We start from the raw sequence: 57,671 nt of genomic DNA on the forward strand, positions 1-57,671 counted from the left end.
TGTGCTCACGAACTAGGACATGCTCTATTACACCCAAAAGCTAATACTCCATTTTTACGAAATAAAACCTTTTTTTCTGTAGATCGATTAGAGATCGAAGCAAATACATTTGCAGTCGAACTCTTATTACCTGATGAAATGATTTCTGAATATCAAGATACAAATCTATCAATTCAAGAAATAGCTGAGATCTATGGAATTCCAGAAAGTTTTGCTCGTTTAAAAAGTTATTAATATGAATTTAAAATACAACTTTATAAGTTAGGAGCTACATAAATGAAAATATTTTTCTCATTTCTATTTGCAATAGCAATGCTGGCCACGTTTATTTTATTAATCACATCTTTGGTATTTCGTTTAAAAAAGAAACCAAACACTAAGAAATATTTTAAGTTTACAGGAATAGCTTTTATTTTATCTATTATTTCATTAATTGTAGTTAACATGAACATGACACCACAGGAAAAACAAGAAATTCTCGCTAAACAAAAAGCTGAAGAAAAGTTAAAAGCCGAAGAAAAGCAAAAGGATAAAGAGCAAAAAGAGGCTGAAGAAAAGCTAAAAGCTGAAGAGAAACAAAAAGCTAAAGAGCAAAAAGAAGCTGAAGAAAAGCTAAAAGCCGAAGAGAAACAAAAAGCTAAAGAACAAACAGAAGCTGAAGAAAAGTTAAAAGCCCAAGAGGAACAAAAAGCTAAAGAGAAAAAAGAAGCTGAAGAAAAGCTAAAAGCCGAAGAGAAACAAAAAGCTAAAGAGCAAAAAGAAGCTGAAGAAAAGCTAAAAGCCGAAGAGAAACAAAAAGCTAAAGAACAAAAAGAGGCTGAGGAACAAAAAAAAGCTGAAGAAAAACAAAAAGAATTTACTTCCTATGCCCAAAACATTAGAGGTGGAAATTTTATTAAGGATATGAAACTTAATAATAAAGATGCTGAAATTACATTCCATGATTCATTTGCATCTTATAAATCAGCAAAACCAGATAGCAACGTTACTGAAGAACAATATAAACAATATTTTTCAACAGGGGATGCTATTGAAAAAATGTTTGTAAGCGAACCTGCGAGATTACTAAGACAATTTCCAGATTTGAATGCTGTAAAAATGACTCTTCCATTTGAAGGAAAAACATACAATATCAACTTAGATAGAAAATCATTAAATTCACACTTAGAATTTAAAATTGAGGATTTAAAAGTTGAAGATAAATCTTGGGTCAAGAAATTTAATGATCCATACGTATATAATAAAGCAAAACGTAAAGCGTTCTTTACGAAATTTGTTACTGTCCAATAATGTATCACGTTTATTACTGATTCTTTACAGCAGTAAACGTTATATTAAATTATTAAAAGGAGTTATGATTTTTATGAGTGATATATCCAATGTACTCAAAGGGTTAGGAGGATTAGCCGCTACCCTTACTTTTCTTGTGGTTATATATCAATTTGTCCTTAAATATAGGACTACAAATGAATTTGATAAACTTTTTATAAGTAAAGCTGAACGAGAAAAACAAAATGATTTTAAATTTATAATGGAGGCCTTATTGATATTTTTTGCTTTTTATCTTTATCCATTGATTACCATTTCGCAATTTATTTCCTTATCTAAATCTACTGTTAATGCTATGACTGGTTGGGTAAGTATCCTTGTAATCCTTTCAACCATAATGTTTATGTTCACTGTTTATTATGCCAGTAGAAAAACAATTCCTACAGAAAAATACACTCTGGTTAAGAGAATAGGCCTAGTAAATATAATACTTAGCCTACTTTGGTACATACCTTCATTACTAATTGTAACAACATATAAATCTTGGTCGGCATTATTCATTATAATTCCACTGGTTTTATTATATAGTCTAATTCTAATGAAATCCCTTTATAAGACTAGAAACACACCTCAGAGTAAGTATATCGTAACTACTATAGATGCAGAGGAATTCAGCAAACTCGAGCTTATCCATGCATATATTATTGATGAAGATCGAACTGTTCTTTATGAAACTTGTGCAACTTCAGAAGAAACATTCTATGTATGCGATTTTTCGTCTGAAGTTTATTTAAAGTATAAAAAAATTGATATACCAACCGATCAAATTATTGAAAAAAATATAAGTCTAAATGTAAATTCAAATCAACAAAGTAATGAAAGTACCAACACCGAAACAAATGCACGCATAGATATCAATGTAAATATAAATTCAAAATAAATTTATTATAGCTCCTTTTCAGGAGCTTTCTTTTTACTTCTTCTATCTACCTACTTTTCGTATATTAGATATTAACAAGGAGGTCTAACTATGAAAACCGCAATCTACCTAAGAAAATCCCGCGCGGATCTCGAAGCCGAAGCACGCGGCGAAGGCGAAACATTAGCAAAACACCGCTCTACCCTGCTGAAAATTGCCAAGGAAATGAACTTAAATATTTTAACTGTTCGTGAGGAAATCGTTTCTGGTGAGAGTTTAGTGAAACGACCTGAGATGTTAGCATTGCTTGAAGAAATTGAAGATAACAAATATGATGTTGTTCTTTGTATGGATATGGACCGTTTAGGTCGTGGTGGTATGAAAGAACAAGGAATCATTTTAGAGACGTTTAAACGCTCGAATACGAAGATTATGACACCTAGGAAGACTTATGACCTTAATGATGAGTGGGATGAAGAATACAGCGAATTTGAAGCGTTTATGGCTCGTAAGGAGTTAAAGATTATTACACGACGTATGCAACGAGGTCGTGTCGCCAGTGTAGAGGCTGGGAATTATCTTGGTACACATGCACCATTCGGATATGATATCCATCGCTTAAATAAGCGAGAACGTACTTTAACGATTAATCCAGAAGAAGCTTCAGTTGTAAGAATGATATTTGATTGGTATGCAAATGAGGATATGGGCGCTAACGCAATCCGAAGCAAGTTAAATGATCTTGGCTACAAAAGTAAGCTAGGTAATGAATGGAATCCCTACAGCATCTTAGATATATTAAAGAACAATGTATACATTGGAAAAGTAACGTGGCAAAAGCGAAAAGAAGTAAAACGTCCTGATGCTGTGAAGCGTAGCTGTGCAAGACAAGATAAATCAGATTGGATTATTGCTGATGGCAAACATGAACCAATCATACCTGAAAGTCTATTTGAACAAGTACAAGAAAAATTAAACTCAAGATATCACATTCCTTACAATACGAACGGAATTAAAAATCCACTAGCTGGTATTATTAAATGCTCTAAATGTGGTTACAGTATGGTCCAACGTTATCCGAAGAACCGAAAAGAAACGATGGATTGTAAACACCGTGGCTGTGAAAACAAATCAAGTTATACTGAATTAATCGAGAAACGTTTACTCGAGGCATTAAAAGAATGGTACATCAATTATAAAGCTGATTTTGAAAAACATAAGCAAGATGACAAATTCAAAGAAACACAAGTCATTCAAATGAATGAAGCTGCATTACGCAAGCTTGAAAAAGAATTAGTGGATGTCCAAAAACAAAAAAATAATTTACATGATTTATTAGAACGTGGCGTTTACACAGTCGATATGTTTTTAGAACGATCGAATGTAGTTTCTGACCGTATAACTGAAATTACTTCCACTATGGAAAACTTAAAGAAAGAAATTAAAACCGAAATTAAGAAGGAAAAAGTGAAGAAAGATACAATACCTCAAGTGGAGCATGTTCTTGATCTGTACTTTAAAACAGATGATCCCAAAAAGAAAAACAGCCTCCTAAAGTCAGTTTTAGAAAAGGCTGTTTATAAAAAGGAAAAGTGGCAAAGACTTGATGATTTCGAACTTGTGCTTTACCCTAAGCTCCCTCAAGATGGCGACATATAAGCGTTTATGCTTTGTCGTCACCTTGTTGGTGTAATTAGATTTACCCCATTTAATCCTAAAGCATCATTCGTCGAAACTGCCAATACGACAGGCTTGCCATTTCTTAGCGTCGCTTTTGCTGCCATTAGTACTGGAGAATCTGTCATTGCATTTGCAAATTTACTCATAGAATTTCCTGTTAAAGGAGCGATTACCATGCAGTCTAATGGAATTTTAGGTCCAAGTGGCTCTGCTCCAACAATTGAATTAATTGCTTTAAAACCTGTTATTTCTTCAATCTTCTTAATCCACTCTGCTCCTTCTCCAAATCTAGTATTTGTTGATTGAACAGTGTATGAAACAACGGGACGTACTTCTGCCCCTTCAGCAATTAATTTTTCTAAGTGCGGCATAACTTCCTCATACGTACAATGTGAACCCGTAAATCCGAAACCAATTCGTTTCCCCTTCAAACTCATTTCTTTTCCTCCTTTGCAATTGCATCTGCTGCTAATAACTGAGAAAGAACATTTGCTAAAATTTGCCCAGCCGTTTTGGGAGCAACAATACCTGGTAATCCAGGTGCTAGCAACGCTTTGACTCCTCTTTTTTCCGCATATCTAAAGTCAGTACCACCTGGTTTAGAAGCTAAATCAATCACTAACGTATGAGCTGGCATTTTTGCAATAACATTCGCTGTTACAACGAGGTGCGGAATTGTATTGATTACAATATCGATATTCCCTACTTCTTTCTCTATGTCTTGCATATGAAAAGGAGAAAACATCATTTCTGTAATACGTGCAATATGTTCAGATCGTCTTGCTCCAACTTTGACATGGGCTCCTAATGATTGAAATGCTCTCGCAACACTCATTCCTGTTCTACCAAATCCTAGAACCATTACATTGGACCCATGAATTGTATAGTCGGTATGTTGAATTACCATCATTAATGTACCTTCTACAGTTGGAATAGAATTGTATATTGCCACATCATCACGATCAAATAATTTAACAAGTTTTCGGTTCGTAGTAGATACGAGATTTTCCAAGTAAGGTGTACCAATACCCGAATATATAGTAAAGTGTTCTGGTGTATTTTCAATTTGTTCTTTCGTTATTGAAACTTTTTCATTTGAAAAAATAGTATCTACTTCTCCTTTAGCATTTGTGCCTGCAACCGGCAAAATTATTGCGTCTACAGAAGTGAAATCTAAATTTTGTATACTTTCTTTTGCTGCCCCTGTGAAACCATGATCTAACTGATCAAACCCTATCAAAGAAAGTTTCGCATCCAATTCAACTAGCTTACGAATTACTTCTAGCTGCCTTGCATCTCCTCCTATGACAGCAATATGCATCTCAGTCAACATTCCCTAATTCACCTTCTTTTTCTGTCATTTATAAGAAAAGTGCCTACTTTTTCTTTTTCCTCCACATCATATGTAATGTACGAGTTTATGGTGATTGAAAATCCAAATGCACATATGATTTATCAGGTTTCTATGTAGATACAAAAAAGATGACCAAAATGGCCATCCTTCACTCCGAATTTGAACGATCTATACTATCACAAAGAAGCATATCATGTCCGACTTTCTTTATTTGATTCCATGCCACCCTTACTTCTTGTGGTTCCTTTTTAAAACCTCCCCACTTCCCTACAGGTATTATAAGTGTTTGTATTTGTCCGTCTTTCTCATTAATCTCTAAATCCATATAACCTAAGACTCCCATTTTTTCCGCTTTTTCTATATCTACAACCTCTTTACCACTTAATTCACTTAATCGCATACATACTCCACTCCCCTACTGAATTTTTCATTTGCGTTGTCTATAATTAGTACCTATTCTATATGTATAAAAAAAATAACCTTCTCTCATTTAAAAAGAGATAAGGTTATTATCAGATACATCATAAAAATCGATTATAGTTTTATTCCTTTTGGAAGTTTTCCGTCTGGACTAATAAGTGCCGCAGAGAATTCATCAGTAAACATGTTGCGAATTAATCCGTCCACATTTTCTTTTGTTACAGTGTTTACACTTTCAATAATCTCATCAAGTGAACGATGTTTACGAAGAAGCAATTCATTTTTACCGTTACGGCTCATACGGCTATTTGTACTTTCTAAACTTAACATTAAGTTTCCTTTTAATTGCTCTTTACTATTCATAAGCTCTTTTTCTGTAATACCTGTATTTTTCAATGTCTCTAATGTTTCTTGCATTGTTTCATACAGTGTATCTAATTGTTGGCTACCTGTTCCACCGTAAAGTGTTAACATACCTGTATCTTCATAAGAAGAGTGGTAAGAAAATACCGAGTAAGCTAATCCACGTTGCTCACGTACTTCTTGGAATAAACGGCTACTCATGCTACCTCCTAAAACATTATTTAATACAATTAAGTTATAAATATCTTCGTGTCCCATTTGTAAGCCTTTATATCCTAGACATAAATGAGCTTGTTCCGTTTCCTTTTTACGGGCTACCTTATTGAAATGGAAAATTGGGCTATGTACTTGTTCACGGTTTGTTGTTCCTTCATAACTACCGAAATATTGCTCCACTGTTTGTAAAAATGCTTCATCAATATTTCCTGCAACTGATACAACTACATTTTCAGGTGTGTAATGATCTTTTATATATTGACGTAACGTATCACCTGTAAACGTATTAAGCGTTTCTTCTGTTCCTAAAATAGGATATCCAAGTGGATGCGTTTCATATGTTGCTTTCGTTAACATATCATGCACAATATCATCTGGCGCATCTTCGTACATTTTAATTTCTTCACATACGACATTCTTCTCTTTTTTCAGTTCTTCCTCATCAAATGTTGAATTAAAGAACATATCTGCTAAAACATCTAGAGCATATTTAGCATGCTCATCTAATACTTTTGCATAGTAACAAGTATATTCTTTTGAAGTAAATGCATTCACTTGACCACCAATGCTATCAAATGATTCTGCAATCTCTCGTGCACTACGTGTTTCTGTCCCTTTAAAGAACATATGCTCTAAAAAGTGAGAAATCCCATTATTTTTTTCATTTTCATTTCTTGATCCCGCATGGATCCAAATACCAATTGCAACCGATCTTACAGTTGGTATATTCTCCATAACTATTCTTACACCATTTTTACAAGTATATTTTTTAATCAAAAACTTTCCTCCTACTGCCAGTTTCTCTAAATAAAACGCTATTATTTAATGATAACAAGTTTAAGGATGAATGTCATGCAAATGTATTTAATCCACACGTTTTTCATCCAGTAATTCAGTTATATTCCCCACTTTATATCCTTGTTCCTTCAATTTTGTAATCATTGTTTCTAAAGCCTCTGCTGTAGACGAAGTAGGATGCATTAATATGATAGCACCTGGATGTATTTTTCTCATTACTCTCTGCAATAGTACATCCGGCTCAGGTCGCTTCCAATCAATCGTATCTACAGTCCACATAATCGTTCCCATTTGAAAATCATCTGCAATCTTTACGACTTCATCTCGAAAGCTTCCACTCGGCGGGGCAAACCATCTTACTTTTTGATTCGTTGCTACTTCTATCATTCGATTTGTTTTTTGTAACTGATCTCGTATTTCATCTGACGATAACGTTTTCATATTAGGGTGTGTGTATGAGTGATTTCCAACTTCTTGTTTTGCATCGACAATCATTTTTGCAAATCGCAAATTTTCTTTCACCCAACGTCCTTCTAAAAAGAAAGTGGCCTTCACATCATGCTTTTTCAAGATTTCTAATATGCGAGGCAAATACTCATTTCCCCATGCCACATTTATTGTTAATCCTACCATCTTTTTATTTGGATGCCCTCTATAAATTGGAGCTGGTGATAAATCTTCCAAATGAACACTCGGTGAGACTTCTTTGAATTCAAGATATTTTTGATCAAATTCCTTTAGCTTCTTCATATTATTATACGATGCTTCAATATCCACTTGTCTTCCATTATATCCAGGTGTTGCCTTCCATATTTTATCAATCATCGCATTTTGAGGTGCAATCTCATACTGTTTTGCATGCTTTTGAATTTCTTCATGCAAGTTATCTTGTGCAAAAACAGAATAAGAGCCTAAACTGACATATAAAGAAAATATACATATGTATGCCAATATACGAACTTTCATATAAACCCTCCCAAATTAACTATATAAAAACATTTTCTTCTTATCTTTGTTAATTTGAGCGTTATAATGAAAACTATACCTATACCGACATAAAAATATATGAACATCATGTTTTTTACATAACAAAAAAAGCCAGTTTAACTGGCTTTTACTTATTGCTGCTCTTGTTTGTTTTCTTCTTTAGCAGCTTCTTTTTCTTGCTCTTCTTTTAGCAATACTTTTCTAGATAGATTTACGCGACCTTGCTTGTCAATCTCGATAACTTTAACTGTAATTACATCACCGATTTTCACAACGTCTTCTACTTTACCTACACGCTCAAGTGCAAGTTCAGAAATATGAACTAATCCATCTTTACCGCTGAATAATTCAACGAAAGCACCAAATTTCTCAACACGTTTCACTTTTCCTTCGTAGATCTCACCTACTTGTACTTCGCGAACGATATCTTCGATAATCTTCTTAGCTTTGTCGTTCATTTCTTGATTTATTGATGAAATGAATACTGTACCATCTTGCTCGATGTCAATTTTAACGCCAGTTTCTTCAATAATTTTATTGATTTGTTTACCGCTTGGTCCAATAACGTCACGGATTTTATCTGGGTTGATTGTCATTGTAATAATCTTTGGAGCGTAAGCTGATAATTCAGTACGTGGCTCTGCAATAACAGATAACATATGATTTAGAATGTGCACACGACCAATTTTCGCTTGTTGTAATGCCTCTTCTAAAATCTCACGTGATAAACCATCGATTTTAATGTCCATTTGCAGCGCAGTTACACCTTGTGCTGTACCTGCTACTTTAAAGTCCATATCACCTAAATGATCTTCCATACCTTGAATATCAGATAAAATTGTGTAATGCTCACCAGATTTAACCAGACCCATTGCAATACCTGCAACTGGAGCTTTAAGTGGAACACCCGCATCCATCATTGCTAAAGTACTACCACAAATACTTGCTTGTGAAGTAGAACCATTTGATTCTAATACTTCAGATACAAGGCGTACTGTGTATGGGAAATCTTTTTCAGATGGAATTACAGGCTCAAGTGCGCGCTCTCCTAGTGCACCGTGACCAATTTCACGACGACCTGGTCCACGCATCGGTCTTGTTTCACCAACACTAAATGATGGGAAATTGTAATGGTGCATAAAGCGTTTTGATTCTTCTACACCAAGACCATCTAAAATTTGCACATCGCCTAATGCACCTAATGTACAAATACTTAATGCTTGTGTTTGTCCACGTGTGAATAAACCAGAACCGTGTGTACGAGATAAAATACCAACCTCTGATGCTAAAGGACGGATTTCGTCACCTTTACGGCCATCTGGGCGAATTTTTTCAACTGTAATAAGACGACGTACTTCTTCTTTTACAATTTTATATAAAATCTCATTTACTTGTCCTAATGTATCAGCGTCAGCTTCCTCAGCTTCGTAATGCTCAATTACACGCTTTTTCACTTCGTTAATTGCATCTTCACGTGCATGTTTCTCATGTACTTGAATTGCAGAATGCATATCCTTCTCAGCCATTTCACGTACAGCTTGATTAAGATCAGCGTCAACTTCATAAAGTTTCACTTCTGATTTCTCTTTACCTACAGCATGTACAATCTCTTCTTGGAATGCAATTAAACGTTTAATTTCGTCATGACCAAACATAATTGCTTCTAACATTGTTTCTTCAGGCACTTGATCTGCTCCTGCTTCAACCATGTTAATCGCATCTTTCGTACCAGCTACAACTAAGTGGATATCACTTTGTTCTTGCTGTTCTACTGTTGGATTAATAACGAATTCGCCATTAATACGACCAACTGTCGCACCAGCGATTGGACCTTCAAATGGAATATCTGAAATCGATAACGCTAATGAAGAACCAAGCATAGCTGCCATTTCAGAAGAACAATCTTGATCAACACTCATTACAATGCTGACAACTTGTACTTCGTTACGGAAACCATCTGCGAATAGCGGACGAATTGGACGGTCGATTAAACGACTTGCCAAAATTGCTTTTTCACTTGGACGACCTTCACGCTTAATAAAACCGCCAGGAATTTTTCCGACTGCATATAAACGCTCTTCATAGTTTACTGTAAGTGGGAAAAAATCTACATTTTTAGCTTCTTTTGATGCAGTTGCTGTAGATAGAACCGCTGTATCGCCATATCTTACTAATACTGCTCCGTTCGCTTGTTTGGCAAGCTGACCAGTTTCAACTGTTAGCTGGCGACCAGCTAAATCTATCGAGAAGACTTGCTTTTCTTGACTCATTTAAGTACCCCTCTCAATTTAAAGTATTCAATTCTTCTATGTAAATGGATAGTATATCACAATATTCTACCTCTAGTATTGCCTAAAATTAAGTAAGCTATAAAGCGTAGAAGATATATTTTTACCTAACAAAAAAGCGGGAATATTCCCGCTTCTTTGACTATCGACGTAAGCCAAGCTTTGTGATTAATTCACGGTAACGTGTGATATCGCTATTACGAAGGTAAGTTAGTAAATTACGACGTTTACCAACCATCTTTAATAGACCACGACGTGAATGATGATCTTTCTTGTGAGTACGTAAGTGCTCGTTTAGAGTGTTAATTTGCTCCGTTAGGACAGCAATTTGAACCTCTGGAGAACCAGTATCAGTCTCATGAGTTCTAAATTGTGCAATGATTTCATTTTTACGCTCTTGTGTTAAAGCCATCCTATTTCACCTCCTATTAATTAAACCCCCAATTACCTAGCAAGCGTCGGTGAGTCGCAATGCCAAGCAATGGTTGTCATAAAGTACATAACATAGAATACTACTTTTCATTTGAAAAAGCAAGTATATTCTTTTCGCTCGCAAAATATTCTTGTGCTGTTTTCTTATCTTTTGCGATTTGTTCAACTAACTCATCAATGCCATTGAATTTCTTCTCTTCTCTTATACGCATATGCCACTCTACTGTAACATTTTGATCGTATATATCTTTGTTAAATTCAAATAAGTGCACTTCAATTGATAATTGACGCTCATCTTCTTTAAAAGTCGGTTTATATCCAATATTACATACACCATCGTACCATTCATCGTGAACTTTTAATCTCACTGCATAAACACCTACAGGTGGCAATAAATACTCATCACTTAAACCTACATTAGCTGTTGGAAAACCAATTTGACGCCCACGTTTGTCGCCGTGTATAACTGTTCCCGCTACAGTATAGGCTCTACCTAAAATAGATGGAATTTGTTCCATTTCGCCATTTCGAATTAACTTTCGTAATGCTGTAGAACTTACTTTCTCTTCTTGAAATTCAACTTTTTCAATCACAGTCTGTGTAAACTCCCCTCTTGCATGAAATGGTAAAGTCTCCATCTTTCCTTTTCCTAAACGTCCATATGAATAATCAAACCCTGCTACTACATGCTTTACATTTAAACCAATAATATAATCATCTACAAATTGTTGTGGTAATAACCCTGCAAATGATTCATCAAATTTAATCACATATAATATATCGATTCCTAAGCTTTCGACTATTTTTTCTTTATCACGCATTGGTGTAATATACTCCACATGCGCATCCTTTTTCCCTAAAACAACAGATGGATGAGGATGAAATGTCATAACTGCACTTTTATATCCTCGGTCGTCCGCTATTTTTTTCGCAGTTCGAATTACACATTGATGTCCTAAATGAATGCCATCAAAAAATCCTAATGCCATTACAGTAGGTGGTAATTCTAATTTATTTTGTTCATGTGGATGAGTTAAATGAATAAGTTTCACGCTTGAATTCACCTTTTTCTGTAATAATCCTTCCAATAATTCATTATAGCTTTAGTTCTTGATTATTCACAAGTACTTTCATTGGCTTTAACATGCCAGGATGTTTCGGATGATGTTCATAAATTGCTAAGCAACGATCATTTTTATCAAACACTGTAATAAATGGTGCTGTTATTTCTAATTCATTCTTTAAGAACATACCATTCTTGATTTTCTCTGCTTGCTTTTCATCTACAACCATTTTTGGAAACTTACTTAATGCTTCATCAATTGAAATGAAGATAGACTCTACTGTTCCATTTTGCACGTTTTCTTCAATTTCTTCAAATGATATGCAATCTTCTAATAAAAATTCACCAGATGCCGTTCTTACAAGGTGAGACATATGTGATGGGAAACCAAGTTTCTCCCCGATCATTACCGCTAACGTTCTTACATATGTTCCTTTACTACACGTTACACGGAAACGGAATGAAATATTTTCTCCTTCAAAAACTTCACGGTCATCAAGTAATACGAATTCATGAATCGTAATTGTACGAACTGGACGTTCCACCTCTTGTCCTGCTCTTGCATATTCATATAATTTTTTCCCGTTTACTTTTACAGCTGAGAACATTGGTGGCATTTGTTCAATCGTACCTGTTAATTCCGCTAGTACCTCTTCTACTTCTTTACGTGTAATAACACGGTTTACATCTTGTTTCTCCACAACTTCACCAGATGCATCTTCTGTTGTTGTTGAAAACCCTAATGTTACTTCACCTTCATATGTTTTCGTTTCACTTGTTAAAAATTGTGCAATCTTCGTTGCTCTCCCCACACAAAGTGGTAATACTCCCGTTACATCTGGGTCTAATGTTCCCGTATGACCAATTCTCTTTTCTCGCAATATCTTTCTTAATTTAAATACACAATCATGTGATGTCATGCCTTTTGGCTTATGTAATAATACTACACCTTCCATATATGTTCACCTCATCATAATTCTTTCGTAGTAAATATCCAAAACTTATTTTGCATTGAAAAAATGGATAGACAAATGTCTATCCATTATTCTTCACGTTTACCGTCTTTATTAATTTCATGTAAAAGTGTATCAATTCGATGACCATATCCGATAGACTCATCAAACTCAAAGGTAATTTCCGGTGTTTTACGAAGACGAATACGTTGGCCAATTTCTGAACGAATAAAGCCTTTTGCCTTCGCTAAACCTTTTAACGTATTTTCTTTCTGTTCTTCGTCACCTAAAACAGAAATATATACTTTGGCAATTTGCAAATCACCACTCACTTGTACATCTGTTACTGTAACAAATCCGATACGTGGGTCTTTAATTTTACGACTAATGATGTCGCCTAATTCTTTTTTCATTTGCTCGCCTACACGGTTTGCACGTAATTTCATAACTCTTCACCTCATTCAATACCATTCCAATTGTGTTATCGTACGTTCAATTTCAGGAAATGAATCGATGTACTCCAGTACACGATTCATTTCTTTTTCACAGATAACACGATTTGAGGATACGGAAACAACCGCAATTTCTGTACGTTGCCATACATCTTGATGCCCAACTTCAGAAACAGCTACATTATAGCGCTGTTTCACACGAGTTAGCACTCGTTGCAAAATTGCCCGTTTCTCTTTTAAAGAATGCACATCGTAAATCATACACTCGAATGAGAGTGAAGCGACAATCATCGCTTCACTTCTTCCATAACGTATGCTTCAATGATGTCCCCTTCTTTAAGGTCATTATATCTCTCAATTGTAATACCACACTCATAGTTCTGTGCAACTTCTTTTACGTCGTCTTTGAAACGTTTTAACGTATCAAGTTGTCCTTCGAAAATTACGATACCATCGCGGATAATACGAACGCCACTATCGCGTGTAATTTTACCGTCAATTACGTAACAACCTGCGATTGTTCCAACTTTTGTTACCTTGAATGTTTGACGAACTTCCGCTTGACCGATTACTTTTTCTTCGAATTCTGGATCCAGCATACCTTGCATTGCTAATTCAATTTCTTCGATTACTTTGTAGATAATGCGGTGTAAGCGAACATCAACGTTCTCTAATTCAGCTGTACGCTTCGCGTTCACATCCGGACGTACGTTAAATCCAATTACAATTGCATTAGATGCAGAAGCTAAAATGATATCAGATTCTGTAATCGCACCTACACCAGTGTGAATGATTTTAACTTTTACGCCTTCAACATCAATTTTACGAAGTGACGCTGCCATCGCTTCAACAGAACCTTGTACGTCTGCTTTTACGATTAAGTTGATTTCTTTTACATCGCTCTCTTGGATTTGTTGGAATAAATCTTCAAGGCTTAATTTAGATTTCTCACCACGTTGTGCAACTAACGCTTCTTGTGCACGTGATTCACCGATTTGACGAGCTTTCTTCTCATCAGCGAATGCCATGAAACGATCTCCAGCTTGTGGTACTTCATTTAAACCTGTAATTTCAACAGGAGTTGATGGACCAGCAACTTTTACACGACGACCAATATCACTTACCATTGCACGAACACGCCCGAATGAAGTTCCAACAACGATTGGATCTCCAACTCGAAGTGTACCGTTTTGAACTAATAATGTCGCGATAGTTCCTTTACCTTTATCAAGCTGTGCTTCAATTACAGTACCCGTTGCATAACGATTTGGGTTTGCTTTATATTCTTCTACTTCACTTACAAGAAGAATCATCTCTAGCAAGTTGTCAATTCCCTCGCCTTGGATTGCAGAAATTGGTACGAAAATTGTATCTCCGCCCCAAGCTTCTGGAACTAATTCATATTCTGTTAATTCTTGCATTACACGATCAGGATTCGCCGCTGGTTTATCCATTTTATTCACAGCAACAATAATTGGTACTCCAGCTGCTTTTGCATGGCTAATCGCTTCAACTGTTTGAGGCATAACACCGTCATCAGCTGCAACAACAAGGATTGTAATATCAGTTACTTGCGCACCACGAGCACGCATCGTTGTAAATGCCGCGTGACCAGGCGTATCTAAGAATGTAATTTTCTTATCATTTACTTCAACTTGGTATGCACCAATATGCTGAGTAATTCCACCCGCTTCGCCAGCAGTTACTTTTGAATTACGAATTGAGTCAAGTAATGTTGTTTTACCATGGTCAACGTGTCCCATAATCGTAACAACAGCTGGACGCTCTTTTAAGTTTTCTTCATCATCTTGCTCATCAATGAATGTTTCAAACTCAGTTTCACTTACAACTACTTCTTCTTCTACTTCAATACCGTAATCAGTAGCAATTAACTCAATTGTATCTTTATCCAAGTCTTGGTTAATTGTTGCCATAATTCCAAGCATGAAGAGCTTTTTAATAATTTCAGATGGCTCTTTACTTAACTTTTTAGCAAGTTCACCTACTGTAAGGCTTCCAGAGAAAGTGATTTTATCTGGTGTTTCTACTATTTGCGTTTGTTGTCTTCCAGCAAAGTTATCTTGACGTTTGTCTTCATTTCCTTTGCCTTTTTTCTTTTTCTTATTGCTGTTCTTTTTACTGCGAACAACTTTCTCTTCTACTTCAAACTCATCTGCAACAGAAGGTTTTTCCGCTCCAGTGTTATATTCATTATCTAATTTATTTACTACTTCATCTTCTAACATTGTCATATGATTCGAAACCTCGATATTCATCTCTTTAAGTTTTGTCATAAGATCTTTACTTGAGATATTATTTTTTTTTGCATATTCATGTACTCGAATTTTACTCATACCTTCACCCCCGGTAATTTGTATCGAGCATGCTACGTAGCTTTTTCGCAAAGCCTTCATCTAACACAGCTACAACGACTCGCTCGTCTCTCCCAATCGCATGCCCTAATTGTTGTCGATTTTCGACTTTTTTCATTGGTACGTTGTAGTACGTCGTTTTATCAGTGATACGTTTAGTAGTGTTCGCTGACGCATCTTCAGAAAGCAATACGAGCTTTGCTTTACCACTTCGTACTTCTTTTAAAACGAGTTCTTCACCCGAAATGATTTTTCGAGCGCGATTTGCTAGTCCTAAAAACGATTTCCAATCGGACACTTATTTCGACTCCTTCTCAACAAGCTCAAGAAGCTCTTCATACAGAGAACTGTCGATTTTCGCTTTTAGATGATGTTCCAAAATGTTTTTCTTTTGAGCTTGCATAATGCATTCTTTATCTTTTGACAAATATGCACCTCGTCCTGATTTTTTTCCAGATAAATCAATAGACACTTCGCCCTCTTTGGAACGAACAATGCGAACGAGCTCTCGTTTTGATTTCATCTCTTGCGTCGCGATACATTTTCGTAACGGAACTTTTCGATTGCTCATACTCATCACCTCTATTCGATTTCGTCTTCAACTGAATCGAATCCGAATGCGATTACGCTATCTTCTTCTGTTACAATTCCAAGTTGTTTCGCATCAGACTCACTTTTAATATCAATTTTCCAGCCTGTTAATTTAGCTGCAAGACGCGCATTTTGTCCACGCTTACCGATAGCTAATGATAGCTGGTGGTCTGGAACAACAACAGTTGTTGCTTTTTCATCTTCATCTACAAGTACTTTAACAACTTGTGATGGGCTTAAAGCATTTGCAACATATTCAACTGGATCATTTGACCAGCGAACGATGTCAATCTTTTCACCTTTTAGTTCATCTACAACACGTTGTACACGTTGTCCTTTCGGTCCTACGCAAGAACCAACTGGATCAACATCAATGTTTTCTGCATGCACAGAGATTTTAGAACGATCTCCTGCTTCGCGCGCTACAGAGCGAATTTCTACAGTTCCATCATAAATTTCTGGAACTTCCATTTCGAATAAACGTTTTAAAAGACCAGGATGTGTACGTGATACGTAAATTTGTGGTCCTTTTGTTGTCTTTTCTACTTTTGTAATAAATACGCGAATACGATCATGTGGCTTATATTGCTCATTTGGCATTTGCTCACTTACAGGTAATAAAGCTTCTACTTTACCTAAGCTTACGTAGATGAAACGAGCATCTTGGCGTTGTACAATACCAACCATAATGTCTTCTTCACGATCACTAAATTCTGAGTAAATAACACCACGTTCTGCTTCACGAACTCGTTGTGTTACAACTTGTTTTGCAGTTTGCGCTGCAATACGACCAAAATCTTTTGGCGTTACTTCAATTTCTAGTACGTCGCCATCTTGGTAGTTTGGATTAATTTGTCTTGCCTCTTCTACAGAGATTTCAAGACGTGGATCAAACACATTATCAACAACGTCCTTACGTGCTAAAACTTGAATTGTTCCCACTTCTGGGTTAAAGCTCACACGAACGTTTTGTGCTTGGTTAAAATTGCGTTTATAAGCAGAGATTAACGCTGCTTCAATCGCATCAATAATAATATCTTTACTAATACCTTTTTCTGACTCTAATACGAGCAAAGCATCTAACAACTCAGTGCTCATGAAGATCCCCCTTCTTACTAAAACGTAACAGCAAGTCGCGCATTTGCAACTTTATCCATTGGAATTTGGATTTCTTTTTTACGTGTTTTAATTGTTAATAGTAGTGTAATTGTAGTACCGTCGTAGGAAAGTAACTTTCCTTCAAACATCTTTTCGCCATCAATCGGCTCATATGTTTTTATTGCCACTTGTTTTCCTACCGCTTGCTGGAAGTCTTTCTCTTTCTTTAATGGGCGTTCTGCTCCAGGAGATGATACATCCAAAAAGTAAAGGTGAGGAATTGGATCCTCTTTATCTAAAGCTTCGCTTAAACGTTCACTTACCGCACCGCATTCTTCAATGTCGACTCCCTTTTCAGAATCGATGAATACGCGTAAGAACCAGTCTTGTCCTTCTTTCACATACTCTACATCTACAAGTTCAAGATTTAACTCTTCAACGATTGGCTGCGCAAATGCTTCTACAACTTCTGTGACTTTCTTATCCATAAACAGCCTCCTTCCTGCCGCCATGTACCATTTACAAGAAAAGATCCCGTTCATAAAGACGGTCTATCTTATTCTTTCTCGTTAGCTAACAAAAGCCCCTGCCGTTAAGCAGGGAATATCTGTCTTAGTATTACCAAATTTAAGAAGTAAAACTTGTAACAAAATATGTATATACGACAGAAATGTCTTTACTATCTACATGAATAAAATGTAGATAGTAACACGAAAGAGTGGGTTTCCCCACTCTCTTTTTCACAAAATATACATGACATGGTTATCTCGGTTTATAGTATACCATAGCAAATATTGATTTGCAAAGACTTTTCCTACCTATTAGAACAGTGATAATTGGTTTTGATCCGGCAAATCTCCTAAACAACCTTGGCTATCTAAATACTCAATAATTGTTTTCGAAACCTTACTTCGTTGCTGTAAGTCTTCTTTTGATAAGAAGTCTCCATTTTTGCGCGCTTCCACAATACTTAAGGCTGCGTTCGTACCAAGACCAGGCACTGCATTAAACGGAGGGATTAATGAGTCCCCATCAATAATAAATTCCGTTGCATGCGAACGGTATAAATCAACCTTTTGGAATGAGTATCCACGCTCACACATTTCAAGTGTCATTTCTAGTACCGTTAATAAACTCTTCTCTTTCGGCGCAGCATCGAGTCCCTTTTGAGCAATTTCATCAATTCTTGCACGTATAGATGCTGAACCTTTCGCCATCGCCTCTACATCAAAATCATCTGCACGGACTGTAAAATATGCCGCATAGAATAAAAGTGCAAAATGTACTTTAAAGTATGCGATACGCACAGCCATAAGTACGTAAGCAGCCGCATGGGCTTTAGGGAACATATATTTAATCTTCTTACATGAATCAATATACCAACCTGGTACATTATTACCTTTCATGTCATCTTCCCATTCTTCCGGTACACCTTTACCTTTACGAACCGACTCCATGATTTTGAAGGCTAATGATGGATCTAAACCTTGATAGATTAAATATACCATGATGTCATCACGACAACCGATAACTTCACTCAGCGTACATGTACCGTTATAAATTAACTCATTTGCATTACCCAGCCATACGTCAGTACCATGTGACAGCCCAGAAATTTGGACCAATTCTGAGAATGTCGTTGGTTTTGTCTCTTCTAACATCTGTCTTACGAATTTCGTACCGAATTCTGGGATACCAAGTGTACCTGTTTTACAGTTAATTTGTTCTTCCGTTACCCCTAACGTTTCTGGACCAGAGAAAATTTTCATTACCTCTGGATCATCCGTTGGGATTGTTTTCGGATCAATACCACTTAAATCTTGTAACATACGAATAACGGTCGGATCATCGTGTCCTAGTATATCAAGTTTCAATAAATTATCATGAATCGAGTGGAAGTCAAAATGCGTTGTTCTCCACTCAGCACCAATTGAATCAGCAGGAAACTGTATTGGGGAGAAATCAAAGATATCCATGTAATCTGGCACAACGATAATACCACCTGGATGCTGTCCAGTTGTACGTTTTACCCCTGTACATCCCGCTACTAAGCGGTCAATCTCTGCATTCCGAATTGTTAAATTGTGATCATTTGCATAACCTTTTACATATCCATAAGCTGTTTTTTCCGCAACTGTACCAATCGTTCCAGCACGGTATACATAATCTTCACCGAACAGTACTTTCGTATAGTTATGGGCACGTGGTTGGTATTCCCCGGAGAAGTTCAAATCGATATCAGGTACCTTATCTCCTTTGAATCCAAGGAACGTTTCGAATGGGATATCATGTCCATCTTTTACATATGCCACATTACATGTCGGACAATCTTTATCTGGTAAGTCGAAACCAGAGCCTACCGAACCATCATTAAAGAATTCAGATTGCTTGCATTTTGGACAGACATAGTGTGGTGGTAATGGGTTTACTTCTGTAATTTCCATCATCGTTGCAACGAACGATGAACCTACTGAACCACGCGAACCTACTAGATATCCGTCGACTAACGATTTTTTCACAAGCTTATGTGAGATTAAATAAATAACGGCAAATCCATGTCCAATAATACTTTTCAATTCTTTTTCTAAGCGAGCCTCTACAATTTCTGGTAGTTCTTCACCGTATATACTGCGTGCCATTTTATAACTCATATCACGTGTTTCATCATCGGCACCCTCAATTTTCGGTGTATATAGATCATCTTTTACCGGACGAACATCACCAATTAATGACGCAACTTTTTGTGTATTCGTTACAACAACTTCTTTCGCTTTGTCCTCACCTAAAAATGAAAAACACTCTAGCATTTCATCAGTTGTACGGAAATGTACTGGCGGTAATGAATGTCGATTTAACGGATTTGCCCCGCCCTGTGAACTAACTAAAATTTTACGATACATTGCATCTTCTGGATCTAAGTAATGCACGTTCCCTGTAGCGACAACTGGTTTATCTAACGTCTCACCTAGTTTTACTAAGTTAGAGATAATTGTTTTTAATTGTCCTTCATCTCGAACGAGTTCACGCTCTACTAAATGACGCAACACCTCTGGAGGCATTACTTCAATGTAATCATAGAACTGTGCAATTTCTTCTACCTCTTCAGGAGCTTTTTGCATCATTGCCTCAAATACTTCACCTTTATCACAAGCCGTTCCTACTAAAATTCCTTCACGGTATTTTTTTAATAGTGACCTCGGTACTCGTGGTACACGGTAAAAGTAATTAAGGTGAGAATATGAAACAAGTTTATATAAATTTTTCAACCCAACATCTGATGTGGCAAGTAACGTCATATGACTTGGACGGCCACGCTTATACGCATCCCCTTGTCCCATGCTATCATTTAATTGATCGTGATATTCAAATCCCTTTTCAATTACATCTTTCAACATTTTCACAAGTAAATATCCCGTCGCTTCTGTATCATAAATCGCACGGTGATGTTGCGTTAATTCAATATCAAGTTTTTTACACATCGTATTTAATCGATGATTTTTCATTTCTGGGAATAAGAATCGTGCAAGTTCTAACGTATCAATAACGGGGTTATTCGTTTTTTCTAACCCAGCCTTTTTAAAACCTACGTTAATAAAGCCCATATCAAAGCTTGCATTATGGGCAACAAGTGTATGGTCACCCATCCATTCCTCAAACTTTTTAAACACTTCGTCCACTTCTGGTGCATCAGTTAACATATCATCTGTAATACCTGTTAATTCAATAATCGTCGCTGATAATGGTTGATGTGGATTTGCGAAAGATTCAAAGCGATCAATGATTTCGCCACCCTTTACTTTTACGGCAGCCAACTCAATGACTGTGTCGTATACAGCTGATAAACCTGTCGTCTCAACATCGAAAACAACATACGTTTCCTCCGCAAGTAAACGATGCGCCTCGTTATACGCTATCGGTACACCATCATTAACTAAATTCGCTTCTACACCGTATATAACTTTAACTCCAGCTTTTTTCCCCGCAGAATATGCCTCCGGGAACGACTGAGCCACAGCATGGTCTGTAACCGCAATAGCTTCATGTCCCCATTTACCAGCTTGGGCAACAAGCCTAGAAACAGGAGTAACAGCATCCATTTGGCTCATCGGAGTGTGAAGATGAAGTTCTACACGCTTTTCGCCTTCTGGCGCTTTATCTTTACGAGACGGCCCTGTTATTTCATTAATATCATTTGCAATCATTACTAAATCTCGAACGAATGTATCGTTTTGAACAGAACCACGCGCTTTCACCCACATTCCTTTTTTCAAGGATTGCAGCATTGGAATATCTTCTTTGTCACGCGAGAACATTTTGATCATAATAGAATCCGTATAATCCGTTATTTTTAAAGTTAATAACGTACGCCCACTACGAAGCTCTTTTGTTTCTACATGGAAGACATATCCTTGAACCGTTTTTCTTCTTTCTTCATCTTGAATTTCTCGCATCGGTGTAATCTCTTCATCCGGCTTAATAAGATACCCGAGTGTAATCGGTCCTTCATGCACAACGCTACTTTCTTCAGCTTGCTTCTTCGCCATTTCTTCCATAGCTTGTATAACACGCTCGCGGTCTTCTTGCTGAGTTTGCTCACGAAACTTTTGCATTTCTTCTGCATTTTGCTGTATATGTGTGTCTAACTGAAAACGCGGGAATCCAAAAACTTCGTATTGATCCCCCACTGGTTTCGCAACGTTTTTCTTTAAAGCAGTAGACTCCAACTCGTTATTTACATTTATCAACAACTTCACTCCATTCACCTGCGGAAGTTGCTTCTTTAAGTACGCGAACATGGGTGAAAATGTAATTCGTTCCGTACAAAGTGGCCAATACGCCCTTACTTCTTCTTCTGTAAATTGTTTATTCTCTGTTTCTAATGCAAATGTTGTTCTTGCAATATGAGAAAATGATTGCTTAAGCTTTGTTTCTAGCAATTCATATAATTCTGTAGGCAAAATACGTGGCACTTGTAAATCAAAATGCCAACTTTTATTCGCTTTATCAATAACGAGCCTTTCAATACCACCGCCTTGTAAATATTGATTTATAAGGTCGTCTGGTATTTGCAACTGCTGGAGCAAAATTTGAAATCGCTCTTGTTGTTCATTTGTTAAAGACATAAGCACTCTCCTTCCATTTGCTATTATAAATTGAAACGTACTACAAAGAAAGATTTCTTCCTTCTTCTTTTACAAAATACGTTTACAAAGAAAGAGAAGGTACCCCATTACGAGGTACCTCTTCTTATTTTAAAATATTTGTAATATATGTTTGAAGTTCTTCTACTTTTACTTCTTCAGACTCACCTGTAGCACGTACTTTCACTTCTACAATACCTTCGTCTGCTTTTTTACCAACTGTAACGCGAACTGGAAGACCGAATAAATCTGCATCTGCAAACTTAACACCTGCACGTTCTGCACGATCGTCTAATAACACTTCATATCCTTGTTCTTGTAATGAGTTGTAGATATTTTCACCCATTTCACGTTGTGCATCAGATTTCATATTTACTGGAATTACATGCACATGGAATGGTGCTACAGCTTTTGGCCAAACTAAGCCGTTCTCATCGTTAAACTGCTCTGCAATTGCTGCCACTGTACGAGATACACCGATACCGTAACAACCCATAATAAGTGGTTGTGTTTTTCCGTTTTCATCTAGGAATGTCGCGTTCATTGCTTCACTATAACGAGTTCCTAATTTGAATACATGACCAACTTCAATTCCGCGTGCGAAAAGAATTGTTCCGTTTCCATCTGGAGATTGGTCTCCTTCTTGAATGAAGCGTAAATCTGTATATTGACTTACTTTAAAGTCACGTTTTGGATTTACATTTACATAATGGAATCCTTCTTCGTTCGCTCCTGAACATCCGTTAACAATTGATGCTACAGCGTGATCAGCAATAATTTCAATATCACCTGTTACACCAATCGGCCCTAATGAACCAATTTCACAATTTAATAATTCTTTTACTTCTTCATGAGAAGCAAGCTCAACAACTGAAGCGCCGTATACATTTTTCACTTTCACATCGTTTACTTCGTGATCACCACGAACAAGTACAACTACTAATTTCTCATCTACTTTAAATACCATAGACTTAATGCACTTGTCAGCTGCAATGTTTAAGAATGCAGATACTTCTTCAATTGCTTTTTGGTCTGGTGTTGCTACTTTTTCAAGAGCTTTTTCTGCTTCGTCACTCTTCGTATACGTATCTACAACAGGAGCCATTTCGATGTTTGCTGCATAATCAGATGTGTCAGAGTATGCAATTGTATCTTCACCAACATCAGATAATACCATAAATTCATGTGTATCTTTTCCGCCCATTGCTCCAGAATCAGCAATAACTGCACGGAAATTCAAGCCACAACGAGCAAAAATGTTAGAGTATGCTTTATATAAGCGATCGTATACTTCATCTAAGCTCTCTTGTGTAGCATGGAAAGAGTATGCATCTTTCATTAGAAACTCTCTTCCACGTAATAAACCGAAACGAGGTCTTTGCTCATCACGGAATTTTGTTTGAATTTGGTATAATGTTAACGGTAATTTTTTATATGATTTCACTTCATCACGCACAAGATCCGTAATTACTTCCTCATGTGTCGCTCCTAATGCGAATTCACGAGCGTTACGATCTTTCATACGCATTAATTCAGATCCGTATGAATACCAACGACCTGATTCTTGCCATAATTCTGCAGCTTGCATAGCTGGCATTAATAATTCTACAGCTCCTGCACGCTCCATTTCTTCTCGAACGATACGTTCTACTTTGTGTAATACTTTTAATCCAAATGGTAGAAAACTATAAATACCAGAAGCATTTTGACGCATAAAACCTGCACGAAGTAATAATTGATGACTCTTAATTTCAGCATCAGCTGGAACTTCACGTAATGTAGGACTGAATACCATACTTTGTTTCATTTATTTGCACCTCTTCATTTTACTCTTACACGCAGTAAAACCCCTCACCTCGAATTAGGTGAGGGATTTTATTCTACGAGCTCTATTTCATTATTAGTTTCATTCTATTTTACAAGAAAAACTTACGAATGTCATTCCATGTTACAACTAACATTAATAACATTAATAATGCAAAACCAATAAAATGAACCATTCCTTCTTTTTGACGGTCAATTGGTTTCCCTCGTAACGCTTCAATTAAGAAGAAGAATAAACGGCCACCATCTAAAGCAGGAACTGGTAATAAATTAAATAAACCAAGATTAATGCTTAGAACTGCCGCTAAACTTAGTACACGCGTAAATCCATAATCTACAACTTGATCTGTTAGATTATAAATTCCTACTGGACCTGACAACTCATTAATAGAAAATTGACCAGTTACTAATTTCACAAGAGATTCAAAAATTAGTTTCGTCCATTGGTACGTTTGTTCAAATCCTGATTTAATAGAACCCATTACTGTTTTCTCTACAGGAGAATAAACACCAATTCTACCAACTTCGTCTTTTCCTTCTTTATCAAGTGTTGGCGTTACTTTCACATTAAACTGTTCATTATCACGCTTTACTTGTAACGTAATTTCTTTATTCGGGTTTTCACGTACAATAGTAACAACATCTTTCCATGTACTTGTGTTTTTCCCATCAATCGCTTGAATTGTATCATTCTCTTTCAGGCCAGCTTGCTGTGCTGCACTATTATCCATCACTTTTCCGACCATTGGTTTGTCAATAGGAACCCCTTGTACAAATCCAAGAATCACAAAAATAACAAATGCTAAAATGAAGTTCATTGCAGGACCCGCAAAGATTGTTAAAGCGCGTTGACCCAATTTTTTAGAGCCAAATTGCCTGTTATATGGAGCAATTTGAATTTCTTCTCCAGCAGTAATGATGCGAGCCTTTTCATTCACTCGGAATGTTTGAAGCTCTTCCTCATACTCTTCATAGCCTGAAATCGTTAGATTATGCTCTAAATCAGCTTGTTCGACTTCAATAACACGAACATTTGGATATTTTTCATATCCATCAAAAACTAATTTCACAGCTTCGTCTTTTTCATTTAGCACAAGGCCAACCTTTTTCCCTGGCTTTAACTCAACTGTGTCTGCATCCTCGCCAGCCATTCTTACATAGCCACCCAGAGGCAGTAATCGAATCGTATACACCGTTTCATTCTTTTCAAATGAGAATATTTTCGGACCAAAACCAATCGCAAACTCGCGGCATAAAATGCCTGCTCTTTTCGCGAAGTATAGATGCCCTAGCTCATGGAAAAATACGAGTGCACCGAAAATTAATATAAAGGCAATCGCTGTATTCAATTCCATAACCACCTTTGCTAAATTTGTTCCATCACAAACCGTCTTGTGGCTGCATCAATTTCCAGAATTTCCTCTAAGCTCGGACGTGCAATGACATTGTGATGGTTCATTGCTTTTTCAATGAGGTCTTCCACTGTTAAGAAACCAATTCTCTTTTGTAAAAAAGCTTCAACAGCTACTTCATTCGCTGCGTTCATTACAGCTGGCATACTTCCACCTGCTTTTCCAGCTTCATACGCAAAACGTAAACAACGGAATCGTTCTTGGTCCATTTTCTCAAAATGCAACGTCCCTATTTCCCATAAGTTTAACTGTTTTGTGTCTGAAAGAGGCAATCTATCAGGATATGTAAGTGCGTATTGAATTGGTACTCGCATATCAGGTGAACCAAGCTGCGCCATTACACTACGATCTTCAAATTCAACCATAGAATGGATAATACTTTCTTTATGTAAAACAACATCGATTTGCTCATAAGGGATACCAAAAAGCCAATGTGCTTCAATTACTTCTAGTCCCTTATTCATCATTGTAGCAGAATCAATTGTAATTTTCGAACCCATTGACCAGTTTGGATGTCGAAGCGCATCTTCTACGGTCACATGATGCAATTCATCTCTCGTTTTATCACGGAAACTTCCACCAGAAGCCGTTATAATAAGACGAGAAATTCTTTTTTCATTTTCACCATTCAAGCATTGAAAAATAGCCGAATGTTCACTATCTACTGGAAGTAACGAAACATTATGTTTTCGCGCTGCTTCCATTACAAGATGTCCTGCAGTTACTAACGTTTCTTTATTTGCAATTCCAATTGTTTTTTTCGCCTCAATCGCACGAAGTGTCGGTAACAACCCTACGCTACCTACAACAGCATTTACTACAATCTCCGCATCTGGATGTAATGCTACTTCTAAAAGTCCTTCACTACCATATACAATTTTTGTATTACCAGAAACAGCTTGTAATTTTAAAACATCTTCCTCTCTTTGCACAGAGACGATTTGCGGAGAAAATTCTTGAATTACCTTTACTGCGTAGTCAATATTTTTCCCTACAGAAAAAGCAACGAGACGGAATTGGTCTGGGTGCGAGCGTAATACATCTAAAGTTTGTGTACCAATTGATCCGCTTGCACCTAATAAACTAATGTTTTTCATGACTCCAACCCCTCGTTCATTTATTAATTGTATTGTAATAAGAAGTAGAGAATTGGTAAAACGAATAACCAACTATCTGTTCGATCTAATATACCGCCATGCCCAGGTAAAATTGTACCTGAATCCTTTACGCCATAATGACGTTTAAAAGCAGATTGTACTAAATCACCAATTTGTCCAAAAATAGAAATGATAATTGTCAGCACAATTAAAATTACTACATTCGATTCGACTGGGAAGAACACGTTGTAAACAAGTGCCACAATAATTCCACAAACGATGCCGCCTAATGAACCTTCAATCGTTTTATTTGGACTAATTTCTGGCCACAATTTTCTCTTGCCCAATGCTTTTCCTACGAAATATGCGCCTGAATCAGTAGCCCATATAACAAATAATGCACAAAACACATATTTAATTCCTAATATTCTCGTTTCATTTAAATATAAGAATCCCATTGCCACATATGTCGTTGCCATTAGTAAAAATGAAGCATTATCAAAAGTAAATGTATTCTTAGAAAGGACTGTATATGATAAAAGTAATAAAACAATCACAAATGTGATTTCCAATTTACCTAATCCAATCCATGTAAACAGTTCTGATGCACTACTTGGAATTAAAAGAATCCACAATAATACTGCAGCTAAAACTGTCGGTACTGAAATAAGCGTAAGCTTATTCATACGAATTAATTCATATAAACCTATAGAAGCAAGTGCATACACTAAAACCGTAAAAGGCACGCCACCGTATATTACGATGGGAATGAATAGCGCGGCAGCAACCACTCCAGTAATAATTCTCTGTTTCACTACCAAACCCTCTCTTTCTACACGCCTCCGAATCTGCGCCCTCTATGTTGAAAGTCAGTAATCGCATTTAGCAAATGTTCTTCTTTGAAGTCTGGCCAATACACATCTGTAAACCAAAACTCCGAATATGCAATTTGCCATAACATGAAATTACTAATACGTAGCTCTCCGCTTGTTCGGATTAACAACTCTGGATCGGGTAAAGAACTCGTCATTAAGTAGGAGGAAAGCATTTCTTCACTTACCTCTTCAGAACGAATTTTTCCTTCCTCATTATCTTTCATCATATGTTGCACAGCAGAAACGATTTCATCTCGACTTCCATAGTTTAACGCGAAATTAAGAATTAATCCCGTATTCTCTTTCGTATCTTCCATGGCTTTCTCCATCGCTCTGCGTGTATGCGTAGGAAGACGATCTTTTTGCCCTATTACTCGGACTTGTACGTTTTCTTCAATCAATTCTGGTAAAAATGTACCTAGAAATTCTTCTGGAAGCTTCATTAAATAATCAACTTCCTTTTTCGGTCTTTTCCAGTTCTCAGTTGAAAAAGCATAAAGAGTTAACACTTTCACATTAAGTTTACTTGCAAATTTTGTAATTTTCTTTACAACTTGCATACCTTCATGATGTCCCGCAATACGAGGCATTGCTCTCCTCTTTGCCCATCTTCCATTCCCATCCATAATGATGGCAATATGTTCTGGGATATATCCTTTTTTCACTTCTTCAACGAGATGATCAAACGATGTGTCCTTTTTACCTTTAAAAAAAGGAAAGTTTTTAAACATCATTCATACCCTCCAACAAGCAGACGTATGCCTAAAAGTGTAAAAAGACCCCCTTAAGAAGAGGGTCATATTTGCGAAGTTATCGCTATTACACTTCCATGATTTCTTTTTCTTTGTTTTTTGCGATTTCGTCAACTTTTGCAATATATTTATCTGTTTCTTTTTGGATATCTTCAGTATATCCTCTTAAATCATCTTCTGTAATCTCGCCAGCTTTTTCAAGCTTCTTAAGATCATCATTTCCGTCACGACGTACGTTACGAACAGCTACTTTTGCTTCTTCAGCATATTTTTTCACAACTTTAACAAGATCACGACGACGCTCTTCTGTTAATGCAGGGAATGCAATACGAATTACAGTTCCATCATTAGAAGGGTTTAAGCCTAAATCTGCTTTTAAAATTGCTTTTTCGATATCACCGATAGAAGTTTTATCATAAGGTTGAATTACAAGTAAACGTGCTTCTGGAACTGTAATGTTCGCTAATTGCACAACTGGTGTTGGTGCACCATAGTAATCAACTTGTACCTTATCTAATACAGACGAGCTTGCACGACCAGCGCGAACTGTTGCTAATTCACGAGAATAAGCAGCAACTGCTTTTTCCATTTTTTCATTTGAAGACTTCAATACTTGTTGTCCCATATTTATTTCCCCCTTACAACTGTTCCAATATTTTCGCCTAAAACGGCACGTTTAATATTACCTTTTTCCATAACTGAGAATACAATTAATGGAATATCATTATCCATACATAGAGAAGAAGCTGTAGAATCCATTACACCTAAACCTTCTTTTAATACATCTAAGTAAGTAAGCGTTTCGTATTTCGTAGCTGTTGGGTCAATAGATGGATCTGCGCTATATACGCCATCCACATTATTTTTTGCCATTAAAATAACGTCTGCTTCGATTTCCGCTGCACGTAATGCTGCTGTTGTATCTGTAGAGAAGTATGGATTACCTGTACCTGCTGCAAAGATAACAACACGTTTTTTCTCTAAGTGACGAACTGCTTTACGGCGAATGTAAGGCTCTGCCACTTGACGCATCTCAATTGAAGTTTGTACACGAGTTTGGATTCCAATATTCTCCAAGCTATCTTGAAGAGCTAATGAATTCATAACTGTAGCTAACATGCCCATGTAATCTGCTCCTGCACGATCCATGCCCATCTCACTTCCAATTTTCCCACGCCAAATGTTACCGCCACCAACAACAACAGCAACCTCTACATCAAGTTCTGCAATTTCTTTTACTTGTTCTGCAACTGACTTAATAACAGTTGGATTAATTCCAAATCCTTGCTCTCCAGCTAAAGCTTCTCCACTTAGCTTTAAAACGACACGATTATATTTCGGTTTACTCATAATGAACCTCCAATTGCTTACATCTTTATTTTAAAAAAGGGAACACAATGTGTTCCCTAATCTGTATTAGTTACTACCTTTTACTTGGTTCATTACTTCTTCAGCAAAGTTGTCTTCGCGTTTTTCGATACCTTCACCAACAGCGTAGCGAACGAATCCTTTTAATGTTCCGCCTTTAGACTCAACGAACTGACGAACTTTCATATCAGGGTTTTTAACGAATGCTTGGTCAAGTAAGCAAATCTCTTCGAAGAATTTGCCTAGACGGCCTTCAACCATTTTTGCAACGATTTTTTCAGGCTTGCCTTCGTTTAATGCTTGTTGTGTTAATACTTGACGCTCATGCTCAACTTCTTCAGCTGTTACAGCATCGCGGTCGATGTATTTAGGGTTAACTGCAGCGATGTGCATTGCAACATCTTTAGCAGCAGCTTCATCAGTAGAACCTTCAAGAACTGTTAATACACCAATGCGTCCACCCATGTGTAGGTAAGCGCCGAATGCATCTGCATCAGTTTTTGATACGATTTCGAAACGACGAAGTGTAAGTTTTTCACCAATTTTAGCGATTGCTTCGTTGATGTGCTCTTCAACGTTTTTACCGTTTTCCATTGTTTGAGCCATAGCTTCTTCAACGTTAGCTGGTTTGTTAGTTAATAAGTGAGCAGCTAATTCTTTAATTAGTGCTTGGAAACCTTCGTTTTTCGCAACGAAATCAGTTTCAGAGTTTAATTCTAAGATTAAAGCGTCGTTACCGTTTGTTTCGATGAAAGTTAAACCTTCAGCAGCAATGCGGTCTGCTTTTTTAGCAGCTTTCGCAATACCTTTTTCGCGTAAGAAGTCAATTGCCTTCTCCATGTCGCCGTTAGTTTCTGTTAAAGCTTTTTTGCAGTCCATCATACCTGCGCCAGTTTTTTCACGTAATTCTTTTACCATTTGAGCAGTGATTGCCATATTTTTCATCCTCCTAAAATATGTATTTATACCTTTTATAAAGGTGTTTATACCTTAAAAAAGGTGATAAAAGGCCGAACCCCTTATCACCTTTCCAACTTTGTTACGCAGTAACAGTTTCTTCACCTTGTTTTGCTTCAAGGATCGCGTCTGCCATTTTAGATGTAAGAAGTTTTACAGCACGAATTGCATCATCGTTTGCTGGGATAACGTGATCGATTTCGTCTGGATCACAGTTTGTATCAACGATACCGATGATTGGAATGTGTAATTTGCGTGCTTCAGCAACTGCAATACGCTCTTTACGAGGGTCTACTACGAATAATGCACTTGGAAGACCTTTCATATCTTTAATACCGCCTAAGAATTTCTCAAGACGCTCTAACTCTTTTTTAAGTTGAACAACTTCTTTCTTAGGAAGTACTTCGAAAGTACCATCTTCTTGCATTCTTTCGATGTCTTTAAGACGCTTGATACGCTTTTGGATTGTTTGGAAGTTTGTTAAAGTTCCGCCTAACCAACGTTGGTTAACGAAGTACATACCAGCACGAGTTGCTTCTTCTTTAATAGCTTCTTGTGCTTGTTTTTTAGTACCTACGAATAAGATGTCTCCACCTTCAGCAGCGATGTCGCGCATCGTTCTGTAAGCTTCCTCAACTTTTTTCACAGTTTTTTGTAAGTCGATGATGTAGATACCGTTACGCTCTGTGAAAATGTAACGCTTCATTTTTGGGTTCCAACGACGAGTTTGATGTCCGAAATGAACACCAGCTTCAAGCAATTGCTTCATAGAAATTACTGACATAATATAGTTCCTCCTAAATGGTTTTTGATATCCTCCGTTTACTTCATCTCTAAGCGAAACTACAAACGTAGCACCAACACTTAAATCAGTAAACGTGTGTACTTTGTACTGACACCACTGCTTACTATATCATACTGAAATATTACAATCAAGTCGAAAATGCGAACAATGTAAAACTTTCTTTGTTCATACTCGAATTCTAGTATTACCAACCTTCATTTCTTTTAAGCAAAAAAGTAAAACACAATTAATAGTTTTCCCAGAAAACACGCTTATGGCACTTTTCACAAGCGCCATCAATCCATTGCACAAAAAAACTCTCCTCGATCGAGGAGAGTTTTTTATAAATTAGTTTGTTTTTAATTTAGCAAGTTCCTGTAGAAACTTGTCGTTTAGCACTTTAATGTATGTTCCTTTCATACCTAAAGAGCGAGACTCAATTACACCAGCACTTTCTAATTTACGTAGTGCATTTACGATTACAGAACGAGTAATTCCTACACGATCAGCAATTTTACTTGCAACAAGTAAACCTTCTGTTCCATTTAATTCTTCGAAGATATGCTCAATTGCTTCTAACTCACTGTAAGATAATGAGCTGATCGCCATTTGAACAACAGCTTTACTACGTGCTTCCTCTTCGATTTCTTCTGCTTTTTCACGTAAGATTTCCATGCCTACAACAGTTGAGCTGTACTCAGCAAGGATTAAATCGTCATCTAAGAACTCTTGACCAAGACGAGCTAATACTAAAGTACCTAGACGCTCACCACCACCAACGATTGGTACGATTGTAGTTAAACCTTGACCAAATAATTCTCTGTTTTCTACCGGGAATGCTGTGTAAGCACTGTTCACATCTAAGTTTGAAGATGTTTCTGTAATGTTGAATAAGCTTTGTGTATATTCTTCTGGGAATTGACGTTCTGCAAGCATTTGCTTCATGCGTTCGTTTTCGATTTGTTGGTGAATTGCATAACCTAGTAATTTACCACGACGACTAACTACGAATACGTTTGCTTCGATTACTTCACACATTGTGTCAGACATTTCTCTAAAGTTTACAGGCTTCCCTGCTGCGCTCTGTAATAACGCATTTAATTTTCTTGTTTTTGCTAATAATTCCATTTCAAAAGTTCCTCCTACATGTTACTCACATATTTTTTCATCACTTGGAAACTAGGGCGAGTCACCTGATGACACTATTACAAAATAAACTGGCTCACATCTTTATTTTTAGCAATTGTTGCTAATTTCTCCTCAACGTATTGAGGGGTTATCGTTATTTTCTCTAACGTAATTTCAGATGCTTCAAACGATAAATCTTCAAGGAGCTTCTCCATAATCGTATGAAGTCTTCTTGCTCCAATATTATCTGTATCCTGATTAACTTGATAAGCAATCTCAGCAATCTTACGAATAGCTTCGTCTGAAAATTCAATTTCTATACCTTCGGTCGCTAATAATGCCATATATTGTTTAATTAACGCATTGTCAGGCTCGATTAATATTTTAACAAAATCGTCTGTCGATAATTTTGTTAATTCTACTCGAATCGGAAATCTCCCTTGCAATTCCGGAATTAAATCCGACGGTTTAGACATATGGAACGCTCCAGCTGCAACGAATAAAATATAATCCGTTTTTACTGATCCGTATTTTGTCGCAACATTCGACCCTTCTACAATTGGCAAAATGTCACGTTGCACACCTTCACGTGATACATCTACGCTATTCGACTGCTTACCAGCAATTTTGTCAATTTCATCAATAAAAATAATCCCGAGCTGTTCAGCACGATAAACAGCCTCTTGTGTAACTTCATCCATATCAATTAAGCGCTGTGCCTCTTCATTTGTCAAGAGTTTTCTTGCTTCTTTTACAGAAAGTTTACGTTTTTTTGTTTTTTTCGGCATAAAACTCCCTAACGCATCTTGGAAATTCATTCCCATTTGCTCCATGCCAGTTCCTTGTAACATATCAAACATTGACGACTGTTGCTCAGTCACTTCAATCGATACAATCTCTTCTTCGAGAAGCCCTGCAGCAAGCTTTCTCTCCACATCTTGACGTTTCTTTTCGATTTCACCATCTTCTTGTGTATCAGACGTTTGACTCGAATTTTGAGCGCCCCCAAAAAGCATCTCTAATGGATTTTTAAATCCAGATTGCTTCTCCGGACTCGGTACTAAAATTTCAACAAGACGTTGATTCGCTTGCTCTTCTGCTTTATCTTGAACTTTCACTACCATTTCTTCTTTTACGATACGAACCGATGTTTCCACAAGGTCACGTACCATCGACTCTACATCTCTACCCACATATCCAACTTCTGTGAATTTTGTAGCCTCAACCTTAATAAAAGGTGCTCCAACGAGTTTCGCCATTCGTCGTGCTACCTCTGTTTTCCCAACACCTGTCGGTCCAATCATCAAAATGTTTTTAGGTGCTATTTCATCACGTAAATTTTCAGCTAATTTACTGCGACGGTATCGATTTCTCAACGCTACAGCAACCGCTTTCTTTGCGTCTTTTTGACCGATGATATATTGATCTAATTTTTCCACAATTTGGCGCGGAGTAAAATGTAAATGCATATAAAATGCCTCCCTTACGATTCTACAATTCTTCAACAATTATGTTGTGATTCGTATAAACACAAATATCACCAGCAATCTCTAAACTCGCTTTCGCAATTTGTTTCGCTGTTAAGTGTTCACTTGCATATTGCTTTAAAGCACGACCTGCAGAAAGCGCATAATTTCCACCAGATCCAATTGCTAAAATACCATCATCCGGTTCAATCACTTCTCCTGTACCTGAAACAAGAAGCATAGTTGTTTTATCCATGACAATGAGCATCGCTTCTAGTTGACGTAACATTTTATCGCCACGCCATTGTTTTGCCATTTCAACAGCAGCACGCTGCAAGTTGCCATTATACTCTTCTAATTTTCCTTCAAACATTTCAAAAAGAGTAAATGCATCAGCAACTGAACCTGCAAAACCAGCTAAAACTTTACCTTGGAAAAGTCTGCGAACTTTACGAGCTGTATGTTTCATTACAACAGCATTTCCCATTGTCACCTGACCATCTCCAGCCATTGCACATTCTCCATTATGATGAACTGCAAATATCGTTGTAGCGTGGAAATTCCCCATAGAAAAAACTCCTTTATTTGTTTTTATAGCTTTTAAAGCAATTTATGCCCGCGGGTGATGCTTCATGTAAACAGAACGCAATCTTTCTTTAGAGACATGCGTATAAATTTGTGTAGTCGACAAATTCTCATGACCTAATAGCTCCTGTACAGTACGTAAATCCGCCCCTTCATCTAACATGTGTGTAGCAAATGTATGCCTTAACATATGGGGACTTATCCGCATTGTCAGTGACGCCTTTTTAATGAGTTCATTTAAAACATAACGTACTCCACGACTTGTTAGCGGTGTACCTTTCGCATTTAAAAATACCATACGAGAGTCTTCGTCAGTCTTATTAACTAACTGTTTTCTCCCATTCTCTATATAAGTAATTAAAGAATCTTGCGCATAGCTTCCGAACGGAATATACCTTTGTTTTTTTCCTTTTCCCATTACTAAAATTGTTCCCACCGCAAAGTCAATATCGGTAAGTTGTAAATTGACACATTCACTCACACGGATTCCAGTCGCATACATCAATTCTAATAAAGCTTGATTCCTTTGACCTAATGGTGTTCCCGTGTCAGAAACTTCAAATAATTCCTCTAACTCTTCAGCATATAAAAACTTTGGGATTGACAATTCTTTTTTGGGGAGTGACGCAAGTGCAAACGGATTATCTTTTCGATAACCTTCACGCATCAAAAAACGATATAAACTTCGTAAGCTTGATACTTTTCTTGCGACAGATTTACGGGCTAACTTTTCATCGTGCAACGTCGTTAAGTACAAACGAACATCCGCGTATGTAACGTCTAAAAAAGAGGATATGCCTTCTCGCTCCATAAATTGCACAAAATGTTCTAAATCATTTTGATAACTTGCAATTGTATATTTTGAATAATTTCTTTCAATTTGTAAATATCCAACGAATAATTGTAACAATTTCTTCACATTCACACAACTCACCTCAATAAAGGCTACTAAATCGTATCACAACTTAGTAGCCTTTGCAAGAAATTTAACTAAATATTTACAAAATTTTGAATTGTTTCTAAAGCGCGTGTTGCGTATGCTTCATTTCGTTCCGCTTTCTTTTTGATCTTTTTCTCTAACGGTGCAAATAGACCGAAGTTCGCATTCATCGGTTGGAAGTTTTTAGCATTCGTTGCCGTAATGTAATTTGCCATGCTACCCATTGCAGTTACTGACGGTAATACAACTGGCTCTTCACCTTGCACAAGACGTGCAGCATTAATTCCCGCTAATAATCCTGATGCTGCTGATTCAACATATCCCTCTACTCCAGTCATTTGACCAGCGAAGAATAAATCATCACGTTGTTTATATTGATATGTTGGACGAAGCAAATTAGGTGAATTAATAAACGTATTACGATGCATTACACCATAACGTACAATCTCTGCATTTTCCAGTCCCGGAATTAACTGTAGCACTTCTTTTTGTGGTCCCCATTTTAAATGCGTTTGGAAACCTACGATATTGTATAAAGTTCCCGCTGCATCATCTTGACGCAACTGAACAACAGCATATGGCGTTTTTCCTGTTTTTGGATCTTCCAATCCAACAGGTTTCATAGGTCCAAATACTAGCGTCTGTCTCCCTCTACTTGCCATAACTTCTACTGGCATACAACCTTCAAAGAAAATTTCTTTTTCAAACTCTTTTAAAGGCACTGTCTCAGCAGCAATTAAAGCCTCATAAAAACGGTCAAACTCTTCTTCTGTCATTGGGCAATTTAAATATGCAGCTTCACCTTTGTCATAACGCGATTTTAAATATACTTTATTCATGTCAATGCTGTCTTTTTCTACGATTGGTGCTGCCGCATCGTAGAAATAGAAATAATCTTCACCTGTTAGTTCTTTTAATTGTGCAGCAAGATCAGGAGATGTAAGTGGACCTGTTGCAATAATTGTTGGTCCTTCTGGAATTTCAGTAAGCTCTTCGTTCACTACAGTTACATTCGGATGGTTTTTTACGTATTCTGTTACTTTAGCTGCGAACTCATGACGGTCTACAGCTAAAGCACCTCCAGCTGGTACAGAGCACTCGTCTGCCGCACGAATAATTACAGAATCCATTAAACGCATTTCCTCTTTAATAACTCCAACTGCATTTGTTAAAGTGTTTGCACGAAGTGAGTTACTACATACTAATTCAGCAAATTTATCTGTGTGATGAGCTGGTGTTTGCCTTACCGGCCTCATTTCATATAATCTAACTTGGACACCACGTTTTGCAATTTGGTAAGCTGCTTCACTTCCTGCAAGACCTGCGCCAATGACGTTTACTACTTGTGTTGTCATTTATATCACCTTTCCTTTTCTTCCCGAAAAAAATGTGAGCAGTTACGCTCACATTTGTTGTTCTTCTTCATAATCGCACGAAATACATTGTACTTGCACGCCTTTTTTTAACTTTTTCTCTACAAGCATGCCTTCACACTTCGGACATTTACGACCAATTGGCTTATCCCAAGATACAAAGTCACACTCTGGATACGTACCGCATCCATAGAAAAGACGTTTCTTTTTGTTACTGCGACGCTCAATAATTTGTCCTTCTTCACATTTCGGACAAGTTACACCGATTTCTTTCACAATCGCTTTTGTATTACGACAATCAGGGAAATTCGAACAAGCCATAAACTTCCCGTATTTACCCATTTTAAAGACCATTGGATGTCCGCATAATTCACAGTCTTCCCCAGCTGGCTCATCTTTAATTTCCACTTCACGCATTTCTTTTTCCGCTTTTTCTAAGCGCGGTTCAAATCCTACGTAGAAATCATCAACAATTTTCACCCAATTGGCATTTCCTTCTTCTACTTCATCAAGGCTTTGCTCCATATTGGCAGTAAATTCAATGTTAATAATTTCTGGGAAAAACTCTAAAATAAGTTCAATTACTATTTCACCAAGTTCAGTCGGAACGAAGCGTTTATTATCCAAACCTACATATCCACGTTTTTGAATCGTTTCAAGTGTAGGTACATAAGTCGACGGTCTTCCAATTCCAAGTTCTTCAAGTGTTCTTACTAGACGGGCCTCTGTATAGCGCGGAGGAGGTTGTGTAAAATGTTGCTTCGGTTCTAAATCCTTTGAAAATACAGTTTCCCCTACTTCTAAAGGCGGCAACATCTTATCCTTTTCTTCCGCACCATCATCTTTCGACTCTACATACACTTTCATAAATCCTGGGAACTTTACAACCGATCCACTTGCACGGAACTGAACATTGTTATTAATGAGTCTCGCTGTCACAGTATCCATTATAGCAGACGCCATTTGACTTGCAACAAATCGCTCCCAAATCAATTTATATAATCGAAGTTGATCACGACTTAAGAAACTTTTCAGTTCCTCTGGCTTTCTCATTACCGAAGTAGGACGAATTGCCTCATGTGCATCTTGTGCATTTGACTTTTTCGATTCTTTCTTCTTTTCTGTTCCTATGTATTCCGTACCATACGCTTCAGTGATGTAAGTACGTGCCTCTGTTTGAGCTGTTTCTGAGATACGTGTTGAATCAGTTCTCATATACGTAATAAGACCTACAGTTCCTTGTTTTCCAAGATCTATCCCTTCATACAATTGCTGTGCAAGCATCATCGTTTTCTTTGCTCGCATATTTAACTTACGTGCTGCTTCTTGTTGCAAGGAAGATGTTGTAAACGGTAATGCAGGATTACGTTTTCGCTCTTTGCGCGTTACATTTTCAACTGAAAACGCATTGTCTTTCATCTGTTCAATTATTTCATTCACTTGCGTTTCATTCGTTAATTGAACTTTTTCACCATCTACACCGTAAAAACTTGCTTCAAATGTGTCTTTTCCTTTTACAAATTCTGTTTTAATTGTCCAGAATTCTTCAGGTTCAAAGCTTTGAATTTCCTTTTCACGTTCGATGATTAAACGAACTGCTACAGATTGTACACGCCCTGCACTTAATCCTTTTTTTACTTTCTTCCATAATAAAGGACTAATATTGTAACCAACAAGACGATCAAGTATGCGTCTTGCTTGTTGTGCATCTACTAAATCCATATTAATTGCGCGAGGATGTTTAAATGATTCTTTGATTGCATCTTTCGTAATCTCATTAAACACAACCCGACAATCTGATTCAACGTCCACATTTAACGTATTCGCTAAATGCCAAGCAATCGCTTCCCCTTCGCGGTCTGGATCGGCCGCGAGATAAACTTTCTTTGCTTTTTTCGCCGCTGATTTTAAATCCTTTAAGACGGGACCTTTACCACGAATGGTAATATACTTCGGGGTGAAGTTGTTCTTTACTTCTATCCCCATTTGACTTTTTGGCAAATCGCGAACATGTCCCATAGACGCGACAACTTTGTATTTTTTCCCTAAATATTTCTCAATGGTCTTCGCCTTAGAAGGCGACTCCACGATTACGAGGTAATCTGACATGCTAGTGCCTCCTTAAGAGGTGGATTCAAGTCTTCATTAATCTTATTGATTTCTCTTGTTTTTGTCAATCAAGAATGAATATACCATACAGTGCCAATCTACCATTTGTCAATAATTGTTTAATAAAAATTTAAAAATATAAGGTTAATTTAAAATCTCCTCCAAGATATCTTCTGCATTTCTTACTAATTTTGCTCCTTGTTGAATAAGATGATTCGTTCCCGATGCCCCCTCTATAAATATAGGTCCAGGAAGCGCAAACACCTCTCTATTTTGCTCTAACGCAAGGTCTGCAGTAATAAGTGTTCCACTTCTCGATTTGGCTTCTACAACTAAAACACCTTTACTTATACCACTAACAATCCGGTTCCTTTTTGGAAAATACCATTTTTTCGGTGCATAGTGCGGAGGATACTCTGTCAATAACAATATATATTCCTTCCACATTTCATATAAATGTCTATTTTCTTTCGGATACATAAACGACAATCCGTGCCCTAATATCGCAATAGTCGGGCAATGATGCCTTACTGTAATCTCATGAGACATTGTATCTATCCCTTTTGCAAACCCACTGACAATAAGCCACTCTCTTTCTAATAAAGGGTGTAAAATAAACTTCAAACTCTCATGACCATATAATGATGGTTCTCTCGTTCCAACAACTGCTAATTTATTTACTTTATTGAGAAAATCTTTCTCTCCTTTTCCATATAAAACGAAGGGAGGATCTTGTATTTCACGTAATAATTGCGGATAATTTTCATCCCATATCGTTATATAAAAAATACGATTTTTCTCTAAATAAGATATATATTGCGGAAGATTTGAACTTTGAAGAAATTTCACTAGTTCTGAAGATTTTTTCGAGGATATTCCAGTGTAGTATTCCATTTGTTTTTCGTTAAAAGTATATATGTTCTTTAATTCTGGATCGACATATAGTAGCCTCTCCATCGCTTTCCAATAATCTGCTAGCAAGTAATGAAGATGTAATAATCGCTCTCTTTTCATCTCAATTCTCCTTACCCATAATTTTTATTATGTAAACAGAAAAAGTGTAAAAAGACACCCTCAAGTAAGAGGGTGTCTTTCAACAGATTAATAGTTTTTGCAAGTCTCAAATAAACCTTTTTCTTTTAAAACAGAGATTAGCGTTTCTCCCATAACTGCTGGAGTTTCAGCTACTTTAATGCCACAAGCTTCCATTGTTTTAATCTTTTCAGCAGCAGTTCCTTTACCGCCAGAAATGATTGCACCAGCATGGCCCATACGTTTGCCAGCAGGCGCTGTTTGACCACCAATGAAGCCTACAACAGGTTTTGTCATATTAGCTTTTACCCATTCAGCTGCCTCTTCTTCTGCTGTACCGCCGATTTCACCAATCATAATTACAGCATGTGTTTCTTCATCTTCATTAAATGCTTTTAACGCATCAATAAAGTCTGTACCGTTAACAGGGTCCCCGCCGATACCTACAGCAGTAGATTGTCCAATACCCTCTTGTGTTAACTGGTGTACAGCTTCATACGTTAAAGTACCAGAGCGCGATACGATACCTACATGACCTTTTTTATGAATGTATCCTGGCATAATACCGATTTTACATTCATCAGGCGTGATAACACCTGGGCAGTTTGGTCCAAGTAAACGTGTATGTTTACCAGCCATATATCTCTTTACGTTTACCATATCTAATACAGGAATTCCTTCAGTAATACATACTACTAAATCAATTTCTGCATCAACTGCTTCCATAATTGCATCAGCCGCAAAAGCGGGTGGAACGTATACAACTGAAGCGTTTGCGCCTGTTGCTTTCACTGCATCTTCTACAGTATCAAATACTGGTACACCTTCAATATCAGTGCCACCTTTACCTGGCGTTACACCACCGACAATTTTCGTACCGTATTCAATCATTTGTTTTGTATGGAATAAACCTTGAGAACCTGTAATACCTTGAACAATAACTTTTGTATCTTTATTAACTAATACGCTCATTTTTCTCCCCCGCTTTCTATTAGCCCACTAGTGAAACAATTTTTTGTGCACCGTCTGCCATAGATTCTGCTGCAACAATATTTAAGCCAGACTCATTTAAAATTTTCTTACCTAGTTCTACGTTTGTACCTTCAAGACGTACAACTAAAGGTAACTCAAGACCTACCTGTTTCGTTGCTTCAATAACACCTTCTGCAATAACATCACACTTCATAATGCCACCAAAAATGTTAACGAAGATACCTTTTACATTTTTGTCAGAAAGGATAATTTTGAATGCTTCTGTAACTTTTTCAGCAGTTGCACCGCCACCAACATCTAAGAAGTTAGCTGGGTCACCGTGGTAATGTTTAATGATATCCATTGTAGCCATCGCTAAACCTGCACCATTAACCATACAACCGATATTTCCATCTAAAGGAATGTAGTTTAAGTCGTATTTTGAAGCTTCAATTTCTTTTGCATCTTCTTCGTCAAGATCACGAAGCTCTAAAATGTCTTGATGGCGATATAACGCATTAGAATCAAAGTTTAATTTTGCATCTAGTGCCATAACTTTACCTTCACCTGTTGTAACAAGTGGGTTAATCTCAGCGATAGAGCAATCTTTTTCAATAAACGCACGGTATAAGCCCATCATAAACTTCACAGCTTGTCCTACAAGCTCTTTTGGAATATTGATGTTAAATGCAATTCGGCGCGCTTGGAAACCTTGTAAGCCTACTGCTGGATCAATATATTCTTTAAAGATTTTTTCAGGTGTTTTTTCTGCTACTTCTTCAATTTCTGTTCCGCCTTCTTCAGAAGCCATTAAAACAACTTGAGAAGTTGCACGATCTAAAACTAGACCTACATAATATTCTTTTTTAATATCGCAACCTTCTTCGATAAGTAAGCGTTTTACTTCCTTACCTTCAGGACCTGTTTGATGTGTCACAAGTGTAGTTCCTAAAATGCTTTCTGCATATGTACGAACTTCATCTAAATTTTTTGCAACTTTTACTCCGCCAGCTTTGCCGCGTCCACCAGCGTGAATTTGTGCTTTCACTACACATACATCTGTTCCTAATTCTTTCGCTGCTTCTACAGCTTCTTCTACTGTAAATGCAACCTTCCCGTTCGGAACGCTAACCCCATAGCTTCTAAGGACTGCCTTACCTTGGTACTCATGGATATTCATGGTCCCATCCTCCCCTGTTTTCCTGTTTTACTCGAAAAGTTTTTTAATGTTTAAAAAACATTACATTGCCATTGTATAAGATGATTGGCACGCTGTCTACAATAAAGTGTCAGAAAACTGAAATCGCTTTATTCTTTTTCGGAAATAGTAATGTTTATATGCCAAAATAAAAAATAAGCTGTATATTTACAGCTTATTTTTGAATCATATCTTTAATTGGCGCGAATGACTTTCGGTGTTCCTCTAATACTCCATGCACTTCAATTGCCTCTAAATGTTGCTTTGTGCCATATCCCATATGTTGCTCAAATCCGTATTCAGGATACTTCTCTCCCAGTTCTTTCATCATACGATCTCTCGTTACTTTTGCGATAATGGATGCAGCTGAAATCGAAACACTTTTCGCATCACCTTTAATAATTGAAGTTTGCGGAATTGGTGTGGGAAGCTTCATCGCATCAATTAATAAATGTTGGGGTGTATAAGATAAATTTGCAACAGCATCTAACATCGCTTGTTTCGTTGCTTGGTAAATATTAATTTCATCAATAACTTGCGGTGATACAATTCCAACTCCAATTGCAATCGCTTGTACTTTTATTTCATTATAAAAACGCTCACGTTTCGCTTCACTCAGCTTTTTTGAGTCATTTAACCCTGGAATATAAAAATCCTCAGGAAGAACGACAGCTGCCGTCACAACAGGCCCAGCCAATGGCCCGCGCCCTACTTCATCAATACCTGCGATATATGTGACCCCTTTTTCACGCAAAGCATTTTCATACTTGGACATTTCAAAAAACTTCTCTTTTTCTTTCTGTTCTAACTCTTTTTGTTTATACCACTTCAAAACGAGCTTTTGAACGCCTTTTCGCTCATCTTTCATTAACAGTTGAAAGCGATCATCTTCTTCATTCATAATTTCTTTCAATACATTTTCCGCTTCTTTTATCGTCATTGTTTGCATTTATACAAGCTCCTTTTTAAACGTATCCAAAAAGAAAAGACGCACAAACGCACGTCTTATACTTCTTCTATTTTTTCCACATCTTCTACTTGCTCTGCAAACTCTTCCGGTGTCTCAAACGTCATTTTTCCAAGTTTGCCACCACGAAGCTCACGAAGTACAAGCTCAGATGTCTTATCATAATCAATCATTCCGCCGCCCATTAAGCAGCCTCTATTTTTTCCAATTGCATCGAATAATTCCACAATATCTTCTGGAATCTCATTTAAATTGTAGCGTTCTTTCAAGCGTTCTGGATAATGTTTCTCCATAAAACGTAATGCGTAAACAGCTACATCTTGTAAATTTAAAATTGAATCTTTAATTGCACCCGTCGTCGCTAAGCGAAGACCCACTAATTGATCTTCAAATTTAGGCCACAGAATACCTGGCGTATCTAACAATTCCATTTCCTTCCCAACTTTAATCCATTGTTGAGCTGTTGTCACACCTGGACGATCTCCTGTTTTAGCAATATTTTTCTTTGCCAATTTATTAATTAATGTAGATTTACCAACATTTGGTATACCTACAATTAATGCGCGAATCGCTCTCGGTCTAATACCTTTTGCAACCATTTTATCAAATTTTTCTTTAACAAGCACTTTACAAGCTGCTGCAATTTCTTTCATACCTTGTCCAGCTTGCGCATTAATCGAAATTGCCATATGGCCTTTTTCTTTAAAATATGCGATCCATTGTTTTGTTAAACGATCATCTGCCATATCCGCTTTATTTAAAACAACAAGCCTCGGCTTATGTGTAATGATTTCATCAATCATTGGGTTTCGAGATGATAATGGTAATCGAGCATCTACAAGCTCAATTACAACATCAATTAATTTTAATTTCTCCGTTACTTGGCGTCTAGCCTTCGCCATATGCCCTGGAAACCATTGAATTACCATGTTGCCACCTTCTTTTTCATTTATTTCACAATACGTGCGTCTTCTAACGGCCAATATAACATATTGGCTTTACCAATTACTTGATCCTTTGAAATCGTACCGATTGAACGGCTATCTTTACTAAAACGACGATTATCACCTAAAACAAATAATTGATCTTTTGGAACAGTTTTCTTGCCTGTCATTTCTTCAAGATTAAAATCATATGTAAGCGGTCCGTCAGCAATTTGCTTTTTCTGCTTGTCTAAATACGGCTCCTCATAAGCCTTTCCGTTAACATACAGTTTATCATTACGATACTCTATTTCATCGCCTGGCAGGCCTATAATGCGCTTAATGTAATCTTTATCTTCTGTTGCTCGAAATACGATAATATCAAAGCGTTTTGGATCTCCAATGTGATAACCAATTTTATTCACAATCATTCGATCACGATCATGTAAAGTAGGTGCCATCGATACCCCGTCTACGAGAATTGGAGCAAAGAAAAACTGTCTAATAACACCAGCTAATACAACAGCAATCAAAATTGCTTTAATCCATTCCCAAAGTGAACTCTTCTCTTTTTTCATGCATTTCCCCTCCACGGTTATGTAAGCTGTTCGTATTATACCAAAATTTCATATAGATTGGAAAAAGGGAGCTTGTGCATTTACAAGCTCCCATACATGTCTTATCGAATTTCTTTAATACGTGCTTTTTTACCGCGAAGGTTACGTAAGTAGTATAACTTAGCACGACGTACTTTACCACGGCGAAGTACTTCGATTTTCGCGATTCTTGGCGTGTGAACTGGGAATGTACGCTCAACACCTACACCGTAAGAAATCTTACGAACTGTGAATGTTTCACTAATTCCGCCACCACGACGTTTAATTACAACACCTTCGAAAAGCTGAATTCTTTCACGAGTTCCCTCAACAACTTTTACGTGTACACGTAAAGTGTCACCAGGACGGAATGAAGGAAGGTCAGTTTTTAATTGGCCTTTTGTAATTTCTGCGATTAATTGTTGCATATTAAATTCTCTCCTTTAAACAGATGCTCTTATAAAGTCTTAATAAATTACAGCGGAACATCGTTAATACGGCTACTGATTTCAGTAGCACAAATGTTATAATAGCATATTACTAGGCCTGTTGCAATAGCAAATATATGAAGTTATTACTGCTCTCGCTTTATTTCCTCAAGCCATTTTTTCTCTTGTTTAGATAGATCTCTATCATCTAACAAATCAGGTCTACGCGTATACGTACGGCGCAAAGATTCCTTATGTCGCCATTCGTCAATATTTTTATGATTCCCTGACATTAATACATCCGGTACCTTCATACCACGAAAATCAGCCGGACGTGTATAATGAGGATGCTCTAATAAACCTGTACTAAACGAATCCTCCACTTGTGAAGCATGATTTCCTAGCACGCCTGGCAAGAGACGTACAACACTATCAGTAATAACCATAGAAGCTAATTCTCCGCCCGTTAATACATAGTCACCAATAGAAATCTCATCCGTTACGAGATGCTCACGAATTCGTTCGTCATACCCTTCATAATGCCCACATACAAAGATCAAATGTTCTTCCTCTGCAAGCTCTTCCGCTTTCTTCTGCGTAAATCTTTCGCCCTGCGGACACATTAAGACAACTCTCGGCTTACGCTCTGTCTCTTTCGTCAAATCTTCTACAGCATCAAAAATAGGCTGAGGAGTAAGCACCATACCAGCTCCTCCGCCGTAAGGATAATCGTCTACGCTATTATGCTTACTTGTTGTATAATCACGAAAGTTAACAACACGAAGGTTTACCGCTTCTTTTTCTTGCGCCTTCTTTAATATAGAAGATCCAAATACACCGGTAAACATGTCTGGGAACAACGTTAAAATATCAATTTTCATTATAGCAACCCTTCCATTACATGAATGGTTACTAATTTATTTTCAATATTAACTTGAAGTACAACGTCATCAATATAAGGAATTAAAAGATCTTGACCCTTCGGACGTTTAATCACCCAAACATCATTTGCACCAGGAGAGAGAATTTCTTTGATTGTCCCTAGCGCTTCTCCTTCTTCCGTTACAACGCTGCAACCAATAATTTCGTGATAGTAGTATTCACCTTCAGCAAGTTCGCCTAACTGCTCTTCTGGTACTTTTATTAAAGAACCTTTAAACTTCTCTACTTCATCTACATTGTTATATCCTTCAAATGTTAATAAATCGAATGTCTTATGTTGGCGATGAGAAGTTACCTTCACCGGAAGGTAGTCTGTGTCTTTCTCATTCGATATGTATAGTGTGTTTCCTACTTTATATCGCTCTTCTGGAAAATCAGTACGAGAAATAACACGGATTTCTCCTCTTACGCCATGAGTATTTACAATTTTCCCTACGTTAAACCATTTTGTCATAAATAGTATGTCACCCCTGGTTTCTATATAAATTAAGCATCTCCATTTCATAGATGGAACATGCAATCTCTATTTAAATGTTAAAAAAGGGAGAGGAATAACTCCTCGCCCTTTTTACGTTTATTGAATTTCCAGTGTTACTTTTTCATCATTATGATGTCCCACTGAATACAAGAGCATTCGAATCGCTTTCGCAACTCTCCCTTGCTTTCCAATGACTTTTCCAACATCCTCAGGATGTACAGTTAATCGATACTTTATCTCTCCGTTGTAAAGTTCCTGTGTAACTTTTACATCTTCAGGATGATCGACAAGAGGCTTGACAATCGTCTCGACTAACTTCTTCATAGTCATTGCCTCAATTACTTACCTTGTTTAGATAAGTGGAATTTCTCCATGATACCTTGGTTAGAGAATAAGTTACGAACTGTATCAGATGGTTTAGCACCATTTCCTAACCATTTTAATGCTGCTTCTTCGTTGATCTTAACTTCAGCTGGTTGAGCAACTGGATTGTAAGTTCCGATTTCCTCAATGAAACGTCCGTCACGAGGAGAACGAGAATCTGCAACAACTACACGATAGAAAGGAGTTTTTTTAGCTCCCATACGTTTTAAACGAATTTTAACTGCCATTTATAAAGCACCTCCGAATTTATTTCACACAGATAATTATATTAGCAAAAAGACTATTGCTTTGTAAAGTATTTTTTCTTAACAGAGCCATCTTTTTTTCCTTACATGAATGGAAACTTCAATCCACCTAGTCCTTTTTTCTTGCCTTTTTGCATTCCAGTCATCGTCTTCATCATTTTTTTCATGTCATCGAATTGTTTGATTAGACGATTGATTTCTTGTACAGTTGTACCGCTACCTTTGGCAATGCGCTTTTTGCGACTAGCATTGATTATTTCCGGTTGTTCTCGTTCTAATTTAGTCATAGAACGAATAATTGCCTCAATATGCCCAATTTGTTTTTCATCAACTTGCGCATTTTTCAGCCCTTTAATTTTATTTGCACCAGGAAGCATTCCTAACAATTCATCAAGCGGCCCAAGTTGACGCACTTGTCCAAGTTGTTCTAGGAAATCGTCAAGCGTAAACGAAAGCGTACGCATTTTTTGCTCAAGTTCTTTTGCTTTCTCTTCATCAACTGTAGCTTGCGCTTTTTCAATCAATGTTAAGACATCGCCCATCCCTAAAATACGGGATGCCATACGCTCTGGATGGAACGCTTCAATTGCATCTAGTTTTTCACCCATACCAGCAAATTTAATCGGTGTGTTTGTTACAGCTTTAATAGATAATGCAGCACCACCGCGCGTATCACCATCTAATTTCGTTAATACAACACCTGTTAAACCTAACTGTTCATGGAAACTTTGTGCAACATTTACCGCGTCTTGTCCCGTCATCGCATCGACAACAAGGAAAATTTCATCCGGTTTCGCAACTTCTTTAACTTTCGCTAATTCATCCATTAGTTCTTCATCAATATGCAGGCGACCCGCTGTATCGATTAAAACATAATCATGATGATCTTCTTTTGCTTTTGCAATCGCTTGTTTCGCAATTTCAACAGGACTTACTTGATCTCCTAAAGAAAATACAGGCATGTCCAATTGCTTCCCTAATGTTTCAAGCTGTTTAATTGCTGCTGGACGGTAAATATCAGCTGCAACAAGCATCGGTTTACGATTATGCTTTTTACGAAGCAAATTCGCAAGCTTACCTGTCGTCGTTGTTTTACCCGCACCTTGCAGACCAACCATCATAATAACAGTCGGTGGCTTATTAGCAACAGCAATTTTGCTTTGCTCTCCGCCCATAAGTTCTGTAAGTTCTTCCTGTACAACTTTAATTACTTGTTGTCCAGGTGTCAAACTTTTCATTACATCTTGTCCGACAGCACGTTCAGACACACGCTTCACAAAATCTTTTACTACTTTAAAGTTAACATCTGCTTCTAAAAGAGCTAGACGAACTTCTCTCATCATTTCTTTCACATCGGCTTCAGAAACTTTTCCTTTGCCGCGGATTTTTTGCATTGTCTGTTGAAGTCGGTCGGCTAATCCTTCAAATGCCATATTGCCGCCCTCCTAATCTAATTTTTCGATAGCTTCAACAACTTGTTTCATTTCTTCATTCACATGCTCTTCTTCGCTGATTAGCTGTTTTAGCTTTGCAACAAGTCGCTGTCGCTCTTGAAACTTTTGAAGTAATACTAATTTTTCTTCATATTCTTCAAGCATCGCTTCAGTCCGTTTAATGTTATCATACACGGCTTGGCGACTTACATCAAATTCTTCCGCAATTTCACCAAGAGATAAATCATCTAGATAATAAAGCGACATATAACTTCTTTGTTTTTGCGTTAACAACGATTGATAAAAATCAAATAAATAGTTCATTCTCGTTGTTTTTTCGAGCATGTTGGATCATCCTTTGTTAAGTGATTTCCCTTTACATGAATTAGTTTACATGGAGTCCAAAAGAGTGTCAAGTTTTTTTCTTAACATCATATATTTTTATAGAAAAAGAAGCGGAAATACCGCTTCTTTCGCTTATACTTCTTCTGTTTCTACTAAGTTCGCAAATAAACCATACACATATTGTTCTGGATCAAACTGCTGCAAATCATCCATTTGCTCTCCTAATCCAACAAACTTCACCGGTACATCCATTTCGTTACGAATCGCTAATACAATACCACCTTTAGCAGTTCCATCTAACTTCGTTAAAACAATACCAGTTACATTCGTTGCCTCCCGGAATGTTTTCGCTTGGCTTAAACCGTTTTGTCCTGTTGTTGCATCAATAACAAGCAATACTTCATGAGGAGCACCTGGTACTTCACGCTCAATTACACGCTTCACCTTCTCTAACTCTTTCATTAAGTTTACTTTATTTTGCAAGCGTCCTGCTGTGTCACATAGTAATACATCTACCTTACGTGCTTTCGCAGCTTGTACAGCGTCATACATAACCGCCGCTGGATCAGATCCAGATCCTTGTTTAATCACTTCTACACCAACACGATCGCCCCATACTTCTAATTGTTCAATCGCCCCAGCACGGAATGTGTCTCCTGCTGCCAATAGGACTGACTTACCTTCTGATTTAAACTTATGCGCCAGTTTACCAATTGTTGTCGTTTTTCCTACACCGTTAACACCAACAAATAAAACAACCGTTAATTGGTCCTCTTGCATATTAATTTCGTTACTAAAATCGCTGTCACCTTTGTAAATTCCCACTAGTTTTTCTGAAATAACAGCTTGTACTTCTTTTGGATCTTGAATGTTACGACGTTGTACTTCTTCTTTCAATTGATCAATTAATTCCATTACCGTCGCAACGCCAACGTCTGCACCAATTAAGATTTCTTCTAACTCTTCGAAGAAATCTTCGTCCACTTTACGGTAACGATACACTAAATCATTCACTTTATCCGCAAATGAATTTCTAGTTTTTTCTAATCCGTGTTTAAATTTCTCTGTAACTGTATCCGTTTGTTTTGAAATTTTTTCTTTTAGTTTTTTAAAAAAACTCATACTTTCCCATCCTTCCTATTCACTTGCAATAAGTTCTTCTCCAGCATCTAAACGAACCGAAACAAGTTTAGATACCCCTGATTCTTGCATTGTTACACCGTACAACACATCAGACTCTTCCATTGTACCTTTTCTATGTGTAATTACAATAAACTGCGTCTCATCACTAAATTTCTTTAAATACTGTGCAAAACGAGCTACATTCGCTTCATCAAGGGCGGCCTCTACCTCATCTAGTACACAGAACGGTACTGGGCGCACTTTTAAAATACCAAATAAAAGCGCAATTGCCGTTAAAGCACGCTCTCCACCTGAAAGTAAACCTAAGTTCTGCAATTTCTTCCCTGGCGGTTGTGCTACAATATCAATACCCGTATTTAGTAAATCCTCTGGATTAGTCATTACTAAATCCGCTCTACCGCCTCCAAATAATTCAGAGAATACCGATTGAAATTCCATTCTAATGCCTTCAAACGTAGTAGAAAAGCGTTTTTTCATTTCTTCATCCATTTCGGTAATAAGCTGGTGCAATGTCGTTTTCGCTTCTTCTAGATCGTCTCTCTGCTCTAGTAAGAATGTATGACGCTCCGCTACACGTTCATATTCATCAATTGCCCCTAGGTTCACTGTACCTAACTCTTCTATGGATAATTTGATTAATTTTACTTTCTTACGCGCATCTTCTGCAGGCATTGTCATTGTATATTTTAGTTTCGCCGCTTCAAATGAAATCGTATATGTTTCACGTAAATGTTGTAATCTATTTTCCAACTCTACATCAAGTCGGTTTATTCTCACTTCTTGATCTTTCAACATTTCAAGAATATATTTATGTTTACCTGTCGTTTCTTTCAAATTGCGTTCTAAATGTTCTACTCTCTCTTGCAACGATACACGTTGTTCACGACGAGAGCGAATTAATTCTGAAGTTTGATTACGATCATACGCTTTCTTCTCAATCATATTCGTAATTTGCTCTTCACCACTTGAATTAGATGTCATTTCTTGTTTTAAGAATGCTAAATCCTCTTTCGTTTTTACAAGTGTCGCATCCGTTTCTTCTTTTTCCTTCGTCAATCGTTCAATTTTTTCTTTTTGATTAGATAAGCGTTGTTGCTTTTCAGCTGCCAGCACTTTTAATTCAGTCATTTCTTTTTGAACTTTTTCTTTCGAAGAATGTTGCTCACTTTTTTGTTTTGTTAAAGCTACAATTTTACTATCTAACTCAGTGATATCAGCTTGAAGATTCGCTAAAATCCCTTCTAACTCCTCTTTACGCCCTTGCATTTTTACTCGATCTTGTAAAAACCCTTCAATCTCTAAATCATAAATAGACAAGCGGTCATTAATACGATGTTCTTCTAATTCTAAACGATTAATCTCTTCTCTTAATTTCTGCTCTTCTACACGATCCACTTCTACAGTTTGCCTTAGTTCGCGTATTTTCACTTCTTTTTCTTGAATCTCTTGTTTTACTGCTTTAACAAAGTTTTCTAACTTCGTTGTTTTTTCTTCCATATCGGTTAACTTACGAGTCCACTCTTCCAGTTCACGTTGGCGTCCTAATAAAGAAGATTTCGCTTGTTTTACCGCCCCACCAGTCATAGAACCGCCAGGATTCACTACGTCACCTTCGATTGTTACAATGCGATAACGGTATTGCAGTTGTTTCGCCAACTCATTTGCTCCGCGTAAATCTTTCGCAACAATAACAGTACCTAATAAATTTGAAACTACATTTTCATATTTATTGTTGTACTGCACAAGTTCTGCCGCCACACCTACAAACGATGGGTGTTGATTTGCAATGCGTAATTGCTCAAATGATAACGATCTGCTTTTAATAACAGCTTGCGGTAAAAACGTTGCACGTCCATGTTTATTTTGCTTTAAAAATGCAATCGCATTACGAGCATGCTCCTCTGTTTGTACAACAATATGCTGCATCGCTGCACCTAGAGCGATTTCCATTGCAACTTCGTATTCTTTCGGAACCGTTAACAGTTCGGCAACAGCACCCTCGATACCTTGCAACCTATTTTCTCTAGCTTTCAATACTTCACGTACACCTTGATAGAAGCCAGAATAATCTTCTTGCATCTCTTCAAGCATTTCTTTTCGAGAACGTGCCTGTTGCACAAATTGGTATGCTTGGTATAGTTTTGTTTCATTTTCACTATACTGCGTCTTACATTTCCCAAGTGCCGCCTCTGTCTTCTGTATGTTTGAGAGAATGCCAGCTACTTTTTCTTTCGCTTGTTCGTAACTTTCTACAAGTTTCGTCTTTTTCGCTGTAATTTCCATACGCATTTCTACATATTTCGCATTCTCTTCATCTAGACGCTCGTTTTTAGACGTTTGCTGTTTAGATTGTTCTTCAATCATAGATAATTCATTGCGATGACTAGCTTGTTGATTTAAAAGTTCAATATAGTCACCTTTTAAATTCTCAATCTGTTCCTCTAAATTGTCAGCAAAAGTAGCAAGCAATTGCTCATTATCATGCAATTTTTGCTCCAACTCTTTTACTTCATTCACAAATTGCATTAAAGCTTCTGTACTTGACTCAATCTCACCATCGTAAATTTTAGCTTTCTCTGTTAATTCAACAATTAACTGCTCAAGTTGCGCACAATGCGTCGTAGCATTTTGCTTTCTCTCTTTTAACAACTCGCGCTGCCCTTCTAGTTTTTCTAGCTCTTTACTAGAAAGAAGAAGTACCTCTTGCAACGAGTCTACAGACTCATCTACCGCTTGTAATTGTCCACGTAATTCCTCAAGTTCTTCTTCACTTTTTTGTAAATTCGTTGACATTTTAGCTTCTTCGTTTTTATTATGCCCAAACTGATTTCGAAGTGCTTCCCATTTCTCATGCAATTCTTCAATTTCATGGACAATAAGCGCAGCTTCTACTTTCTCTAATTCTTCTTTATTCTCAAGATAATCTTTCGCAATAGAAGCTTGTCTTTCTAAAGGTTCTACTTGACTACTTAATTCATGAATTATATCTTGTACACGATTTAAGTTTTCTTGTGTTTCTTCTAATTTTCCTTCAGCTTTCTTTTTGCGAAGTTTGTATTTTAGTACGCCTGCCGCTTCTTCAAACACACCTCGACGCTCTTCTGACTTACTACTTAAAATCTCTTCCACTTTCCCCTGGCTAATAATTGAAAAAGCTTCTCTTCCCATACCAGAGTCCATAAATAAATCAATAATATCTTTCAATCTACATGATTGTTTATTAATATAAAAATCACTTTCACCTGAACGAGATACACGACGTGTTACACACACCTCATTGTATTCAATTGGTAAACGTTGATCTTCATTATTTAAAGTTATTGTTACTTCAGCAACATTAACCGCTCTCCTTGTATCACTGCCTGCAAAAATAATATCCTCCATCTTTGCACCACGTAATGATTTTGCAGATTGTTCACCAAGTACCCAGCGAATTGCATCAGTAATATTACTTTTCCCGCTTCCATTAGGTCCTACTACAGAAGTTACACCCGGGACAAAATCAACAGATACACGCTCAGCAAAAGACTTAAACCCTGCTATTTCTAATCTTTTTAAAAACACGAAAGGCCTTCCTCCTATTCTCCGTCGTTACAAATGTTTTCTATACAAAAACAAGCTATTATACGGATTTACCTTCTTTTTATTTACAAACAAAAAGAAAGTTTCATTCTATGCACAAGGAATCCCCCTCATTCAAAGGGGGATTCCTTATAGTTGTTCTTTTAATTTTTTCAATGCTTCTGCAGCAGCTTGTTGCTCTGCTTCTTTTTTCGACTTACCACTACCAAGACCTAAAGCTACGTTATTTAACGTAACACGTGACACAAATTCTCGATTGTGAGCTGGTCCTTTTTCTTGCAAAATTTGATACTCAACATTGCCACTACCATCACGCTGAATCAATTCTTGTAACTGACTCTTATAATCCATCACATGAGAAAAAGCACCCTCATTAATTTTCGGATATACAATTTCTTTTAAGAATTCCCAAACTGTTTCTAACCCTTGATCAAGATAAAGGGCACCAATAAACGCTTCAAAGACATCCGCTAATAAAGCTGGTCGTTCACGTCCACCTGTCATTTCTTCACCTTTTCCTAATAAAACAAGGCTACCAAATGACAATTCGTTCGCAAAACGAACAAGAGATGGCTCACATACAATAGCTGCACGTAGTTTTGTTAACTCTCCTTCGCTCATTGTCGGATATTTTTGAAACAGATACTGCGATACAGTAAGTTCCAATACTGCATCTCCAAGAAATTCAAGACGCTCATTATCTTCATGCGGTTTTTTTCGATGCTCATTCACATACGATGAATGCGTAAATGCTTGAATCAATAATTTTTCATCTGTAAACGTAATACCTATCTTTTCTTGAAACACTTTAAATGCTTCACGATATTTTGTTTCGTATTTTTTTTCTCTATATTTTCGGTACGGCATAGGTCCCTCCAGATATAAGCCAGAAAGCCCCGCTAAAAAACGGGACTTCACTTAAGCATTATAGATGACTCTCTATGTAAGTCACAGCATCGCCAACAGTAGCAATCTTTTCAGCATCTTCATCAGAAATTTCCATTTCGAATTCATCTTCTAATTGCATTACAAGTTCTACTACATCTAGGGAGTCTGCTCCTAAATCTTCCTTGAAGCTTGCAGCTGGTACTACCTCAGTCTCTTCTACTCCTAAACGATCAACGATGATTTTTGTTACGCGCTCTAAAACATCTGCCATTCCATTCACCTCCCCTCAAATATTATATTAAATATTGACCAAAAAAACTAGGTGAAATCGATTCTTTTATTACATTACCATACCGCCATCAACATTTAACGTTTGACCTGTAACATATTTGCTTTGATCAGAAGCAAAAAACGTTACAGCATTCGCGATATCTTGCGCTTCACCAAATTGAGCAGCTGGAATAACTTTTAACATTTCGGCTTTAATATTCTCATCTAGTACATCAGTCATATCAGTCGCAATAAAGCCTGGCGCAATTGCATTCACAGTAATATTTCGACTTGCTAACTCTTTTGCAGATGTTTTTGTTAATCCAATAACACCCGCTTTAGCAGCAACATAATTAGCTTGCCCTGGGTTTCCTATAACACCCACAACAGAAGCGATATTTATAATTCTACCATGACGTTGACGCATCATATAACGAGATACTGCTTTTGTACATAAGAATACACCTTTTAAGTTTGTATTAATAACTGTATTCCATTCTTCTTCTTTCATACGCATTAATAAATTATCTTTTGTTACACCAGCATTATTTACAAGAATATCAACTTGTCCAAATGTATCTACTGTTTGTTTCACCATATTTGTAACATCATCAGCATTTGCAACATCTGCTTTTACCGCAATTGCATCAGAACCTAATTTCTTAATTTCATCTACTACTTCATTTGCTTTTTGTTCATTACCCGCATAATTTACTACTACATTTGCCCCTTGTTTCGCTAAATCGATCGCAATCGCGCGACCAATTCCACGTGAAGCGCCAGTTACTAATGCTACCTTCCCTTTTAACATCAGTTTTCTCCTCTCAAATTTGAAATGGTATCTTTTAATGTCTCTTCATCATATATCGCATATGCTTTCACTGATGAATCAATTGACTTCATAAGTCCAGCAAGTACTTTTCCAGGTCCAATTTCAATAAATGTATCTACTCCCTGCTTCACCATACATTCAATAGACGGGTACCATAATACAGGCGAATAAAGCTGTTCGATTAACTTTTCTTGAATGTCGGCACCACGTGTAATAACATCCGCCGTAACATTTGCAATAACAGGAATATTCGTATCATGAATTGTAATTTCATTTAAAACACTTTGGAACTTCTCAGCTGCCGGCTTCATAAGTGAAGAATGGAATGGCCCACTTACTTTTAGTGGAATTGCTCTCTTTGCACCATTTTCTTTCGCTCTTTGAGAAGCAAGCTCTACGCCTTGCTTCGTTCCAGAAATTACAATTTGCTTCGTACTATTCATATTAGCGATTTGCACTGCATATCCTTCACTTGTTACTTCTTCTGTAACTTGTTTCAGCATATGTGGGTCAGCACCTAATATAGCTGCCATTGCACCATCCCCGCCCGGAACAGCTTCTTCCATATATTCCCCGCGTTTCCTTACAGCATATACCGCATCTTCAAAAGTTAATGCACCAGCTGCTACAAGAGCGCTATATTCACCTAAACTATGACCAGCGACAAAGTCAGGTGTAATGTCATACTCTTTCAAAGCTGTCAAAATAGCAAAACTCGTTGTTAATAATGCAGGCTGAGCATTTGTTGTTAATGTAAGCTTTTCCTGCGGTCCTTCAAAAATCACTTCTGAAAGTGAATCTTCCAACACCTCATCTGCTTTTGCAAACACTTTTGCAACCTCTTTATTATTCTCTGCTAATTGTTTACCCATTCCAACTGCCTGTGAACCTTGGCCCGGAAAAAGAAATGCTATTTTTCCCATTTCAAATCCTCCTCTTATTGGAGTGACTCTTTCTCCATTACGCTTGAAATCGTAGGAATTACTTCTTTCGCTACCATTTCTCTCGTTTGACGAATCGCACTAAATATCGACTGGTCATTAGAAGAACCGTGAGCCTTAATGACAGGTGCTTTCAATCCAAATAATGCAGCTCCTCCATACTCCGAATAATCCATTTTATCTTTTAATACCATAAGTTTTGGCTTTAATACCGCCGCTGCTAATTTGCTCGTAAATGAACTCATTAATTGTTCTTTCAACATAGAGAATAGCGCAAGTGCTGTTCCCTCTAATGATTTCAACGCTACATTCCCTGTAAAACCATCACATACAACAACATCTGCTACACCTTGCAATAAATCTCTTGATTCAACGTTCCCAACGAAATTAATTGGCGCATCCTTAAGCATTGCAAATACTTGCTTTGAAAGCTCGTTTCCTTTTCCATCCTCTGTTCCAACGTTTAATAGTCCAACACGAGGATTTTCAATTCCTCTTACCTTCTCAGCATAAACAGATCCCATTACTGCATATTGATATAAATGAATTGGTTTTGCATCAACATTTGCTCCAACATCTAACATAACAAAACCTTTTCCATCTACAGTTGGCATTGTAGGCGATAAAGCTGGTCGCTCAATTCCTTCCATACGACCGACAACAAATAATCCAGCTGCCATTAAAGCTCCTGTACTACCTGCGGATATACAAGCGTTTGCTTCTCCATCCTTTACTTGCTGTGCCGCAAGTACCATTGAAGCTTGTTTTTTTCGACGAACCGCTCTTACTGGTTCCTCCGTCGATTCTATTTTTTCGTCTGTATGAAGAATAGTAATTCGTTCATCACTCGTTAAGTATTGACGAATTTCCTCTTCTTTCCCTACTAACGTAATATGTAGATCAGAATATTCCTTAATAGCTTTCATTGCCCCTAATACTACAGCCTTTGGAGCGTGATCTCCGCCCATTGCATCTATTGCGATTTTCATAAGTTGTTACCTTCCTC

The 57,671-nt window shown here is 37.1% G+C and carries 56 protein-coding genes and 1 pseudogene (2 of these 57 running past the window's edge); 4 read left to right on the top strand and 53 right to left on the bottom strand.

The features are described from left to right. The 4 genes from ACS2FK_RS00570 to ACS2FK_RS00585 form a co-directional block, all read left to right on the top strand. Nucleotides 1–234 carry the 3' portion of an ImmA/IrrE family metallo-endopeptidase gene (locus ACS2FK_RS00570; protein WP_063548463.1) on the top strand. It extends 195 nt beyond the left edge of the window, so the window shows 234 of its 429 coding nt (coding positions 196–429); the start codon falls outside the window, past its left edge; it ends in the stop codon at nt 232–234. Between the two features lie 42 nt (nt 235–276). Continuing rightward, on the top strand, nt 277–1,290 hold the full coding sequence (locus tag ACS2FK_RS00575; protein ID WP_063548465.1) for a hypothetical protein: 1,014 nt from the start codon (nt 277–279) through the stop codon (nt 1,288–1,290). A gap of 73 nt (nt 1,291–1,363) precedes the next feature. Further along, the gene (locus ACS2FK_RS00580) at nt 1,364–2,209 is read left to right on the top strand and encodes a hypothetical protein (protein ID WP_063548467.1); all 846 of its coding nucleotides are present in this window, start codon (nt 1,364–1,366) and stop codon (nt 2,207–2,209) included. A 90-nt stretch (nt 2,210–2,299) separates the two neighbouring features. After that, on the top strand, nt 2,300–3,847 hold the full coding sequence (locus ACS2FK_RS00585) for a recombinase family protein (RefSeq protein ID WP_063548469.1): 1,548 nt from the start codon (nt 2,300–2,302) through the stop codon (nt 3,845–3,847). Nucleotides 3,848–3,879: 32 nt separating this feature from the next. Here ACS2FK_RS00585 and dpaB read toward each other — a convergent pair. From dpaB to fapR, 53 genes and pseudogenes are all read right to left on the bottom strand, one after another. Continuing rightward, a pseudogene (gene dpaB / locus ACS2FK_RS00590) lies at nt 3,880–4,305 on the bottom strand (dipicolinate synthase subunit B); the annotation flags it as partial. After that, the gene (dpaA, locus tag ACS2FK_RS00595; protein ID WP_063548471.1) at nt 4,302–5,201 is read right to left on the bottom strand and encodes a dipicolinic acid synthetase subunit A; all 900 of its coding nucleotides are present in this window, start codon (nt 5,199–5,201) and stop codon (nt 4,302–4,304) included. The gene dpaA and the pseudogene dpaB, both read right to left, overlap by 4 nt. Before the next feature lie 169 nt (nt 5,202–5,370). Then, on the bottom strand, nt 5,371–5,622 hold the full coding sequence (locus ACS2FK_RS00600) for a YlmC/YmxH family sporulation protein (protein ID WP_001239757.1): 252 nt from the start codon (nt 5,620–5,622) through the stop codon (nt 5,371–5,373). A 134-nt stretch (nt 5,623–5,756) separates the two neighbouring features. Beyond that, entirely contained in the window at nt 5,757–6,998 is a 1,242-nt protein-coding gene (locus ACS2FK_RS00605) for a M16 family metallopeptidase (RefSeq protein ID WP_000593001.1), read from the bottom strand. 87 nt (nt 6,999–7,085) lie between these two features. Then, nucleotides 7,086–7,985 carry a polysaccharide deacetylase family protein gene (locus ACS2FK_RS00610; RefSeq protein WP_000868222.1) on the bottom strand — a complete coding sequence of 300 codons (900 nt, stop codon included), beginning with the start codon at nt 7,983–7,985 and terminating at the stop codon, nt 7,086–7,088. Nucleotides 7,986–8,137: 152 nt separating this feature from the next. Continuing rightward, a complete protein-coding gene (pnp, locus tag ACS2FK_RS00615) occupies nt 8,138–10,276 on the bottom strand; it encodes a polyribonucleotide nucleotidyltransferase (protein ID WP_063548473.1) in 2,139 nt (712 codons plus the stop codon). A 160-nt stretch (nt 10,277–10,436) separates the two neighbouring features. Continuing rightward, complete coding sequence (gene rpsO / locus ACS2FK_RS00620) at nt 10,437–10,706, bottom strand: 30S ribosomal protein S15 (RefSeq protein WP_001229392.1); 270 nt, start codon at nt 10,704–10,706, stop codon at nt 10,437–10,439. Between the two features lie 100 nt (nt 10,707–10,806). Next, nucleotides 10,807–11,778: a bifunctional riboflavin kinase/FAD synthetase gene (gene ribF / locus ACS2FK_RS00625; protein ID WP_000766703.1), complete on the bottom strand. Its 972-nt coding sequence runs from the start codon at nt 11,776–11,778 to the stop codon at nt 10,807–10,809. Between the two features lie 43 nt (nt 11,779–11,821). Next, on the bottom strand, nt 11,822–12,745 hold the full coding sequence (gene truB / locus ACS2FK_RS00630; RefSeq protein ID WP_000399362.1) for a tRNA pseudouridine(55) synthase TruB: 924 nt from the start codon (nt 12,743–12,745) through the stop codon (nt 11,822–11,824). Between the two features lie 86 nt (nt 12,746–12,831). Continuing rightward, nucleotides 12,832–13,188: a 30S ribosome-binding factor RbfA gene (gene rbfA, locus ACS2FK_RS00635; RefSeq protein WP_000776437.1), complete on the bottom strand. Its 357-nt coding sequence runs from the start codon at nt 13,186–13,188 to the stop codon at nt 12,832–12,834. A gap of 15 nt (nt 13,189–13,203) precedes the next feature. After that, a complete protein-coding gene (locus tag ACS2FK_RS00640) occupies nt 13,204–13,485 on the bottom strand; it encodes a DUF503 domain-containing protein (protein WP_000634350.1) in 282 nt (93 codons plus the stop codon). Beyond that, on the bottom strand, nt 13,482–15,548 hold the full coding sequence (gene infB / locus ACS2FK_RS00645; RefSeq protein WP_000036347.1) for a translation initiation factor IF-2: 2,067 nt from the start codon (nt 15,546–15,548) through the stop codon (nt 13,482–13,484). Before infB ends, ACS2FK_RS00640 begins: the two co-directional genes overlap by 4 nt. A 4-nt stretch (nt 15,549–15,552) precedes the next feature. Next, complete coding sequence (locus ACS2FK_RS00650) at nt 15,553–15,864, bottom strand: YlxQ family RNA-binding protein (protein WP_001286522.1); 312 nt, start codon at nt 15,862–15,864, stop codon at nt 15,553–15,555. Further along, a complete protein-coding gene (gene rnpM, locus ACS2FK_RS00655; RefSeq protein WP_000071125.1) occupies nt 15,865–16,137 on the bottom strand; it encodes an RNase P modulator RnpM in 273 nt (90 codons plus the stop codon). Nucleotides 16,138–16,148: 11 nt separating this feature from the next. Further along, entirely contained in the window at nt 16,149–17,255 is a 1,107-nt protein-coding gene (nusA, locus tag ACS2FK_RS00660; protein ID WP_000102598.1) for a transcription termination factor NusA, read from the bottom strand. A 17-nt stretch (nt 17,256–17,272) separates the two neighbouring features. Continuing rightward, nucleotides 17,273–17,743 (bottom strand): ribosome maturation factor RimP, encoded by a 471-nt coding sequence (rimP, locus tag ACS2FK_RS00665; protein ID WP_000359095.1) that lies wholly within the window; start codon nt 17,741–17,743, stop codon nt 17,273–17,275. A gap of 333 nt (nt 17,744–18,076) precedes the next feature. After that, the gene (locus ACS2FK_RS00670) at nt 18,077–22,378 is read right to left on the bottom strand and encodes a PolC-type DNA polymerase III (RefSeq protein ID WP_000060002.1); all 4,302 of its coding nucleotides are present in this window, start codon (nt 22,376–22,378) and stop codon (nt 18,077–18,079) included. Between the two features lie 124 nt (nt 22,379–22,502). Beyond that, on the bottom strand, nt 22,503–24,203 hold the full coding sequence (locus ACS2FK_RS00675; protein WP_063548475.1) for a proline--tRNA ligase: 1,701 nt from the start codon (nt 24,201–24,203) through the stop codon (nt 22,503–22,505). Between the two features lie 109 nt (nt 24,204–24,312). After that, complete coding sequence (gene rseP / locus ACS2FK_RS00680; protein WP_001090233.1) at nt 24,313–25,569, bottom strand: RIP metalloprotease RseP; 1,257 nt, start codon at nt 25,567–25,569, stop codon at nt 24,313–24,315. Between the two features lie 17 nt (nt 25,570–25,586). Beyond that, nucleotides 25,587–26,729, bottom strand: a complete 1,143-nt coding sequence (dxr, locus tag ACS2FK_RS00685; protein ID WP_000790358.1) for a 1-deoxy-D-xylulose-5-phosphate reductoisomerase — start codon at nt 26,727–26,729, stop codon at nt 25,587–25,589. 23 nt (nt 26,730–26,752) lie between these two features. Further along, nucleotides 26,753–27,544 (bottom strand): phosphatidate cytidylyltransferase, encoded by a 792-nt coding sequence (gene cdsA, locus ACS2FK_RS00690; protein WP_000813592.1) that lies wholly within the window; start codon nt 27,542–27,544, stop codon nt 26,753–26,755. Between the two features lie 17 nt (nt 27,545–27,561). After that, nucleotides 27,562–28,338: an isoprenyl transferase gene (gene uppS, locus ACS2FK_RS00695; RefSeq protein WP_000971296.1), complete on the bottom strand. Its 777-nt coding sequence runs from the start codon at nt 28,336–28,338 to the stop codon at nt 27,562–27,564. A gap of 85 nt (nt 28,339–28,423) precedes the next feature. After that, nucleotides 28,424–28,981 (bottom strand): ribosome recycling factor, encoded by a 558-nt coding sequence (gene frr, locus ACS2FK_RS00700; protein WP_000531505.1) that lies wholly within the window; start codon nt 28,979–28,981, stop codon nt 28,424–28,426. Nucleotides 28,982–28,983: 2 nt separating this feature from the next. Then, nucleotides 28,984–29,706 (bottom strand): UMP kinase, encoded by a 723-nt coding sequence (gene pyrH / locus ACS2FK_RS00705; protein ID WP_000042669.1) that lies wholly within the window; start codon nt 29,704–29,706, stop codon nt 28,984–28,986. 66 nt (nt 29,707–29,772) lie between these two features. Next, complete coding sequence (gene tsf, locus ACS2FK_RS00710) at nt 29,773–30,660, bottom strand: translation elongation factor Ts (RefSeq protein WP_001018577.1); 888 nt, start codon at nt 30,658–30,660, stop codon at nt 29,773–29,775. Nucleotides 30,661–30,763: 103 nt separating this feature from the next. Beyond that, nucleotides 30,764–31,465: a 30S ribosomal protein S2 gene (rpsB, locus tag ACS2FK_RS00715; RefSeq protein ID WP_000111485.1), complete on the bottom strand. Its 702-nt coding sequence runs from the start codon at nt 31,463–31,465 to the stop codon at nt 30,764–30,766. A 348-nt stretch (nt 31,466–31,813) separates the two neighbouring features. Next, nucleotides 31,814–32,593, bottom strand: coding sequence for a GTP-sensing pleiotropic transcriptional regulator CodY (gene codY / locus ACS2FK_RS00720; protein ID WP_000421290.1), 780 nt, complete (start codon nt 32,591–32,593; stop codon nt 31,814–31,816). Between the two features lie 77 nt (nt 32,594–32,670). Then, nucleotides 32,671–34,062 (bottom strand): ATP-dependent protease ATPase subunit HslU, encoded by a 1,392-nt coding sequence (gene hslU, locus ACS2FK_RS00725; RefSeq protein ID WP_000550085.1) that lies wholly within the window; start codon nt 34,060–34,062, stop codon nt 32,671–32,673. Between the two features lie 22 nt (nt 34,063–34,084). Beyond that, nucleotides 34,085–34,627: an ATP-dependent protease proteolytic subunit HslV gene (hslV, locus tag ACS2FK_RS00730; protein ID WP_000526274.1), complete on the bottom strand. Its 543-nt coding sequence runs from the start codon at nt 34,625–34,627 to the stop codon at nt 34,085–34,087. 42 nt (nt 34,628–34,669) lie between these two features. Then, nucleotides 34,670–35,569: a tyrosine recombinase XerC gene (xerC, locus tag ACS2FK_RS00735; protein ID WP_001101245.1), complete on the bottom strand. Its 900-nt coding sequence runs from the start codon at nt 35,567–35,569 to the stop codon at nt 34,670–34,672. A 65-nt stretch (nt 35,570–35,634) separates the two neighbouring features. Further along, complete coding sequence (gene trmFO, locus ACS2FK_RS00740; protein ID WP_000213006.1) at nt 35,635–36,939, bottom strand: FADH(2)-oxidizing methylenetetrahydrofolate--tRNA-(uracil(54)-C(5))-methyltransferase TrmFO; 1,305 nt, start codon at nt 36,937–36,939, stop codon at nt 35,635–35,637. Nucleotides 36,940–36,987: 48 nt separating this feature from the next. Then, nucleotides 36,988–39,066 carry a type I DNA topoisomerase gene (topA, locus tag ACS2FK_RS00745; RefSeq protein WP_001286955.1) on the bottom strand — a complete coding sequence of 693 codons (2,079 nt, stop codon included), beginning with the start codon at nt 39,064–39,066 and terminating at the stop codon, nt 36,988–36,990. A gap of 144 nt (nt 39,067–39,210) precedes the next feature. After that, nucleotides 39,211–40,080 (bottom strand): DNA-processing protein DprA, encoded by an 870-nt coding sequence (gene dprA / locus ACS2FK_RS00750; protein WP_000818046.1) that lies wholly within the window; start codon nt 40,078–40,080, stop codon nt 39,211–39,213. 87 nt (nt 40,081–40,167) lie between these two features. After that, nucleotides 40,168–41,070: a succinate--CoA ligase subunit alpha gene (gene sucD / locus ACS2FK_RS00755; protein WP_000115178.1), complete on the bottom strand. Its 903-nt coding sequence runs from the start codon at nt 41,068–41,070 to the stop codon at nt 40,168–40,170. A gap of 19 nt (nt 41,071–41,089) precedes the next feature. Further along, entirely contained in the window at nt 41,090–42,250 is a 1,161-nt protein-coding gene (gene sucC, locus ACS2FK_RS00760; protein WP_063548477.1) for an ADP-forming succinate--CoA ligase subunit beta, read from the bottom strand. A 193-nt stretch (nt 42,251–42,443) separates the two neighbouring features. After that, the gene (locus ACS2FK_RS00765) at nt 42,444–43,217 is read right to left on the bottom strand and encodes a ribonuclease HII (RefSeq protein WP_063548479.1); all 774 of its coding nucleotides are present in this window, start codon (nt 43,215–43,217) and stop codon (nt 42,444–42,446) included. Nucleotides 43,218–43,273: 56 nt separating this feature from the next. Continuing rightward, nucleotides 43,274–44,164: a ribosome biogenesis GTPase YlqF gene (gene ylqF, locus ACS2FK_RS00770; RefSeq protein ID WP_000236702.1), complete on the bottom strand. Its 891-nt coding sequence runs from the start codon at nt 44,162–44,164 to the stop codon at nt 43,274–43,276. Between the two features lie 20 nt (nt 44,165–44,184). Then, nucleotides 44,185–44,736 carry a signal peptidase I gene (gene lepB / locus ACS2FK_RS00775; RefSeq protein ID WP_000711852.1) on the bottom strand — a complete coding sequence of 184 codons (552 nt, stop codon included), beginning with the start codon at nt 44,734–44,736 and terminating at the stop codon, nt 44,185–44,187. 101 nt (nt 44,737–44,837) lie between these two features. Next, nucleotides 44,838–45,182: a 50S ribosomal protein L19 gene (gene rplS / locus ACS2FK_RS00780; RefSeq protein WP_001186516.1), complete on the bottom strand. Its 345-nt coding sequence runs from the start codon at nt 45,180–45,182 to the stop codon at nt 44,838–44,840. A gap of 146 nt (nt 45,183–45,328) precedes the next feature. Continuing rightward, on the bottom strand, nt 45,329–46,063 hold the full coding sequence (gene trmD, locus ACS2FK_RS00785; RefSeq protein ID WP_000686899.1) for a tRNA (guanosine(37)-N1)-methyltransferase TrmD: 735 nt from the start codon (nt 46,061–46,063) through the stop codon (nt 45,329–45,331). Next, the gene (gene rimM / locus ACS2FK_RS00790; RefSeq protein ID WP_000170272.1) at nt 46,063–46,578 is read right to left on the bottom strand and encodes a ribosome maturation factor RimM; all 516 of its coding nucleotides are present in this window, start codon (nt 46,576–46,578) and stop codon (nt 46,063–46,065) included. The genes trmD and rimM overlap by 1 nt, the downstream gene beginning before the upstream one ends. A 120-nt stretch (nt 46,579–46,698) precedes the next feature. Next, nucleotides 46,699–46,926 (bottom strand): KH domain-containing protein, encoded by a 228-nt coding sequence (locus ACS2FK_RS00795; protein WP_000737399.1) that lies wholly within the window; start codon nt 46,924–46,926, stop codon nt 46,699–46,701. Between the two features lie 14 nt (nt 46,927–46,940). Continuing rightward, a complete protein-coding gene (gene rpsP, locus ACS2FK_RS00800; RefSeq protein ID WP_000268750.1) occupies nt 46,941–47,213 on the bottom strand; it encodes a 30S ribosomal protein S16 in 273 nt (90 codons plus the stop codon). A 101-nt stretch (nt 47,214–47,314) separates the two neighbouring features. Further along, on the bottom strand, nt 47,315–48,664 hold the full coding sequence (gene ffh / locus ACS2FK_RS00805) for a signal recognition particle protein (protein WP_000863460.1): 1,350 nt from the start codon (nt 48,662–48,664) through the stop codon (nt 47,315–47,317). A 12-nt stretch (nt 48,665–48,676) separates the two neighbouring features. Further along, a complete protein-coding gene (locus tag ACS2FK_RS00810; protein ID WP_000891062.1) occupies nt 48,677–49,009 on the bottom strand; it encodes a putative DNA-binding protein in 333 nt (110 codons plus the stop codon). 132 nt (nt 49,010–49,141) lie between these two features. Continuing rightward, complete coding sequence (gene ftsY, locus ACS2FK_RS00815) at nt 49,142–50,131, bottom strand: signal recognition particle-docking protein FtsY (RefSeq protein WP_000007642.1); 990 nt, start codon at nt 50,129–50,131, stop codon at nt 49,142–49,144. 15 nt (nt 50,132–50,146) lie between these two features. Next, nucleotides 50,147–53,716: a chromosome segregation protein SMC gene (gene smc, locus ACS2FK_RS00820; protein WP_063548481.1), complete on the bottom strand. Its 3,570-nt coding sequence runs from the start codon at nt 53,714–53,716 to the stop codon at nt 50,147–50,149. A 147-nt stretch (nt 53,717–53,863) separates the two neighbouring features. Further along, on the bottom strand, nt 53,864–54,601 hold the full coding sequence (gene rncS / locus ACS2FK_RS00825; RefSeq protein ID WP_001146875.1) for a ribonuclease III: 738 nt from the start codon (nt 54,599–54,601) through the stop codon (nt 53,864–53,866). A 58-nt stretch (nt 54,602–54,659) separates the two neighbouring features. Further along, nucleotides 54,660–54,893 carry an acyl carrier protein gene (gene acpP / locus ACS2FK_RS00830; protein ID WP_000786062.1) on the bottom strand — a complete coding sequence of 78 codons (234 nt, stop codon included), beginning with the start codon at nt 54,891–54,893 and terminating at the stop codon, nt 54,660–54,662. Nucleotides 54,894–54,962: 69 nt separating this feature from the next. Next, nucleotides 54,963–55,703: a 3-oxoacyl-[acyl-carrier-protein] reductase gene (fabG, locus tag ACS2FK_RS00835; protein ID WP_063548483.1), complete on the bottom strand. Its 741-nt coding sequence runs from the start codon at nt 55,701–55,703 to the stop codon at nt 54,963–54,965. Continuing rightward, the gene (fabD, locus tag ACS2FK_RS00840; RefSeq protein WP_063548485.1) at nt 55,703–56,647 is read right to left on the bottom strand and encodes an ACP S-malonyltransferase; all 945 of its coding nucleotides are present in this window, start codon (nt 56,645–56,647) and stop codon (nt 55,703–55,705) included. Before fabD ends, fabG begins: the two co-directional genes overlap by 1 nt. Nucleotides 56,648–56,661: 14 nt before the next feature. Beyond that, on the bottom strand, nt 56,662–57,654 hold the full coding sequence (gene plsX / locus ACS2FK_RS00845; RefSeq protein WP_063548487.1) for a phosphate acyltransferase PlsX: 993 nt from the start codon (nt 57,652–57,654) through the stop codon (nt 56,662–56,664). Beyond that, a protein-coding gene (gene fapR, locus ACS2FK_RS00850; RefSeq protein ID WP_000747349.1) for a transcription factor FapR crosses the window boundary here: on the bottom strand, nt 57,651–57,671 show its 3' portion. Its footprint extends 573 nt past the window's final position; 21 of the gene's 594 nt are visible here — the last part of the coding sequence; its start codon lies beyond the right edge, outside the window; it ends in the stop codon at nt 57,651–57,653. The genes plsX and fapR overlap by 4 nt, the downstream gene beginning before the upstream one ends.

The sequence above is a fragment of the Bacillus cereus group sp. BceL220 genome (assembly GCF_051776965.1).
GTDB classification, from domain to species: domain Bacteria; phylum Bacillota; class Bacilli; order Bacillales; family Bacillaceae_G; genus Bacillus_A; species Bacillus_A cereus.

Bases quoted from the DNA above. Each gene is read 5' to 3' on its own strand.
- rpsP (WP_000268750.1), bottom strand. From the start codon at position 47,213: ATGGCAGTTAAAATTCGTTTAAAACGTATGGGAGCTAAAAAAACTCCT.
- dprA (WP_000818046.1), bottom strand. From the start codon at position 40,080: ATGAAAAGAGAGCGATTATTACATCTTCATTACTTGCTAGCAGATTAT.
- ACS2FK_RS00640 (WP_000634350.1), bottom strand. From the start codon at position 13,485: ATGATTGTCGCTTCACTCTCATTCGAGTGTATGATTTACGATGTGCAT.
- ACS2FK_RS00585 (WP_063548469.1), top strand. From the start codon at position 2,300: ATGAAAACCGCAATCTACCTAAGAAAATCCCGCGCGGATCTCGAAGCC.
- ACS2FK_RS00600 (WP_001239757.1), bottom strand. From the start codon at position 5,622: ATGCGATTAAGTGAATTAAGTGGTAAAGAGGTTGTAGATATAGAAAAA.
- sucD (WP_000115178.1), bottom strand. From the start codon at position 41,070: ATGAGCGTATTAGTTAATAAAGATACAAAAGTTATTGTTCAAGGTATT.
- acpP (WP_000786062.1), bottom strand. From the start codon at position 54,893: ATGGCAGATGTTTTAGAGCGCGTAACAAAAATCATCGTTGATCGTTTA.
- lepB (WP_000711852.1), bottom strand. From the start codon at position 44,736: ATGAAAAAAGAGAAGAGTTCACTTTGGGAATGGATTAAAGCAATTTTG.
- nusA (WP_000102598.1), bottom strand. From the start codon at position 17,255: ATGAGCACTGAGTTGTTAGATGCTTTGCTCGTATTAGAGTCAGAAAAA.
- hslU (WP_000550085.1), bottom strand. From the start codon at position 34,062: ATGCATTTACATTTTACTCCGCGCCAAATTGTGGAAAAATTAGATCAA.
- sucC (WP_063548477.1), bottom strand. From the start codon at position 42,250: ATGAATATCCATGAGTACCAAGGTAAGGCAGTCCTTAGAAGCTATGGG.
- ACS2FK_RS00575 (WP_063548465.1), top strand. From the start codon at position 277: ATGAAAATATTTTTCTCATTTCTATTTGCAATAGCAATGCTGGCCACG.
- codY (WP_000421290.1), bottom strand. From the start codon at position 32,593: ATGGAATTATTAGCAAAAACAAGAAAATTAAATGCGTTATTACAGAGC.
- ACS2FK_RS00610 (WP_000868222.1), bottom strand. From the start codon at position 7,985: ATGAAAGTTCGTATATTGGCATACATATGTATATTTTCTTTATATGTC.
- ACS2FK_RS00765 (WP_063548479.1), bottom strand. From the start codon at position 43,217: ATGCAAACAATGACGATAAAAGAAGCGGAAAATGTATTGAAAGAAATT.
- pyrH (WP_000042669.1), bottom strand. From the start codon at position 29,706: ATGAGTAAACCGAAATATAATCGTGTCGTTTTAAAGCTAAGTGGAGAA.
- plsX (WP_063548487.1), bottom strand. From the start codon at position 57,654: ATGAAAATCGCAATAGATGCAATGGGCGGAGATCACGCTCCAAAGGCT.
- ACS2FK_RS00675 (WP_063548475.1), bottom strand. From the start codon at position 24,203: ATGAAACAAAGTATGGTATTCAGTCCTACATTACGTGAAGTTCCAGCT.
- rnpM (WP_000071125.1), bottom strand. From the start codon at position 16,137: ATGAGCAATCGAAAAGTTCCGTTACGAAAATGTATCGCGACGCAAGAG.
- infB (WP_000036347.1), bottom strand. From the start codon at position 15,548: ATGAGTAAAATTCGAGTACATGAATATGCAAAAAAAAATAATATCTCA.
- dxr (WP_000790358.1), bottom strand. From the start codon at position 26,729: ATGAAAAACATTAGTTTATTAGGTGCAAGCGGATCAATTGGTACACAA.
- dpaA (WP_063548471.1), bottom strand. From the start codon at position 5,201: ATGTTGACTGAGATGCATATTGCTGTCATAGGAGGAGATGCAAGGCAG.
- rbfA (WP_000776437.1), bottom strand. From the start codon at position 13,188: ATGAAATTACGTGCAAACCGTGTAGGCGAGCAAATGAAAAAAGAATTA.
- uppS (WP_000971296.1), bottom strand. From the start codon at position 28,338: ATGATGTTTAAAAACTTTCCTTTTTTTAAAGGTAAAAAGGACACATCG.
- rncS (WP_001146875.1), bottom strand. From the start codon at position 54,601: ATGCCGTACCGAAAATATAGAGAAAAAAAATACGAAACAAAATATCGT.
- frr (WP_000531505.1), bottom strand. From the start codon at position 28,981: ATGGGACAACAAGTATTGAAGTCTTCAAATGAAAAAATGGAAAAAGCA.
- rimP (WP_000359095.1), bottom strand. From the start codon at position 17,743: ATGGATAAGAAAGTCACAGAAGTTGTAGAAGCATTTGCGCAGCCAATC.
- ffh (WP_000863460.1), bottom strand. From the start codon at position 48,664: ATGGCATTTGAAGGATTAGCCGACCGACTTCAACAGACAATGCAAAAA.
- fabG (WP_063548483.1), bottom strand. From the start codon at position 55,703: ATGTTAAAAGGGAAGGTAGCATTAGTAACTGGCGCTTCACGTGGAATT.
- pnp (WP_063548473.1), bottom strand. From the start codon at position 10,276: ATGAGTCAAGAAAAGCAAGTCTTCTCGATAGATTTAGCTGGTCGCCAG.
- ACS2FK_RS00810 (WP_000891062.1), bottom strand. From the start codon at position 49,009: ATGCTCGAAAAAACAACGAGAATGAACTATTTATTTGATTTTTATCAA.
- ACS2FK_RS00795 (WP_000737399.1), bottom strand. From the start codon at position 46,926: ATGAAGAAGTTAGTCGAGACGATTGTCAAGCCTCTTGTCGATCATCCT.
- ACS2FK_RS00580 (WP_063548467.1), top strand. From the start codon at position 1,364: ATGAGTGATATATCCAATGTACTCAAAGGGTTAGGAGGATTAGCCGCT.
- rimM (WP_000170272.1), bottom strand. From the start codon at position 46,578: ATGACAAAATGGTTTAACGTAGGGAAAATTGTAAATACTCATGGCGTA.
- ACS2FK_RS00670 (WP_000060002.1), bottom strand. From the start codon at position 22,378: ATGTCTTTAACAAATGAACAACAAGAGCGATTTCAAATTTTGCTCCAG.
- tsf (WP_001018577.1), bottom strand. From the start codon at position 30,660: ATGGCAATCACTGCTCAAATGGTAAAAGAATTACGTGAAAAAACTGGC.
- rpsB (WP_000111485.1), bottom strand. From the start codon at position 31,465: ATGTCAGTAATTTCTATGAAGCAATTGCTTGAAGCTGGTGTTCATTTC.
- rpsO (WP_001229392.1), bottom strand. From the start codon at position 10,706: ATGGCTTTAACACAAGAGCGTAAAAATGAAATCATTGCACAATTTAGA.
- ylqF (WP_000236702.1), bottom strand. From the start codon at position 44,164: ATGGTAATTCAATGGTTTCCAGGGCATATGGCGAAGGCTAGACGCCAA.
- ftsY (WP_000007642.1), bottom strand. From the start codon at position 50,131: ATGAGTTTTTTTAAAAAACTAAAAGAAAAAATTTCAAAACAAACGGAT.
- fabD (WP_063548485.1), bottom strand. From the start codon at position 56,647: ATGGGAAAAATAGCATTTCTTTTTCCGGGCCAAGGTTCACAGGCAGTT.
- trmFO (WP_000213006.1), bottom strand. From the start codon at position 36,939: ATGACAACACAAGTAGTAAACGTCATTGGCGCAGGTCTTGCAGGAAGT.
- truB (WP_000399362.1), bottom strand. From the start codon at position 12,745: ATGGAAGGTGTAGTATTATTACATAAGCCAAAAGGCATGACATCACAT.
- topA (WP_001286955.1), bottom strand. From the start codon at position 39,066: ATGTCAGATTACCTCGTAATCGTGGAGTCGCCTTCTAAGGCGAAGACC.
- trmD (WP_000686899.1), bottom strand. From the start codon at position 46,063: ATGAAAATTGATATTTTAACGTTGTTCCCAGACATGTTTACCGGTGTA.
- rplS (WP_001186516.1), bottom strand. From the start codon at position 45,182: ATGCAACAATTAATCGCAGAAATTACAAAAGGCCAATTAAAAACTGAC.
- hslV (WP_000526274.1), bottom strand. From the start codon at position 34,627: ATGGGGAATTTCCACGCTACAACGATATTTGCAGTTCATCATAATGGA.